General features: G+C 40.4%; 53 protein-coding genes (2 of these 53 only partly in view). 19 read left to right on the top strand and 34 right to left on the bottom strand.

Annotation, left to right across the window (positions count from 1 at the left end; all coding sequences use genetic code 11):
* The 3 genes in view from JN11_RS13660 to ruvC are tightly spaced (at most 59 nt apart) and all read left to right on the top strand, a layout consistent with a single transcriptional unit that may run on beyond the window.
* A protein-coding gene (locus JN11_RS13660) for a DUF3857 domain-containing protein (RefSeq protein WP_170227754.1) crosses the window boundary here: on the top strand, nt 1-1,606 show its 3' portion. The gene continues 326 nt to the left of window position 1, outside the view; only the last 1,606 of its 1,932 coding nucleotides appear in the window; the start codon falls outside the window, past its left edge; the stop codon is at nt 1,604-1,606.
* A 10-nt stretch (nt 1,607-1,616) separates the two neighbouring features.
* On the top strand, nt 1,617-2,252 hold the full coding sequence (aat, locus tag JN11_RS13655) for a leucyl/phenylalanyl-tRNA--protein transferase (RefSeq protein ID WP_144913386.1): 636 nt from the start codon (nt 1,617-1,619) through the stop codon (nt 2,250-2,252).
* 59 nt (nt 2,253-2,311) lie between these two features.
* Complete coding sequence (ruvC, locus tag JN11_RS13650) at nt 2,312-2,884, top strand: crossover junction endodeoxyribonuclease RuvC (protein ID WP_144913385.1); 573 nt, start codon at nt 2,312-2,314, stop codon at nt 2,882-2,884.
* 138 nt (nt 2,885-3,022) lie between these two features.
* Here ruvC and JN11_RS13645 read toward each other — a convergent pair whose 3' ends face one another.
* Both JN11_RS13645 and greA read right to left on the bottom strand, forming a co-directional pair.
* Nucleotides 3,023-3,421 (bottom strand): HIT family protein, encoded by a 399-nt coding sequence (locus JN11_RS13645; RefSeq protein ID WP_144913383.1) that lies wholly within the window; start codon nt 3,419-3,421, stop codon nt 3,023-3,025.
* 76 nt (nt 3,422-3,497) lie between these two features.
* A complete protein-coding gene (gene greA, locus JN11_RS13640; protein ID WP_144913381.1) occupies nt 3,498-3,971 on the bottom strand; it encodes a transcription elongation factor GreA in 474 nt (157 codons plus the stop codon).
* Nucleotides 3,972-4,319: 348 nt separating this feature from the next.
* Between greA and panD the strand changes: the two genes are divergently transcribed.
* The 3 genes from panD to carB all read left to right on the top strand — a co-directional run bounded on the left by panD (nt 4,320) and on the right by carB (nt 8,647).
* Complete coding sequence (panD, locus tag JN11_RS13635; protein ID WP_144913380.1) at nt 4,320-4,670, top strand: aspartate 1-decarboxylase; 351 nt, start codon at nt 4,320-4,322, stop codon at nt 4,668-4,670.
* 28 nt (nt 4,671-4,698) lie between these two features.
* On the top strand, nt 4,699-5,649 hold the full coding sequence (locus JN11_RS13630; protein ID WP_144913378.1) for an energy transducer TonB: 951 nt from the start codon (nt 4,699-4,701) through the stop codon (nt 5,647-5,649).
* Between the two features lie 181 nt (nt 5,650-5,830).
* Nucleotides 5,831-8,647: a carbamoyl-phosphate synthase large subunit gene (gene carB, locus JN11_RS13625; protein WP_144913376.1), complete on the top strand. Its 2,817-nt coding sequence runs from the start codon at nt 5,831-5,833 to the stop codon at nt 8,645-8,647.
* A gap of 124 nt (nt 8,648-8,771) precedes the next feature.
* On the opposite strand, the gene JN11_RS13620 is transcribed toward carB, so the two are convergent.
* Entirely contained in the window at nt 8,772-9,230 is a 459-nt protein-coding gene (locus JN11_RS13620; protein ID WP_144913375.1) for a DUF4920 domain-containing protein, read from the bottom strand.
* A 211-nt stretch (nt 9,231-9,441) separates the two neighbouring features.
* Here JN11_RS13620 and JN11_RS13615 point away from each other — a divergent pair, with 211 nt between their 5' ends.
* Complete coding sequence (locus JN11_RS13615) at nt 9,442-10,857, top strand: NHL repeat-containing protein (protein WP_144913373.1); 1,416 nt, start codon at nt 9,442-9,444, stop codon at nt 10,855-10,857.
* A 25-nt stretch (nt 10,858-10,882) separates the two neighbouring features.
* On the opposite strand, the gene JN11_RS13610 is transcribed toward JN11_RS13615, so the two are convergent.
* The 5 genes from JN11_RS13610 to JN11_RS13590 form a co-directional block, all read right to left on the bottom strand.
* Nucleotides 10,883-11,434: an NUDIX hydrolase gene (locus JN11_RS13610; RefSeq protein WP_144913371.1), complete on the bottom strand. Its 552-nt coding sequence runs from the start codon at nt 11,432-11,434 to the stop codon at nt 10,883-10,885.
* Between the two features lie 181 nt (nt 11,435-11,615).
* Nucleotides 11,616-12,464, bottom strand: a complete 849-nt coding sequence (locus JN11_RS13605; protein WP_211360755.1) for a TPM domain-containing protein — start codon at nt 12,462-12,464, stop codon at nt 11,616-11,618.
* A gap of 10 nt (nt 12,465-12,474) precedes the next feature.
* The gene (locus JN11_RS13600) at nt 12,475-12,909 is read right to left on the bottom strand and encodes a TPM domain-containing protein (RefSeq protein WP_144913370.1); all 435 of its coding nucleotides are present in this window, start codon (nt 12,907-12,909) and stop codon (nt 12,475-12,477) included.
* A gap of 112 nt (nt 12,910-13,021) precedes the next feature.
* Nucleotides 13,022-13,600 carry a LemA family protein gene (locus tag JN11_RS13595; protein ID WP_144913368.1) on the bottom strand — a complete coding sequence of 193 codons (579 nt, stop codon included), beginning with the start codon at nt 13,598-13,600 and terminating at the stop codon, nt 13,022-13,024.
* 191 nt (nt 13,601-13,791) lie between these two features.
* The gene (locus JN11_RS13590; RefSeq protein WP_144913366.1) at nt 13,792-14,931 is read right to left on the bottom strand and encodes a BamA/TamA family outer membrane protein; all 1,140 of its coding nucleotides are present in this window, start codon (nt 14,929-14,931) and stop codon (nt 13,792-13,794) included.
* A gap of 108 nt (nt 14,932-15,039) precedes the next feature.
* On the opposite strand from JN11_RS13590, the gene JN11_RS13585 reads away from it, so the two are divergent.
* A complete protein-coding gene (locus JN11_RS13585; RefSeq protein WP_144913364.1) occupies nt 15,040-16,020 on the top strand; it encodes a deoxyhypusine synthase family protein in 981 nt (326 codons plus the stop codon).
* Between the two features lie 58 nt (nt 16,021-16,078).
* Here the strand turns inward: JN11_RS13585 and JN11_RS13580 are convergent, their stop codons facing one another.
* The 5 genes from JN11_RS13580 to JN11_RS13565 all read right to left on the bottom strand — a co-directional run bounded on the left by JN11_RS13580 (nt 16,079) and on the right by JN11_RS13565 (nt 21,572).
* A complete protein-coding gene (locus JN11_RS13580) occupies nt 16,079-16,609 on the bottom strand; it encodes an AAA family ATPase (RefSeq protein ID WP_144913363.1) in 531 nt (176 codons plus the stop codon).
* A 77-nt stretch (nt 16,610-16,686) separates the two neighbouring features.
* The gene (gene pnuC, locus JN11_RS13575; RefSeq protein WP_246139007.1) at nt 16,687-17,280 is read right to left on the bottom strand and encodes a nicotinamide riboside transporter PnuC; all 594 of its coding nucleotides are present in this window, start codon (nt 17,278-17,280) and stop codon (nt 16,687-16,689) included.
* A gap of 60 nt (nt 17,281-17,340) precedes the next feature.
* Entirely contained in the window at nt 17,341-19,056 is a 1,716-nt protein-coding gene (locus tag JN11_RS24970) for a M13 family metallopeptidase (protein ID WP_394348828.1), read from the bottom strand.
* Entirely contained in the window at nt 19,044-19,394 is a 351-nt protein-coding gene (locus JN11_RS24965) for a hypothetical protein (RefSeq protein ID WP_394348827.1), read from the bottom strand. Before JN11_RS24965 ends, JN11_RS24970 begins: the two co-directional genes overlap by 13 nt.
* Before the next feature lie 123 nt (nt 19,395-19,517).
* Nucleotides 19,518-21,572: a M13 family metallopeptidase gene (locus tag JN11_RS13565; protein WP_144913360.1), complete on the bottom strand. Its 2,055-nt coding sequence runs from the start codon at nt 21,570-21,572 to the stop codon at nt 19,518-19,520.
* A gap of 702 nt (nt 21,573-22,274) precedes the next feature.
* Between JN11_RS13565 and JN11_RS13560 the strand changes: the two genes are divergently transcribed.
* On the top strand, nt 22,275-23,414 hold the full coding sequence (locus JN11_RS13560; RefSeq protein WP_144913359.1) for an acyl-CoA dehydrogenase: 1,140 nt from the start codon (nt 22,275-22,277) through the stop codon (nt 23,412-23,414).
* 26 nt (nt 23,415-23,440) lie between these two features.
* The gene (locus JN11_RS13555; RefSeq protein WP_144913357.1) at nt 23,441-24,685 is read left to right on the top strand and encodes a peroxiredoxin family protein; all 1,245 of its coding nucleotides are present in this window, start codon (nt 23,441-23,443) and stop codon (nt 24,683-24,685) included.
* 56 nt (nt 24,686-24,741) lie between these two features.
* Here JN11_RS13555 and JN11_RS13550 read toward each other — a convergent pair whose 3' ends face one another.
* Both JN11_RS13550 and pepT read right to left on the bottom strand, forming a co-directional pair.
* A complete protein-coding gene (locus JN11_RS13550) occupies nt 24,742-25,431 on the bottom strand; it encodes a 3-keto-disaccharide hydrolase (RefSeq protein ID WP_144913355.1) in 690 nt (229 codons plus the stop codon).
* A gap of 90 nt (nt 25,432-25,521) precedes the next feature.
* Nucleotides 25,522-26,775, bottom strand: a complete 1,254-nt coding sequence (gene pepT / locus JN11_RS13545) for a peptidase T (protein ID WP_144913353.1) — start codon at nt 26,773-26,775, stop codon at nt 25,522-25,524.
* A 76-nt stretch (nt 26,776-26,851) separates the two neighbouring features.
* On the opposite strand from pepT, the gene JN11_RS13540 reads away from it, so the two are divergent.
* Genes JN11_RS13540 through JN11_RS13525 form a run of 4 tightly spaced genes read left to right on the top strand, consistent with a single transcriptional unit; the run spans nt 26,852 to nt 30,379 of the window.
* Nucleotides 26,852-27,589 carry a hypothetical protein gene (locus tag JN11_RS13540; RefSeq protein ID WP_144913352.1) on the top strand — a complete coding sequence of 246 codons (738 nt, stop codon included), beginning with the start codon at nt 26,852-26,854 and terminating at the stop codon, nt 27,587-27,589.
* A 6-nt stretch (nt 27,590-27,595) separates the two neighbouring features.
* Entirely contained in the window at nt 27,596-27,955 is a 360-nt protein-coding gene (locus JN11_RS13535) for an MmcQ/YjbR family DNA-binding protein (RefSeq protein ID WP_144913350.1), read from the top strand.
* Nucleotides 27,956-28,004: 49 nt separating this feature from the next.
* Entirely contained in the window at nt 28,005-29,750 is a 1,746-nt protein-coding gene (locus JN11_RS13530) for a M14 family zinc carboxypeptidase (protein ID WP_144913348.1), read from the top strand.
* Nucleotides 29,750-30,379, top strand: coding sequence for a rhomboid family intramembrane serine protease (locus JN11_RS13525; RefSeq protein ID WP_144913436.1), 630 nt, complete (start codon nt 29,750-29,752; stop codon nt 30,377-30,379). Before JN11_RS13530 ends, JN11_RS13525 begins: the two co-directional genes overlap by 1 nt.
* On the opposite strand, the gene JN11_RS13520 is transcribed toward JN11_RS13525, so the two are convergent.
* Nucleotides 30,348-31,337, bottom strand: a complete 990-nt coding sequence (locus JN11_RS13520; protein WP_144913347.1) for a hypothetical protein — start codon at nt 31,335-31,337, stop codon at nt 30,348-30,350. The genes JN11_RS13525 and JN11_RS13520 overlap by 32 nt on opposite strands.
* A gap of 54 nt (nt 31,338-31,391) precedes the next feature.
* Between JN11_RS13520 and JN11_RS13515 the strand changes: the two genes are divergently transcribed.
* Both JN11_RS13515 and JN11_RS13510 read left to right on the top strand, forming a co-directional pair.
* Nucleotides 31,392-32,408, top strand: coding sequence for a dipeptide epimerase (locus JN11_RS13515; protein WP_144913345.1), 1,017 nt, complete (start codon nt 31,392-31,394; stop codon nt 32,406-32,408).
* A gap of 223 nt (nt 32,409-32,631) precedes the next feature.
* Entirely contained in the window at nt 32,632-33,498 is an 867-nt protein-coding gene (locus JN11_RS13510; RefSeq protein ID WP_144913343.1) for a 3-keto-disaccharide hydrolase, read from the top strand.
* Nucleotides 33,499-33,650: 152 nt separating this feature from the next.
* Here JN11_RS13510 and JN11_RS13505 read toward each other — a convergent pair whose 3' ends face one another.
* On the bottom strand, nt 33,651-35,930 hold the full coding sequence (locus JN11_RS13505; protein WP_144913342.1) for a Tex family protein: 2,280 nt from the start codon (nt 35,928-35,930) through the stop codon (nt 33,651-33,653).
* Between the two features lie 217 nt (nt 35,931-36,147).
* Here JN11_RS13505 and JN11_RS13500 point away from each other — a divergent pair, with 217 nt between their 5' ends.
* Nucleotides 36,148-37,146: an ABC transporter ATP-binding protein gene (locus JN11_RS13500; RefSeq protein ID WP_144913340.1), complete on the top strand. Its 999-nt coding sequence runs from the start codon at nt 36,148-36,150 to the stop codon at nt 37,144-37,146.
* Between the two features lie 47 nt (nt 37,147-37,193).
* Here JN11_RS13500 and JN11_RS13495 read toward each other — a convergent pair whose 3' ends face one another.
* Nucleotides 37,194-38,930 (bottom strand): thiamine pyrophosphate-dependent enzyme, encoded by a 1,737-nt coding sequence (locus JN11_RS13495; protein WP_144913339.1) that lies wholly within the window; start codon nt 38,928-38,930, stop codon nt 37,194-37,196.
* Nucleotides 38,931-39,005: 75 nt separating this feature from the next.
* On the opposite strand from JN11_RS13495, the gene JN11_RS13490 reads away from it, so the two are divergent.
* Nucleotides 39,006-39,323: a putative quinol monooxygenase gene (locus JN11_RS13490; protein WP_144913337.1), complete on the top strand. Its 318-nt coding sequence runs from the start codon at nt 39,006-39,008 to the stop codon at nt 39,321-39,323.
* Here the strand turns inward: JN11_RS13490 and ispG are convergent.
* Both ispG and JN11_RS13480 read right to left on the bottom strand, forming a co-directional pair.
* A complete protein-coding gene (ispG, locus tag JN11_RS13485) occupies nt 39,320-41,329 on the bottom strand; it encodes a (E)-4-hydroxy-3-methylbut-2-enyl-diphosphate synthase (RefSeq protein ID WP_144913335.1) in 2,010 nt (669 codons plus the stop codon). The genes JN11_RS13490 and ispG overlap by 4 nt on opposite strands.
* Nucleotides 41,330-41,420: 91 nt before the next feature.
* A complete protein-coding gene (locus tag JN11_RS13480; RefSeq protein WP_144913333.1) occupies nt 41,421-42,410 on the bottom strand; it encodes a phosphotransferase in 990 nt (329 codons plus the stop codon).
* 138 nt (nt 42,411-42,548) lie between these two features.
* On the opposite strand from JN11_RS13480, the gene galB reads away from it, so the two are divergent.
* Nucleotides 42,549-44,981, top strand: coding sequence for a beta-galactosidase GalB (galB, locus tag JN11_RS13475; RefSeq protein ID WP_144913332.1), 2,433 nt, complete (start codon nt 42,549-42,551; stop codon nt 44,979-44,981).
* A 53-nt stretch (nt 44,982-45,034) separates the two neighbouring features.
* Here the strand turns inward: galB and JN11_RS13470 are convergent, their stop codons facing one another.
* The 14 genes from JN11_RS13470 to JN11_RS13405 all read right to left on the bottom strand — a co-directional run.
* Nucleotides 45,035-45,838, bottom strand: coding sequence for a hypothetical protein (locus JN11_RS13470; protein WP_144913330.1), 804 nt, complete (start codon nt 45,836-45,838; stop codon nt 45,035-45,037).
* Between the two features lie 15 nt (nt 45,839-45,853).
* Nucleotides 45,854-46,357: a heavy-metal-associated domain-containing protein gene (locus JN11_RS13465; protein ID WP_144913329.1), complete on the bottom strand. Its 504-nt coding sequence runs from the start codon at nt 46,355-46,357 to the stop codon at nt 45,854-45,856.
* Nucleotides 46,358-46,433: 76 nt separating this feature from the next.
* Entirely contained in the window at nt 46,434-46,820 is a 387-nt protein-coding gene (locus JN11_RS13460) for an HYC_CC_PP family protein (protein WP_144913327.1), read from the bottom strand.
* A 105-nt stretch (nt 46,821-46,925) separates the two neighbouring features.
* Nucleotides 46,926-47,732, bottom strand: coding sequence for a DUF6515 family protein (locus JN11_RS13455; RefSeq protein ID WP_144913326.1), 807 nt, complete (start codon nt 47,730-47,732; stop codon nt 46,926-46,928).
* A 233-nt stretch (nt 47,733-47,965) separates the two neighbouring features.
* Nucleotides 47,966-49,285, bottom strand: a complete 1,320-nt coding sequence (locus tag JN11_RS13450; protein WP_144913324.1) for a sensor histidine kinase — start codon at nt 49,283-49,285, stop codon at nt 47,966-47,968.
* A 75-nt stretch (nt 49,286-49,360) separates the two neighbouring features.
* A complete protein-coding gene (locus JN11_RS13445) occupies nt 49,361-50,044 on the bottom strand; it encodes a response regulator transcription factor (RefSeq protein ID WP_144913321.1) in 684 nt (227 codons plus the stop codon).
* 7 nt (nt 50,045-50,051) lie between these two features.
* Nucleotides 50,052-50,942 (bottom strand): hypothetical protein, encoded by an 891-nt coding sequence (locus JN11_RS13440; protein ID WP_144913320.1) that lies wholly within the window; start codon nt 50,940-50,942, stop codon nt 50,052-50,054.
* Nucleotides 50,943-50,971: 29 nt separating this feature from the next.
* Nucleotides 50,972-51,313 (bottom strand): hypothetical protein, encoded by a 342-nt coding sequence (locus tag JN11_RS13435; protein WP_144913318.1) that lies wholly within the window; start codon nt 51,311-51,313, stop codon nt 50,972-50,974.
* 259 nt (nt 51,314-51,572) lie between these two features.
* Nucleotides 51,573-52,514, bottom strand: a complete 942-nt coding sequence (locus JN11_RS13430; RefSeq protein ID WP_144913316.1) for an FAD:protein FMN transferase — start codon at nt 52,512-52,514, stop codon at nt 51,573-51,575.
* 263 nt (nt 52,515-52,777) lie between these two features.
* The gene (gene prfA, locus JN11_RS13425; RefSeq protein ID WP_144913315.1) at nt 52,778-53,851 is read right to left on the bottom strand and encodes a peptide chain release factor 1; all 1,074 of its coding nucleotides are present in this window, start codon (nt 53,849-53,851) and stop codon (nt 52,778-52,780) included.
* A gap of 167 nt (nt 53,852-54,018) precedes the next feature.
* Complete coding sequence (locus JN11_RS13420; protein ID WP_144913313.1) at nt 54,019-55,602, bottom strand: M1 family metallopeptidase; 1,584 nt, start codon at nt 55,600-55,602, stop codon at nt 54,019-54,021.
* A gap of 118 nt (nt 55,603-55,720) precedes the next feature.
* Entirely contained in the window at nt 55,721-56,299 is a 579-nt protein-coding gene (gldD, locus tag JN11_RS13415) for a gliding motility lipoprotein GldD (protein ID WP_246139006.1), read from the bottom strand.
* Nucleotides 56,296-57,096 carry a shikimate dehydrogenase family protein gene (locus JN11_RS13410; protein WP_144913310.1) on the bottom strand — a complete coding sequence of 267 codons (801 nt, stop codon included), beginning with the start codon at nt 57,094-57,096 and terminating at the stop codon, nt 56,296-56,298. Before JN11_RS13410 ends, gldD begins: the two co-directional genes overlap by 4 nt.
* Nucleotides 57,097-57,440: 344 nt before the next feature.
* Nucleotides 57,441-57,671: the final stretch of a pyruvate dehydrogenase complex E1 component subunit beta gene (locus JN11_RS13405; RefSeq protein WP_262713283.1), read on the bottom strand. 771 nt of this gene lie beyond the right edge of the window; only the last 231 of its 1,002 coding nucleotides appear in the window; its start codon lies off the right edge, out of view — the gene reads right to left on this strand; the stop codon is at nt 57,441-57,443.

Here is a 57,671-nt window from a genome sequence, read left to right as displayed (position 1 = left end):
TGTATTGATAAAGAAATATCATAAAAGCGACATGTATGATGGTGCGGCCGATGATGGCTTTTCACTGGTTACTGACGATCGGTTTCTTGGAGTAAAACACACCATTGCATCATATCCTGTAACTATTGAACAGGAATATGAAGAAGATGAAACTAGTTTAATAGATCTGGATACATGGTATATACAAAACGCTGAGCAATCGGTACAAAATGAATATTACCACCTTTCTATAAATAAGGATGCTGGTTTTCGGTATATGAATAAGAACATAAACATTAAACCGGAGAAAAATATGGCTGATAATATAGATACTTACTCATGGAAGGTGTTAAACTTAAAAGCCGTTAAGCCCGAAGAAGGTGCTGTATCATGGCGTGTTTTGCCAAAAATTGAATTTGCATCAAATTATTTTGAATTTTATGGTATGCCTGGTGATTTTAGTAGCTGGGGAAGTTATGGAAAGTGGCTGAGAAGCTTATATGCAGATGTGAGCACGCTTAGTCCTGAACGGGAAGTTGAAATAAGGAAAATGACTGATACCATAAAAACAGAGAAAGAGAAAGCCAGGTTTTTATATAATTATATGCAGCAAAATATGCGATATGTAAGTATCCAATTAGGTATCGGAGGATTAAAACCGTTTCCGGCCACATTTGTTGATCAAAAAAAATATGGTGATTGTAAGGCGCTGTCTAATTATATGTCAGCTTTGTTAAAAGCTGTTAATATAACATCTTATTCTGCAATAATTAACGCGGAAGCGAATAAGGAACCAGCAGATCCTTTGTTCCCGTTTGATTCATTTAACCATGTGATTCTGTGCGTGCCTTTTAAAAATGATACTACCTGGCTTGAATGCACAAGCACCACAGCACCATTTGGTGTATTGGGTTCATTTACCGAAAACAGGCGTGCTTTACTGGTTACCGAAAATGGAGGTAAATTGGTAAACACGCCAAAAAGTACTGCTCAAGAAAATCAGTTCGATAGTAATACGCACATTGTATTAGATGGAGATGGCGGCGCGAAAGCGCAAATTAAAATATTGGGGACTGGGGAATATCGCCAAGAGTATATCGATATGTCAGCCATGAAAACTGACGAACAAAAGGAAGCTTTGCTTACGGGCCTCGGTATCAAACAGCCTTCTGCATTTGATTTTACTTTTGGAAAGGACATTAACGGCACCAAAGAAGTTGAACTGAATCTTGAGTTTGATAAATTTTGCGATATAAAATCAGGTGATAAGCAATTTTATCGCCCTTTGGCATTTACCTTATGGGATCAGACCGTGCCAATCCTTGAAAAAAGGAAAACGGATTACTATTTTGACTTCCCGCGAGAAAAAAAGAGTGTTACCACTATTGATCTGCCACAGGGTTTTGAGGTAGAGACATTGCCAACAAACCAAGCCTTGAAATTTACCTATGGCAATTATGAAGTGAACTACACTTATGATGCTGCAAAGAATCAGGTAACCAGTATTGCCAAGTTTAATTTAACCAACCATGTTATTCCTGCTGCAAAATATACGGAGATGCAACAATACCTTGATGCTATAGTTAAAGCTCAAAATAAAAAGCTGGTGATACGCCGTAAGGCGTAAATTTGCCCTGATGATATTCAGGCTTGATGAACGTTTACTATTTCCCGATCCGGATCTGGCTGATCCGGACGGGCTTTTAGCTGTAGGGGGTGACCTTTCTGCAGAGCGTTTATTACTGGCTTATCAAAGTGGTATTTTTCCCTGGTATAGTGATGAAACCCCAATATTATGGTACTCGCCACATGAACGCTGTGTGATTTTTCCGGCTGAGCTTAAAGTATCTAAATCGATGCGGCAGATTTTACGCTCAAATAAGTTCACCGTAACGGTTAACCAATGTTTTGAAAAGGTGATCGCCGCTTGCTCCTCTGTTGAACGTAAAGACCAGGATGGTACCTGGATAACCGATGAAATGATGGAAGCCTATATTAACCTGCATCAAAAAGGCTATACCCACTCTATAGAAGTATGGAATGCAAACAATTTGGTTGGCGGCCTATACGGCGTAAAAACAGGTAATGTTTTTTGTGGCGAAAGCATGTTCAGCCAAATGAGCAATGCTTCAAAAGTTGCTTTGATCTATTTGTGCGGTATGGGTTTTGACATGGTTGACTGCCAGATGCACACCCCACACCTGGAATCAATGGGTGCCAGGATGGTTAGCCGGGAAGAATATATGGCTATGCTCCGGAAATCTGTTCTGTGAATGGTATCTTTGAATTTCTTTATCAGTCCGCTGAAAATAAAAATGGTCAACTCATTTAAATGGAAATAATCATCCCCAAAGAGCGTATAATTTTAGGTATTGACCCCGGCACTGCTGTAATGGGTTATGGTTTAATAAAAGAAACCGGGCCTAAAATAGAACTGATAAGTCTTGGCGTGGTAAAGATGGACAGCATTGATGATCATATGCTTAAGCTGCAACGTATTTTTGAAAAAACAGTTGCTCTTATTGATAATTACAAGCCTGATTGTATGGCGCTTGAGGCTCCGTTTTATGGCAAAAACATACAGGTGATGCTGAAGCTGGGCCGCGCACAAGGGGTGGCTATGGCAGCAGGTTTATCGCGCAATTTGGTGATAACTGAATATGCTCCCCGTAAAATAAAACAAGCTATAACTGGAAACGGAAATGCTGCCAAAGAACAAGTTGCTTCCATGCTGCAACAGCTATTAAAATTTAAAGAAACGCCCGATTTTTTGGATGCTACAGATGGTTTGGCCGTAGCCGTTTGTCATTCATTTCAGCGGATACCAACTGGGAAAGGTGGCAGCAAAAAATCTTACTCAGGCTGGGATACTTTTGTAAAGGATAATGCAAAACGGATTGTTTGATGTGCAGATGGAATAGAAGATGTGCGAATTTCGGATGTGCAAATGTGCAGATGAGTTAGAAGATGTGCAGATGTTTTTTGAATGCGCAAATAATCTTTTAAGCTAGATCCAAGCATTCGCACATTTGAAATTTGCACATCAATTAATCTTCAACGCCTGCACAATTTTTTCAGCAGTGGTTTCCAGTTGTTCTTTAGTGAAGCTAAGTTTAGGCCGCGCAAAGTTCATGTCGTCAACCCTGTTCATTGGTATTAAATGGATATGTGCATGAGGAACTTCTAAGCCTATAACAGCAACGCCTACCTTTTTGCAGGGAATTGCTTTTTTAATGCCTGTAGCTACTATTTTGGCAAAAATCTGTAAGCCGGCATAAGTTTCATCATCCAGATCAAAAATGTAATCAACCTCCTTTTTGGGGATTACCAGTACATGCCCTTCAGCAAGTGGATTGATGTCCAAAAAAGCCAAGAAATCAAAAGTTTCGGCTACTACATGCGCCGGAATCTCGCCGGATATTATTTTTGAGAAGATACTCATGGCTCTGGATTGATTAGGTTATTTCAGGTTGATTAAGTTTATTTTTTGTGAACTTAATCAACCTGAATAAACATTACTAACGTGATATTTCTAAAATTTCAAATTCCATTTTTCCGGCAGGTACGGTAATCTCAATGGTTTCGCCTACTTTTTTGCCCAATAAACCTTTAGCAATAGGTGAAGTTACCGAAATTTTGCCCGATTTAAGGTCAGCCTCAGTTTCTGATACCAGCTGATAGCTCATTACCGTGCCATTTTTAACGTTTTTTATTTTAACGATAGATAAAGCCAACACTTTTGATAAATCAAGCTTTGATTCATCAAGCAAGCGTGCATTGGCAACAGCTTCCTGCATCTGGGATATTTTGGCTTCATGTAAGCCTTGTGCTTCTTTGGCGGCATCGTACTCTGCGTTTTCAGAAAGATCACCCTTATCCCGGGCCTCTGCAATAGCTTTTGACATGTTGGCGCGGCCAACAGTTTTTAAATACTGTAATTCTTCCTTTAATTTTTCTAAACCTTCTTTGGTGTAATATGCTACCTCTGCCATAACGCTCTGTTTTATTAAAATTTAAAATTTTGGAGCTTCCCCCAAAAAAAACCGCCCTCCTGTTTTTGAGAAGGACGCAATGACCTTAAAAACAAACAAGACTATATTGGCGAGGCCTACATAGTCTTGTTTAGTGTTAAACGAAGATAAGAGATTTAAATTTTAAAATCCAAATTTTTTCTTTGCTTAGTGAGTTTTGAGTCATAATGAGTCAACTTTTTAGTCTAATAATGAACAAAATATGCATTGTTATGGTTTTGTTAAGTGTGGCGTAGCGATAGTGTCAGCCATTAGCAATCAACTGTCAACTATCAGCTTTGAACATAAAAATATTCATAACTTTGCCCCATGATAATTGAAGTATTAAAATCCAAACTTCACCGTGTAAAGGTTACCCAGGCAGAGTTGAACTATGTGGGCAGCATTACCATTGATGAGGATTTGATGGATGCGGCTAATATTATAGCCAATGAAAAAGTTCAGATTGTAAATAACAATAATGGCGCCCGTTTTGAAACTTATGTAATACGCGGCGAACGCGGTACAGGTACCATTTGCTTAAATGGTGCCACAGCAAGGTTGGCACAGGTGGGTGATATAGTGATCATTATGTCATACGGATACATGGAAATGGATGAGGCCAGAAACTATGAGCCTATTTTAGTATTCCCGGATCCGGATAATAAATTAATAAAGTAAATTAGCAGCACCTAATGCTATTACTTTGATGAAACCTGTATTTATCTTTTCTATTTTATTATTGCTGGCCGGCAATAGCTTTGCACAACAATTAAAAACGATCTTTTTCAAGAAGAACGGTACACAGGTACCTACCATGGATAGTGCTTACTATATCCGTATTATAAGCAAGCCTGATTCTGGCTCTGTTTTATATAATGTATCTGAGTTTTATAAAGGCGGCCGGCAGAAATTAACAGGCAAATCTTTTAAAGTTAATCCTTTGAAGTTTGAAGGGGAGTGCCTTGAGTTTTATCAAAATGGAAACAAACAGCGCATTTCTTTTTATAGCGAAGATGGAAAATTAACAGGGCAACAAACCATATTTTACCCCAATGGGAAAACGTATATTATCAGAACTTATAATGGGAGTGATGACGATTTTTTAATAACGGCCAATTATGACTCATTGGGGAAGGTATTTGTTCAAAATGGTAAAGGGCACTATAAAGCCTATGATGAAACTTTTAAACAGGTAGATGAAGAGGGGGCAGTAAAAGAGGGAAAGCGCGATGGGGTTTGGAAAGGATATTCAGCAGTGCCTCACAAAGCTAATTATACCGAAAATTATAAAGATGGCCATTTGATAAATGGCAAGGCTGTATTTGATGATGGACAAATCACAACTTACACAACGAGAGAAGTTGTACCTCAATTTAATGGGGGCCTTAATGCTTTTTCCCAATACCTTTCATCCAGTATACATTATCCTCACGATGCTAGAAAGCAAAATATACAAGGAAAATTAGTTATTGATTTTGTTGTTGATGAAAGTGGAAGTGTAACTAGTGTTAAGGTAGTTAGAACAGTTTGCCCCTCTATTGATCAGGAAGGAGTAAGGGTAATAACTGAGTCTCCAAAATGGATTCCAGGCTTTCAGTTTGGCCGGCCAGTAAGATGTGCCTATACCATTCCATTAGCTTTTGCTTTACCCGAATAAAGTCATAAATTCAGATCTCCAATAAAAGTGTAAAAAAGTAAGGCTCATATAGTCATATTTTTCTATCTTTGCACCCCGACAAGAAGAAGCCGAATTGCGGTCCTCCGACGGACAAATCAATATCGGAATTTTAAGTTGGCAGTCCCCCGCAGCAGGCAATATTCTTGAATAAAAAAAGATCATGCCAAAAGATACCTCCATCAAATCCGTTTTAATTATTGGTTCAGGCCCTATTATTATTGGTCAGGCCTGTGAATTTGATTATGCAGGCTCCCAAGCCGCTCTTTCTTTAAAAGAGGAAGGCATATCAGTATCTATCATCAACAGCAACCCGGCTACTATCATGACGGATAAGGTTATTGCCGATCATGTTTACCTGTTGCCGCTTACCTGCGAAAGCATCGAACAAATTTTAAAGGAACAACAGATTGATGCCGTATTACCTACTATGGGCGGCCAAACTGCCCTTAACCTTTGTATCGAAGCAGCCGAGCGCGGTATCTGGGCCAAATACAACGTAAAAATTGTTGGTGTTGACATTGCAGCCATTGAAAAAACCGAAAACCGCGAAGCATTCCGCCAATTAATGGTTGATATCGGTGTAGGTGTTGCCAGATCAAAAATTGCCAATTCGTTTTTAGAGGGTAAAGAAGCTGCACAGGAAATTGGCTTTCCGCTGGTTATCCGCCCAAGCTATACCTTAGGGGGCAAGGGAGCAGGCTTTGTACATAAAAAAGAAGATTTTGATGCCGCTTTAAGTCGTGGTTTGCAGGCATCACCAACGCACGAAGTATTGGTTGAGCAAGCTGTACTGGGCTGGAAAGAATATGAGCTGGAGTTGCTGCGCGATAATAATGATAACGTAATCATCATCTGCTCTATCGAGAACTTTGACCCCATGGGTATCCATACCGGCGACTCGATAACTGTTGCACCTGCAATGACACTGAGCGATCGTTGCTACCAGTCAATGCGTAACCAGGCCATCAAAATGATGCGTGCCATCGGTAATTTTGCGGGTGGTTGTAATGTGCAATTCTCGGTAAACCCGGCAGATGAGGCTATCATCGCCATAGAAATTAACCCGCGTGTATCAAGGTCATCAGCATTAGCGTCAAAAGCAACAGGATATCCAATTGCCAAGATTGCTGCAAAACTGGCTATCGGATACAACTTAGATGAAATAGAAAACCAGATCACCAAAACAACCTCTGCTTATTTTGAGCCGACGCTTGATTATGTGATCGTTAAAATACCACGCTGGAACTTCGATAAATTTAAAGGAGCCAACAAAGAGCTTGGCCTTCAAATGAAATCAGTAGGTGAGGTAATGGGTATAGGCCGCAGCTTTATTGAGGCCTTGCAGAAAGCTTGCCAAAGTTTAGAAATTGGCCGCGCCGGTTTAGGTGCCGATGGTAGGCAGAACCGTAACCTGGATGAAATTATGTACAGCCTGGAGCATCCAAGCTGGGACAGGTTGTTCCATGTATATGATGCATTGAGCCTGGGCGTGCCTATTGAATCTGTAAGAAAAGCTACCAAAATTGACCGCTGGTTCCTGAACCAAATAATGGAAGTAGTGAATTTGGAGAATGAACTGCGCCGCTATTCATTAAATAACATCCCTGAAGATTTCTTCTTCCTGTTAAAACAAAAAGGATTTTCAGATACACAGATAGCTTATATTTTAGGCAATGTTACCGAAGAAGACGTTTACCAACGCAGGCAAGCATTAAACATCCGCAGGGTGTACAAAATGGTTGATACCTGTGCAGCTGAGTTCCCGGCAAAAACGCCTTACTACTATTCAACTTACGAGGGCGAAAATGAGTCCATCGTATCCGACAAGAAAAAAATAATTGTATTGGGTTCTGGCCCTAACCGTATTGGGCAGGGTATTGAGTTTGATTATAGCTGCGTGCACGGCCTGCTTGCTGCCAAAGAATCGGGCTTTGAGGCCATCATGGTTAACTGTAACCCTGAAACGGTTTCTACCGATTTTAACATGGCCGATAAGTTATACTTTGAGCCGGTTTACTGGGAGCATGTACGCGAAATCATCGAGCTGGAAAAACCTTATGGTGTAATTGTTCAGTTGGGTGGACAAACCGCTTTGAAAATGGCGGAGAAAATGCATGAACATGGTATTAAAATTATCGGTACCTCATTTAACAACATGGATATTGCCGAGGATCGTGGTCGTTTCTCTGACCTGTTGAAGGAACTTAATATTCCATACCCTAAATATGGTGTTGCCGAAAGTGCTGAAGAAGCTCTTGAAGTGGCACACGAAGTAGGTTACCCCGTACTGGTTCGCCCAAGTTATGTATTGGGTGGACAAGGAATGAGTATTGTTATAAATGACGAGGACCTTGAAAAGGCTGTAGTAAGTTTATTACGCAACCTGCCCGGAAACCGTGTGTTAATTGACCATTTCCTTGACCGCGCTGCTGAAGCGGAGTCCGACTCAATAAGTGATGGCGATGATGTACACATTGTTGGTTTGATGGAGCATATAGAACCTGCAGGTATCCACTCTGGCGATTCATTTGCTGTATTGCCGCCCTTCGATCTGTCAGACAGTGCCATTAGCCAGATGGAAGAATATACCATTAAAATTGCCAAGGCATTAAACGTATTGGGCTTGCTGAATATCCAGTTCGCTATAAAAAATGATAAGGTATATGTAATTGAGGCTAACCCAAGAGCATCACGTACCGTACCGTTCATTGCAAAAGCTTATGATGTGCCTTACATCAACATAGCTGCAAAAGTGATGCTGGGTGTAAATAAACTTAAAGACTTTACAATTGAGCGCAAGCTTTGGGGCTATGCGATAAAAGAGCCGGTGTTCTCGTTCGATAAATTCCCGGAAGTAAGCAAGGAGCTTGGCCCTGAAATGAAATCAACAGGAGAAGCCATCCGCTTTATCCCTAACCTGCAAGATCCATACTTCAGGCACCTGTATAAAGAGAAATCAATGTACTTGAGCCGGTAACCCCCTAAAGAAGGAACAGGAAATTAGTAATTAATATGAAAGGCGGATACATTAAATAATGTTATCCGCCTTTTTTATACTCAAAACATCTTTTTAAGCATACTCCCCCTTCAGGGGCAGGGAGTTACTCTACCACCAGGCCATTTACCTCAAAAGTGATACTTCTTTTTGGGTCTGCGTTTACTGTATGTTGCTTTTTACCAACAGGTGTATCACCGGCCATATGTTGCCCATCATCAGCTATAAATTGCTTTTGGGCAATGCCTTCGGCAATGATATAGTGACCCTTTAGCTCCGATGGAATAGTAATATCATATTTGCTGAAGTGAGCTGTGATGGTCTTTCCATTTCCGGCATCAATATCAAACCACCCCCCTTTTTGCTTTGTTACTTTTAAAACTTTACCTTTTATATCAGTTGTTATACGGACTTTATTACCCATAAAGGCTTCCAGTTTGCTGGCTTCAATTACTTGTGTTGGGGTAGGTTTTGTGCCGTAAACGGTTCCTTTGCTTACCGGCTGTGCCAGGCAAGTGCCTGCAAAGCACAGGTAGCACATAAATATTATTGCTAATGATTTCATAATAATTATAACAACTAAATGATTGCCTGGTTTTTTAAATTAAATAACAGGGTATTGCAAGATATAAACAGGTGATAAAAATGGTAATACGGAGCTGTTGTTAATATTTGTTAAAATTCTTTATTTCAAGCAATATTAAGCCTATAATTGCAGTTGAATTATACTTTAGTAATAAGAATTTGAGATTGTTATCCCTTATTGATTTTTTTGCATGAAAAACCCCTTACTACGCATATTATTTTTACCATCATTTGTTTTATTAATTGCTTTAACAGGCACTGGTTGCAGTAAATCTTCTACAACAGGTACAACTGATACCAGCATACCTACCGTGGTAACAAATGGTGTAATTATAAATGTTACTACAACTACTGCCGAAAGTGGTGGTACAATAACCAATTTTGGTTATTCTGTATTAACCGCTAATGGTGTTTGTTATAGCTCTACAAATAGCACACCGACAACTGCTGATTCTAAAACATCTGATGCATTGCAACTTCAGGGTTTAGGCAATTATGCTTATACCAGTGAATTAACCGGTTTAACACCAAATACCACCTATTATGTTAGGGCTTATACAACTAACGGACTTGGTACGGGCTACGGAGGTGTAACCAAATTCACCACAAGCTCCAGCTTAACAGCATTATCAGCAACGGTAAGTACATTTGCAGGTAGTGCAACTCCAGGTAGTACTGATGGAACCGGAACAAGTGCTACCTTTAATAATCCACAAGGATTAGCTGTTGATAGCAAAGGGAATATATTTGTTTCAGATACTTATAATAACAAGATAAGGGAAATTAGCCCGGCCGGAGTGGTTACTACTTATGCCGGAGACGGGAATGCTGGTTTACAAAACGGGCCAATTGCTACTGCAGAATTTTATGCACCGGCAGGCTTAGCTTTTGATAGTCAGGGTAATTTATACGTTGCTGATGTTGGTAACAATGTGATTCGTGAAATTACAACAGCGGGTGTAGTAAGTACTTTCTCAGGTAATGGTTATCAAGGTTTTGTTGACGGATCAACAGCATCAAGTATTGAATATGATACCCCTACAGATGTTGCTTTTGACTCGGCTGGTAATTTGTATATTACTGACAGAGGAAATAATGTGATTAGAAAAGTAACTCCTGCAGGTGTTGCGAGCTCGCTTTCTGGATACCCTATTAAACCGAATGCCGGTTATATTAATGGTACCAACCAGTCGGTTGAATTTAATTATCCAAACGGACTGGTACTTGATGCAAGTAATAATGTTTATGTGGCCGATCAGTCAAATTCTGCCATCCGCAAGGTAACTACTCCTGATGGTGTCACTACCACAGTAGCTGGTGGTGCAATACAAAAAACAGTACTTAACTTACCTTCGGCAATTGCTATTGATAAAACAGGAAATCTGTTTATCACAGACGAATCTGGGCGTGTGTTAGAGTATACTACAGGGAATGTTCTGTATGTATTAGCAGGAACAGCAAATGTTTCGGGATATACTGACGGAACGGGTACAGCTGCCTTGTTTAGTAATCCACAGGCTATTGCAGTTGATGCCAGCGGAAATATTTATGTGGCCGATAAAAACAACAATTGCATACGCAAAATTGTGGTTACCTTAATTCAATAAAGAAATTAAAAGATTAGGGATAATTTTATACCCCTAACTTCATTAAAGCATAGAATAGCCCGGTGCAATGTAATGCCTGGGCTATTTTGTTATCAGCCAGCAGCTGTTTTACTTCGTCAATAGTATAGGTTTCTACAATGAGTTCTTCTTGTTCATCAAGGTGTTGCTCCTGTACTTTTTTACCTCCTTTAGCCAGGTAACAAGTGGTGTGGTTATTTGCTGTAGAAGGGTTAGCGTAAATGGTACACAGCAGTTCAAAATCATCAAACTGATAGCCGGTTTCTTCCAGCAATTCGCGGCGTATGGCTTGTTCCGCTGATTCCCCTTCATCAATAACACCTCCTGGAATTTCCAAAGAAACTATCCCGGCGGCATGCCGGTATTGATGCACCATTAAAATTTTATTATCCTCGGTTATGGCAACTGCATTAACCCAATTATTATATTCCAAAACGTAATAGTCTTCAACAATATGTCCGCTCGGCATTTCGCATCTGTCTGACCGTAGTGTGGCCCATGGGCCCTTATGCAAATAATGAGATGAAAGTTTTTTCCAGATCAGATTTTTATAATTCATGAATGGGGAATTGGTGGGTAATAGTTAATAGCTTAATGTTATTGCTGCTAATGTATGAAATGCCCCGTAAAGTGGAATGTTTTTCGTTTAGAAATTGTAAACAATATTCAATCGGGGGATTTAGCGTACCAGGTCTGCCACTTTACAAACCTGGTACTAAACTATTCGCATAATTAATTTTCTACCAGCTTCCACTTGATCCGCCACCACCAAAATCACCGCCACCAAATCCGCCGAAACCGCCACCGTTGTCTCCGCCGCCGCCACCAAATCCGCCGAAACCGCCACCGCTGTCTCCGCCGCCGCCACCAAATCCGCCATTGCCGTTAGAGAAACCACCCCAGCCACCGCCGCTGCCTCCCAGTAAAGAACCACCAAGAAACCACCAGAACGGACTTGCGCTGCCGCGGCCTCCATAAATTCGGCCGCCTCCGCCTCCCCTGTTCCTGAAGATGATAATAAGGATCACTATTACGATAACAATAAGTATAAAGTAGCTGCCGGTGTTGTCATCATCAACATTATTCTTTATAGGTTTATTAACAACTTTGTACTCGCCCTTCATGTACCTTATCACATCATTAGTGGCAGCATCTAAGCCACCATAATAATCGCTTTGCTTGAAGTGTGGCGTAATGTCATTCTGGATGATCTGATTGGTTATGACGTCAGGTAATGGCCCTTCAGCACCATAGCCCGTTTGAATAGTAACCTTACGATCTGTTATGGCAACCAGGATAAGTACGCCGTTATTTTTGCCCTGCTGACCAATCCCCCAGGCACGTCCCAATTTTTGACCATATTCGTTAATGTCGTAATCGCCCACAGATTTGATAATTACTACAGCTATCTGCGTTGAGGTTGAGTCATCAAAAGCTACCAGCTTTTGCTCCAGTTGTTGCTGGTCGGATGCCGAAAGTGTATTAGTATAATCGGTAACCAGCGTGTTTGATTTTGGGGGTAGCTGCTGTGCTAAAGCAAAAAAGCCTATAAGCAACAGAGAAAAAAATATGATAGATTTTTTGAACATTGTTTTATGTTTATTCGCCATCCATAAAGGCAATATCGTCTGATAGCTCATTGGTGCCGTTGGTTTCATGAGGGAAGTATTTTTGCAGATGCTCGCCTGCAATAGCAAGGCCGGTAACAATGCCTTCTATAATGTTACCATACTTAAAGTGCTGTAGCATATCCTCTTTAGTATCATCCCAAAAACCTTCAGGAACAGCTTTATTAATGCCCGCATCACCAATAATGGCAAACTTACGGTCAACAGTGGCCACATAAATCAGCACCCCGTTGCGGAGCCTGGTTTTATGCATATTTAGCTGCTTGAAATATTTAGCAGCGCGATCAAGCACCTCTTCCGTACACTTTTTTTCAATACAGACCCGAATCTGTCCGGATGTATTTTTTTCAGCCTCTTCAATTGCGGTGCGGATTCGCTGTTGTTCCTCGTCGGTAAATAGAGCCATTATTTTATGTGATTACACTGATTATTATTATGATTTCATCGATTTATTGGGGATGATTACACTGATCAACATTGCTAATCGGTGTAATCATTTCCATCGGTGAAATCCTTTATTAAAATGACACTTTTGGCGCTCTTTCAGCTCCGGCTTCTGCTTCAAAACTACCTTTTTCATTAAAACCAAACAGGCGTGCAGTTATTACTGCCGGGAATGAACGGATAGAAGTATTGTATTCCTGTACAGCTGAGTTATAATCCAGTCGGGCAACGTTGATACGATTTTCAGTTCCTTCCAATGATGCCTGCAGGTTAGTGAAATTGCTGTTTGATTTAAGATCGGGATAATTTTCGGATGCTACCAGTAACCGTCCCAAAGCGGTACTTAACTGCCCTTGGGCAGCCTGGTATTTTTGTATGCTTGCCGGATCTAGCTTGCTGGGATCTACCTGTATGGAAGTGGCTCTTGCACGGGCATCAGTTACTTCAACCAGTGTGCTTTTTTCAAAGTTGGCCGCACCTTTTACGGTAGCAACCAGGTTAGGGATCAAATCGCTTCTACGTTGATATTGTGATTCAACCGCCCCCCATTTAGCTTTTACGTTTTCGTCTTTTGAAACCATCCCGTTATAGCTGCATCCGCCTATTAGACAAATGAATACAATAACGCCGAGTGCTATTAATAAATTTTTCATATTAAATGCTTTTTGATTTAAGTAGGTAATTTTAATATATGATTACAAAACACATACCGATGTTACAATTACCTGCTGATTATGCCATTATGGCAACGTGTTAGGTAAATGTAATCAAATGTAATGATAAGCACAGGCTTAAGTGTACCATGAACGGGTATTATTACACAAAGGTGTTAAGAATCATTTTTTTAGAATGATTGCCCCAGCGCTATATAAAAACCACTTTGGCGCGGTTCCCCGGCAGGTTTTTGACCAACACCATAATCAAGCCGGATAGCAAGTCCTTTTTGAACATCAAAAAAGTAGCGTATACCGCCTCCATAGTTTGGCTTTAGCTGTTCGGCGCTGAAGGTATTATGGAAAACCTCACCGGTGCCAGCAAAAGCGGCAAGCCCCCATCTTTTGTCAATACGGTAACGCAGTTCTGTTTGTCCCGCTATGTAATTCCTGTCGCGATAGCGGCCCTGGTAATAACCACGCATCATTTCGTCGCTGCCCATTTGGGGCATTAAATAAAAAGGAGATTGGCCTCCGGTAAGGCTTTGTTCCTGCACATCCAGCCCTAACACAAGTGGAGGTGCCAGTAAAAAGAACTGCGAATATTCAATATTGAAAAAGCCGCCCCTGTAAAAATTATTGAAATAAATACCCTGCATTAAATTGTAGTAAGTACTTATTATCATACCACTGGTAGTATAGGTATTATTGTTGCGGGTATCATAAGTAAAGCTTGGGCCAATGTAAATGATGTCGCCACCGTGTTTGTCTTCTACTAAAGGATCGTAGTTAATGGTAGCATATGGATCTGGCTGATACTTGTAAAAATATTTCACAGCTCCAAGTACATAACCCAAATAAAAGCGGTCACCAAAAAGTTTCTCGCCGCCAAAGGAAAATTTATAACGTTTTTCCTCTACCGGATCTATGTTAGATAGTTTCGTATTGTTACCTATTCCATAAAAATCAAAAGGGTAATTGTAATAGCTTACACTTGAGGTGTAATGCCATTTATTTTGGGATGTCCAGTAACTGGTATTTAGACTTAGCTTAGCTTGTCCTTTAGTGGTAATGGTAGCATATCCGAATAAGCTCGAAACACGTGTTTCGCGATGTACAGTATCTGAATAAAAGGAAAGAATGGCTGCACCGCCAAACTCAAGGCCAGTTTCGGGCGATGAGCTTAAGGCCGGAACAATCAGGAAGCTTGATTTTCTGCTTGTATCCTTATTGAAATACATTTTCCTGATAAACTTCGGCAGGAAATTTAATTGTGCAAAAGCTGATTGAAAGCAGATGAAAGTAAGTAATAAAGTAAAGAGTTTCTTCATGTCCAGCAATGCAAAGGTAATTTTTAAGTATTTGTTTTAGGCATTAAGATTTTTAAATCACCAGTTCGTACAAAATACCTACTTTTGCCCAAATTTTATTGATCAGTTATGAGCACTACGAAAGGACCCATATCGCAGTTTATTGAAAGAAATTACCTGCATTTTAACGCCGCTGCATTGGTTGATGCTGCAAAAGGCTATGAAACACACCTGTTAGAAGGCGGCAAAATGATGGTGACCTTAGCAGGCGCAATGAGTACTGCTGAGTTGGGTATATCATTGGCGGAAATGATCCGTCAGGGTAAAATTGACATTATATCATGTACAGGTGCTAACCTTGAAGAGGATATAATGAACCTGGTTGCACACTCACACTACAAACGCGTACCGCATTACCGCGATTTAAGTCCGCAGGATGAGTGGGATTTGTTAGAGAACCATTATAACCGTGTTACCGATACCTGTATCCCGGAAGAAGAAGCTTTCCGTCGTTTACAGAAACATATTCATAAAATATGGAAAGATGCTGATACCAATGGCGAACGCTTTTTCCCGCATGAATTTATGTACAAAATATTGCTGAGCGGCGAGCTGGAGCAGTATTATGAAATTGACCCCAAAAATTCATGGATGTTGGCCGCTGCCGAAAAGAACCTGCCAATAGTTGTACCGGGATGGGAAGATAGTACTATGGGTAATATTTTTGCATCGTATGTTATAAAAGGCGAGATAAAACCAACTACCATGAAAAGTGGTATTGAATATATGGCTTGGTTGGCCGATTGGTATGTTAAAAATTCATCAGGTAAGGGAATCGGTTTTTTCCAAATTGGTGGTGGTATCGCCGGCGATTTCCCGATTTGCGTGGTGCCGATGTTATATCAGGATATGGAAATGCCTGAGATTCCATTCTGGAGCTATTTTTGCCAGATCTCTGACTCAACTACTTCCTATGGTTCTTACTCAGGCGCTGTACCAAATGAGAAAATTACCTGGGGTAAATTAGATATTCATACACCGAAATTTATTGTAGAAAGTGATGCTACCATTGTAGCTCCACTGATCTTCGCCTGGATATTAGGCCAATAGTAATTTAGATTTAATCCTTAATAATATTTAGAGCCGCATTTGTTGCGGCTCTATTAGTTTACAATGAGTTTGCCTTTATAAACGCGTCGATCTCAGTTATTGCGCTTGTGTATCTTTCGGGGCCGGAGCCTGATATCACTTTGTAATTGGCATCTAATGCCTGCAATTCTTTATGCCATACATCCATAAAATGCTCGCGCATGTGCGGGAAGTCGCGGAGAGGGTCATCCTGCCATGGAAGGTCGATATCTAAAAGGAGGTAAAGATCATAAGGATGTTTGGGCAGTTCGTCCAATACTTCCTGAGGCGATTTGCCAAACATCTGGTCGCTCCATATTTTTACGGTGATGAAAGTAGTATCGCAGATCAGGATCTGATTGGCCTGCGGTAATAAGTCCTGCTCCAATGTCAGCTGTCCATAAAACATATTTATCTCATCCTGCCAGGTTGGTGGCTCGGTTAGCTTTTCGCAATAGCCACGGGCATATTCGGGTACCCAAACAGTTTGGTAATGTTTGGCCAGATAAGCCGACATGGTAGATTTACCTGTTGACTCAGGGCCCACTACTGCTATTTTTTTTATTTCCATTCCTTATTCTCTAAAGTATCGATTAACCTTATTCTCTTTTTTTTTTAATTCCGAAATCGAACCTCCGAGATTCGAAATCAAATAACCTGTTTTTTGTAATCCTTTTTCCAGTCAATATACCCCATTAGCGCAATAGCAACATAAATGGCATACATTAATGCGGTTAAATCAAGTCCTTTAAAAATATAAACCCCTACATATATTACATCAACAAAAACCCAGATGAGCCAATTTTCCAAAACCTTTCGGGCTAAAAGCACCTGCGCAATGAGGCTGCATGCTGCACAAAAACTATCAATATACGGGTATGAGGCGGGGGTATACTTTAATACAGTACCTAAAAAAAAGGTAAAGATAACTACTGCAATTATGGAGAGGATTATTTCCTTTTGGGTCATTAATACTACCGGCGTTTTTTTTTCATTGACAGGTTTGTGGCTCCAGTAATACCAACCATAAATATTCATGGCCATAAAATATACCTGCAGGCCCATGTCGGCATATAAGTGCGAATTGAAAAAAATAAAAATGTAGGTGCCAACGCTGATTATGGCAAATGGCCAGTTCAGGATTTTATTTTTTGCAGCGAGATAAACGCACAAAAGACCGGTAATTACCCCAACAATTTCAAGCCAGGACTGATGCACCCACCAGCCCTGAAGAATGTGCATTATTTGCATTGATCAAATATAGCAGAACCGCCTTAAATCAGCAGTAAAGCAAATGCATTGTTACCAAATCCTGACCCTTTTATCCGGATCCAGCCACATTTTGTCGGCTTTTTTGATGTTAAAAGCTTCATAAAATTCTGGTACGTCGGTGAAGGGGCCGTTAACCCTTAAAAATGCAGGAGCATGTACATCCGTTAATATCTGGTTGGCCAGGGCCTCGTCGCGTTCTTTTATTTTCCAGCTTAAGGCATATCCTAAAAAGAAACGCTGCATTGGCGTAAGTCCGTTAATTTTTTTGCCTTCTTTATATTGCTTCGTCTTTTTAAAGGCATCCACCCCTAAAACAATGCCGCCCAAATCAGCAATGTTTTCGCCAAGGGTTGCCTTGCCGTTAACGTGCAGGCTATCAAGTACTACATAACCGTTAAACTGATCAACCAGCATTTGGGCCCTTTGGGTAAATTTCACTGAGTCTTGTGGTGTCCACCAGGCTTTTAAATTGCCTTTAGCATCAAACAAACGTCCTTCGTCATCAAATCCATGAGTAATTTCATGACCGATAACAGAGGCTGCCACATAGCCATAGGCTACGGCATCGTCCACATCTTCATCTTTTATGCCCGGTATTAATAATTGAGCAGCAGGTAAAGTAATTTCATTGTTTGATGGGCTGTAATTGGCATTATAGGTTTGCGGCGTCATGTTCCATTCCTGGTGATTAACCGGCTTACCTAGTTTATCAATATTAACCAGGTATTGCCAGTGGCGTGCATTCATCACGTTGCCTGCATATGATCCCCGGTTGATATTTAGGGCCGAAAAATCTTTCCATTGATCAGGATAGCCAACTTTTGGATGGATAGCAGCCAATTTAACCAACGCTTTCTGTTTGGTTTCCGGGCTCATCCAATCCAGCTTGGTAATATGCTCGCGATAAGCCTCTCTTATTGCCTCAACCATTGCTACATATCTTTCCTTGCTTTTCTCAGGGAAATATTCTTTAACAAACAGTTGTCCCAGCAATTCGCCCATTATGCCGTTTTCAGTATCCAACACCCGTTTCCAGCGTACCAATTGCTCTTTTTGTCCGCGCAAAAGCTTGCCCGAAAATCTGAAGCTTTCATCAGCAAAAGCATTATTTAAATAAGGAGCATAAGAAATAATCAGCTTAAGTCTCAGATAGGCCTTCCAATCATCAATAGAAAAAGTTTTTAAAGCGGTATTTACTGCACGGTAATACTCCGGCTGACCAACTATTACCGTGTCAACAGGCTTTAGTTCCATGGTTTTAAACAGGCCGGTCCAGTTAATGTCTGGAGCTAAGCTATTTAAATCAGCCAGCGTCATTTTGTTATAGTTGCGATACGGATCGCGTAAGTTTTCCAGTTTACGGCTGCTATCGGCCAAAAACTTTTCAATTGCATAAGCACTTTTGGCACCTGCCTGTGCTTTTTGTTCATCCCAGCCCGATAATTGTAATAGGGTTGGTAAGTATTTGCTGTTGTAATCGGTACGGATACGGGTAGTGCGGGCATCGGTCTTAAAATAATAATCGCGATTGGGCAAACCTAAGCCTGCCTGGCCTAGCTGCACCATCATTTTGGAGCTATTTTTATCATCCTGACTTACGCGCAGGCCAATAATGTTGCGGGTACTAGTAGTGCTTAATATGGCAGCTGCATTTAATATATCTGTGGCATTGTTTACCTGGTCAATTAATGTTAATTGTGCCTGCAAAGGGGCAATGCCTGCTTTTTCAATGCCTATGCTATCCATGCCGCTATAATAAAAATCACCAATTTTTTGGGTTGATGATCCTTTGAGGCATTAGCTTTTAAAGCATCTTCATTTATTTTTTTAAGGCGATCACGGATCTCTTCGGTAACCTCGTTGCCTATGCCCCAGCTTGAATAGGCTGCAGGTATGGGATTGTTCTTAAACCAGGTACCATTAGCGTACAGAAAGAAATCAGCACCGGGACTAACCAAAGGATCAATGTTTTGATAAACAGGATCATTAGGTTTATCGATTATGGTTTTAGTTTGATAGGCACACAAAGCTAAGGCTGTAAGTGCTGTGATATAAAGGACAGGTTTTTTGTAAATTTTTTGCATAGTGAATGGTTTATAACAAACTTAATTAAAATATCATCCTGTAATCAGCTATGATGTGTAAAAATAATATGCCTTAAAACAAACAAAGGCGTAAAATTTACGCCTTTGTTTGTTGTTATTCAATTACCAGATGGTAACCCGTTTATTGGTATCGAGCCACATCTTATCACCTTTTTTAATGTGGAATGCATCATAAAATTCAGGCACATCGGTAAATGGCCCGTTTACGCGCATAAATCCGGGAGCGTGTTCATTAGTCAGGATCTGGCTTGATAATGCTTCTTTGCGTGTTTGTCCCAGCCAGCCTAATGCATAACCTAAAAAGAAGCGTTGTTCAGGTGTTAAACCGTTTATTGATTTACCTTCTTTATACTGATCCGTTTTTTTGAAAGCATCCAGCCCTATTACTATCCCGCCTAAATCGGCAATGTTTTCGCCCTGGGTGGCTTTGCCATTTACATGCAGGCCGTAAATGCTATAACCGTTAAATTGGTTAACCAGCATTTGTGCCCGCTCGGTAAATTTTATAGAATCCTGCGGTAACCACCATTCTTTTAAATTACCGGCAGCATCAAACTGGCGGCCTTCATCATCAAAGCCATGTGTCATTTCATGGCCAATGGTTGAGGCAGCGGCGTAACCGTATACCACGGCATCATCCAGATCATCATCCTTAACTCCCGGAACCAAAAATTGAGCCGCAGGCAGTACAATTTCGTTATTTGATGGATTGTAGTATGCATTATAGGTTTGCGGTGTAATGCCCCATTCAGTACGGTCAACAGGTTTACCTAGTTTGTTGGCCTCGTAGTGATGCCAGAAATTATTTGCCCGCATAACATTTAACGCATACGGTCCCCGGTTAACAGTAAGTGTCGAAAAATTCTTCCATTTATCCGGATAGCCTACTTTAGGGGTTACTTTCGCTAGTTTATCATACGCTTTTTGCTTGGTTTGCTCGCTCATCCAGCTTAGCTTTTGAATGTGCTCTTTAAAAGTGCTGCGCATCGCTTCCACAAGGTCAACATAGCGTTTTTTGGTTTTTTCGGGGAAGTATTCTTTAACAAAAATCTGCCCAAGCACCTCACCCATCAGCTCGTTCTCGGTATCCAATACCCGTTTCCAGCGTGGTAGCTGTTCTTTGTTACCATTTAATATGGTGCCGTAAAAACGGAACATTTCCACATCAAAGGGTTTGCTTAAATAAGAACCAAAGGCAGTTATTAAATTTTTACGGAGGTAATTTTTCCAATCATTTATGGAAACGGTTTTTAACGCTTTATTTAAGGCTATGTAATATTCCGGCTGACCAACTATTACCGTGTCGACATTTTTATAATCCATTTTTTCAAATGCATTTTTCCAGTCAATGTCCGGTGCCAGTTTATCGAGGCCGCTTAATGGCATTTTGTTGTAGTTATGATATGGGTCGCGAAGGTCCTCCAGTTTCCGGGAATTTTCTGCCAGGAATTTTTCAAGCGAATAAGTGTTATTACTGGCCGTTAAGGCTTCGTCTGAAGTAAAGCCTGATAGTTTGTAAAGTATAGGCAGGTGTTTTTGCTGATAATCTGTACGGATATCAACACTATGCTGATCGGTGTTGAAATAGTAATCCCTGTTGGGCAGGCCAATGCCACCCTGGTACAGTTGCAGCATGTTTTTATTGCTGTTTTTGGCATCTTGACCAATGTAGGCAGCAATAGGTGATTCAACTCCTATAGTTGCCAAATGCGCAAACTCATCAATAAGACTTTTGATATCCTTAATACTATCAATTTTGCTTAATTCCGGTTTAAGCGGATCCAATCCTTGTTTCTCAATATCCGCGGTATCAAGTCCGCTAAAATAAAAATCGCCTATTTTTTGGGTGTTACTGCCTTTGGGAGCTTCGGCCTTTAAAGCGTCTTCATTTATTTTTTTTAGTCTGTCACGCAGTTCTTCTTCCACTACATTGCCAATTCCCCACGATGAATAAGCTGCCGGAATGGGATTTTTTTTAAGCCATCCTCCATTGGCATACTTAAAAAAATCATCCCCTGGTTTAATCGTGGTATCCAGATCTTTAAATATTATATCGTTCTCTGCAGTGTTAGGCGTTTTATTTTTGCAGGCACTTAATAATAAAGAGGCACCCATGGCCGATGCCAGGAATGCTTTAATATAAGGGTTTTTACGCATTAATATGTTTTTAATGTAGCTAATAAAATACAACAGATGTATGAAATATCGGACAAATTTCTAAAAAAACCGACTTTGAAGCTTTTTTTGGACAATAGGCCAAATAAATATTCATTTTTTGTAGGCAAATAACAAAAAAAAAGCATTTTTATGCTAAAATATGCTTAATTGAGCTATATTCGCATATTATAAACCGTTTTTAAAATTGATCCATTTTTAAATATCGCATTAGCGATATGCCATTGATTTATAAACACTGTTTTCCATGTTTGAGTAAAAAACAGCGTTTAATGAATGAAAACGCATTGTTTTACCGATAATGGCTAATAGCGGATTGATAAAAATAGATATTTTAACTGAATTCGGCTACCGGTAGAAAAAAAAATTTGAACGCATGCTGGGCTTGTTTTTTTAGTAACAACGATAAAAAATAATTTTTGGCTTAACATTTGTAAAGAAGTTAGCAGCCCTGCATACAATCTGTGAAAAATAATATACATCTACCAATGAAAAAATATTGTTTTTGAATTCTCAGACGCCCAAGCTGGGATTTATTTGTTCTTTGTTTTGGGTTTAATCAATAGTTTAAATTAATTAGGGGAAAGGGAGCTTCAAAAGAGCTCTCTTTTTTTTTTGAAGATATTTTTTACTATGCATGCATAATATTATTTTTGATTTTCATGACTTTAAATTTCATAACCCATGTATTTTGAATTTACAGAAGAACAAATGATGATACGCCAGGCAGCCCGTGAGTTTGCCCAAACCGAACTTAAGCCCGGCGTAATTGAGCGGGATGAGCACCAGAAATTCCCAGGCGAGCAAATTAAAAAACTGGGTGAACTGGGTTTTTTGGGGATGATGGTATCACCTGAATACGGCGGCAGTGGCATGGATGCTATATCATACGTACTGGTGATGGAAGAATTGTCTAAAATTGATGCATCAGCATCGGTAGTAGTTTCTGTAAATAATTCGCTGGTTTGTTTTGGCTTGGAGAAATATGGAACAGAGGCGCAAAAACAAAAATATTTGCTTCCTTTAGCCAAAGGTGAAAAAATAGGAGCCTTTTGTTTATCAGAACCCGAAGCCGGTTCGGATGCAACTTCACAAAAAACCACAGCTGTTGATATGGGTGACCATTACCTTTTAAATGGGGTTAAAAATTGGATCACTAATGGTAACTCAGCGTCAACCTATATTGTTATGGCGCAAACGGATGCCTCAAAAAGGCATAATGGTATTAATGCGCTAATTGTTGAGAAAGGTATGCCTGGTTTTACTATTGGCGCAAAAGAAAATAAAATGGGCATTCGCGGCTCCGACACCCATTCATTAATGTTTACTGATGTGAAAGTACCCAAAGAAAATCGCCTGGGTGATGAGGGTTTTGGGTTTAAGTTTGCCATGACTACCCTTGAAGGTGGCCGCATTGGTATTGCTTCGCAGGCATTAGGCATAGCCTCGGGGGCTTATGAACTGGCTGTGCAATATTCAAAAGAACGCAAGGCTTTTGGAAAAACCATTGCCGATTTACAGGCTACCCAGTTTAAGCTGGCCGATATGGCTACTGAAATAGAAGCAGCACGTTTATTATGCTTAAAAGCCGCCTGGCTTAAAGATAAAGGTTTACCCTACTCCCAGGCTAGTTCAATGGCAAAGCTTTACGCATCAGATGTAGCTATGCGGGTTACTGTTGAAGCGGTGCAGATACATGGCGGGTATGGTTTTGTAAAAGATTTTCACGTGGAGCGTTTAATGCGCGATGCCAAAATTACCCAGATTTATGAGGGTACATCCGAAATTCAAAGAATTGTAATTTCGCGGGAAGTACTTAAATAATTAGTAAAAAATTGATACGTTTGGATATGTTAAAAAATAAGCGACTTATCCTATCAACTTTATTGATATTTTCCTTTTGCGGGACTATACTGGCTCAAGCCAAGCTTCAAACAGGTGTTTGGCGTGGGGTTTTAAAAACATCATCGGGTAACGAAATACCTTTTAATTTCGAGGTCATTGATACCAATGGACATCAGCAATTAACCGTACTAAACGGTGCAGAGCGTTTGACAGTAACGGATGTAAAAACCATCGGCGATTCTGTTTTTATCCGCATGCCTTTATTTGACTCGGAGTTTAAACTGAAGCTGGATGCGGATGGTTTAACTGGTAACTGGATAAAGCATTTAGGTACAAAAGATTCGCAGGTGCCATTTACAGCTACGCCAAATACTGCATGGCGATTTTTTAAGGACGAGCAAAAAGCTTCATTTAATATAGATGGCAGGTGGGCAGCTGTTTTTGGCGATGGTACACCCGGAAGAGATGAATTGGTGGGCGAGTTTAAACAAAACGGATCGGCCCTTACCGGAACTTTTTTGAGTACCACCGGTGATTACCGCTTTTTGCAGGGAACTGTTTTGGGCGACCATTTATACCTTTCGTGCTTTGATGGTGGTCATGCTTTTTTCTTTACCGCAAAAATTAACGATGACAAAACCATCACCGAAGGTAAATTTTACTCCGGATTGGCTGGTCAGGACGCATGGACCGCTGTTAAAGATGCAAATGCCAAATTGCCTGATGCGTATTCACTAACGGCACTAAAACCAGGCTATAAAAAAATTGACTTTAGCTTTAAAGATATTAACGGCAATACCGTTTCATTAAGTGATAAACGTTTTAAAAATAAAGTGGTTATTGTACAGATACTAGGCTCATGGTGCCCAAATTGTATGGATGAAACCAATTACTTTGTAAGCAATTACTATCCTAAATATCATGATAAAGGTGTTGAAGTTATTGGTTTGGCTTATGAGCGCACAACAGATTTTGCCAAATCGCAAAAAACGCTGGAGCAGTTAAAATCGCATTTCAATGTTCCCTACCCTTTATTAATAACGGGTTATACCCCTGCCAAAGGTGATCCGGCAAAAAGCCTACCCATGCTGGCCGACTTTAAAGGCTTCCCAACTACCATTATTATTGACAAAAAAGGCGATGTCCGTAAAATACATACCGGCTTTAGCGGGCCAGGTACAGGTGAATACTACACCCAGTTTATTGATGAATTTACCAAACTAACAGACGATTTGCTGGCAGAGAAATAAGAAGGAATGGCATTATATTGCGCAAACAAGCCCTGCGCAATATAAAGCTGTCTTTTTTATGATAAGCGCTTAATTTTTATGTTTCTGAGCCAAACCTGTTGCCCGTGATGCTGAAACATGATATGGCCGCTGGTTGATTTGGCAAAATTAGGGTTATTCCTGTACTTGCTTTTGCTGATCAATTCATTAAGCTCTGGTGATCCCAGCTCATATTCAACTACTTTTACGCCATTAACCCATTGTTCCACATGCCCATGATTAACCAGTAACCGGGCTGTGTTATACTCGCCAACCGGTTTCAGGTGTTTATTTTGCGGGGTAATGAGGTCATAAAGCGAACCGGCAGAGCGCCTGGGCTCATGGTCATTAAAATCAATATCATCCAGCAACTGAAATTCAAAATTATCTAACCAGTTGGGGCTGTTCCCGTTACCTGATTCATGGGTTGATTTTTCCTGCACATTGTAAAAAATGCCACTGTTCCCCGCTTTTGACATCGCCCATTCAAGTGTCAGGTCAAAATTAGTATAAGTGTCTTTTGTCACCAGGTCTACGTTAGGGACATTAGTTTGGGCAACCAGTGCGCCGTCTTCCACTTTCCAGGCATCCGGAAAGGTATCCATCTGATATCCGCGCAATTCATTTATTGATTTTCCATCAAATAAATAGTGCCAGTGTTTATCCTGTGCGTGCATTGTATTGGCAACGCCAATCTGCAATAAAAACAAAATGAGCAGTTTTTTCATCGGTAATTAAAAATAAGGGTGAGTCTTATATTTAATAAATCTACTAAGTTCATAGCAGATAAACCGTTAATCATACAATTGTTACAGGCTTTAGCTGCGTTCTTCCCAAACCATGCATAAATGCAAAATGGTTTCCACTGCCTTTTGCATGTCCTGCACCGATACCCACTCATGCTTGCCATGAAAGGCATGCTCCCCGGCAAAAATATTAGGAGTAGGCAGGCCCATAAATGAAAGCCGTGATCCATCTGTTCCTCCCCTTATGCTGCAAAGTTTGGCATCAAGCCCTGCACGTTTAATGGCTTCCATGCCGTATTCAACAATTTGAGGGTGTTTATCCAAAACGCTTTTCATATTGCGGTATTGAGGTTTAACCTGTAGCTCGTACGATGAACTAGGGAAGCTTTTTAATACAGCCCCAGCTACCTTACGTATCACATCAGCCTGTTCAACAAGTTTTGCATCATCAAAATCGCGGATAATAAAATCAATACTGGCTGTTTCTACATGCCCTTCAACGCCAACAGGGTGTACAAAGCCCTGCATCCTATCCGTTCCCTCTGGCGAAAGTTCAAAAGGCAAAGCAGCAATAATTTGACCGGCAATTTTTATGGCACTTTCCATTTTTCCTTTGGCAAAGCCAGGATGCGAGCTAACTCCTTTTATAATCAGTTTGGCACCATCTGCAGAAAAAGTTTCATTCTCCATATTGCCCGCGCTTTCGCCATCCATGGTGTAACAGGCATAGGCACCAAGCTTGTTAATGTCAACGTGGTCAACACCGCGGCCTATCTCTTCATCGGGGGTAAACAATATTTTTATAGTACCATGTTTTATTTCTGGATGATTTACCAATTGATAGCAGGCGTCCATAATTTCGGCCACGCCGGCTTTATTATCAGCTCCCAGCAAGGTGGTTCCGCTTGCCGTAACTATGTCATTTCCAAACTGGTTCTTTAAGTCAGGATGTTCGGCCATCCTGATTATTTGCGATGGATCATCAGGTAAAATAATATCATCACCCTGATAATTTTTATGTATTAAAGGCTTAACTCCTGTACCGCTGCAATCGGGAGCGGTATCCATGTGCGAACAAAAACAAATTACCGGAACACTTTTCCCAACATTTGAGGGGATTGTTGCGTATAAATAACCAAATTCATCCAGGTGCGCATCCGTGATGCCGATGGTTTGAAGTTCGGTAACTAGCAATCGGCCAAGATCCTTTTGCTTTTCGCTAGAAGGAATGGTAACAGAACCAGGATCAGATTGAGTATCGATAGTGACATATTTTAAAAATCTGTCGGTAACAGTGAAATTGAACAACGATGATTTAACACTCATGATAGACATTTTTATAGATAATTTTTCTATTTTTGAAACAGACCCTAATATTGTAAATATTGATTAACTTTTAACGTTGAAGAAGTATATTTTATTTGTTACTGTGCTGCTGGCAGCCATTAGCGCAAAAGCACAAAGCGGTTATAACTATTATGAGTGGGGTTGGGGAGCAGATGTAAGTTATGAACGCGGATACACTAATATAACCAAGCAAAATAGCCATGTTGGAGCTAATTTGAATTTAGTGTACAATTATAATCCTTATTTGCCTATTACTGCCGAACTTCAGTTTGGACAGTTATCTGGTGGCGGGCTAACTACCAACCTTGACCCTTTTGGTCGTAAATACACCAACAACTTTAAAGCGTTAATTGTTCATGCTGATGTTCAACTTGGAGCAGCAATTGACTATGATGGCAGCTGGGTTTTAAATGCCTTAAAAAACTTTTATGCCGGTACCGGTTTTGGTATAGTTATAAATAGCAATAAGGTACAACGTACCAATGTTATTGCTGCCAACGGACCGCTTTCTTATGTTTTCCCCGGAAGAGATAACAGCATAAGTCCAGCTATACCGCTAAGATTTGGTTATGAGTTTAAAATATACGATGATTATAACCAACCAAGCTTCGCTATTGATTTGGGCTACGTACATAGCTTTGTGTATGGCGAAGGACTTGACGGATATAATGACCCGGGTAGTAAATTCAAGAACGATTCGTCGGATCAATACCGACAAATTACTATAGGCTTTAAATATTACTTTGGTAATACTGTTTCTTATATTAAGCAGATCAGAACATTCGGTTATTAATATAAATTGAATATTGAAGAACTTCGGGATTATTGCCTGCAAAAAGCAGGTGTAACTGAAGGTTTACCCTTTGGCGAGGATACCCTTGTTTATAAAGTTGGTGAAAAAATATTTTTGCTGATAAGTATAAGCAAGGGTAACCGCTTTAATGTAAAGTGCGATCCGGAACTGGCTGTTGAACTTCGTGAACAGTTTACCGAAGTAATTCCGGGCTATCACATGAATAAAAAACTGTGGAACACCGTTTACATGGATGGTTCTTTAACCATAAAGCAGCTGCATGAAATGATTGACCACTCATACGATTTGATACTTAAAAGCCTTCCTAAAAAAATTCAGGAGCAAATAGCAACAGGTAGTTTCTAATTGCCTTTGTTATTGACTGCCCATAGTTATATTTGCCAAAAGCTTTTTAATGAAGAAGATTCTATTTGCATCCATAATTAGTTTGGCGTTTTTACAGGCTAAGGCTCAACTTACTCCCTTTGAGCTAAGTAAGGATAAAAACTATACCGCTACCTATAACGAAATAATTACCTATTACCAGGAACTGGGCAAGCATTACCCTCAGCAAATGAAGCTGTTCAACTACGGGACAACAGATGTTGGTAAGCCATTAACTTTGGTAGTTTTATCGCGAGATAAGGTTTTTGATCCATCGCTCATCAAAAAAGAAAACAAAAGAATCTTACTCATCAACAACGGGATCCATCCCGGCGAGCCCGAAGGTATTGATGCCAGTATGATGCTTACCCGCGATCTGCTTAAAAAAAATGCCTTACCCAAAAATGTAGTGCTTTGCTTTATTGCCGTTTATAATATTGACGGATGTTTAAACCGCGGACTAAGCCGCATTAATCAAAATGGCCCCAGAGCTTATGGTTTCAGGGGTAATTATCGTAACCTGGATCTTAACCGCGATTTTATAAAGGCAGATAGCAGAAATGCCCTTGCTTTCGAAAAAATATTAAACACCTGGAATCCTGAAATATTTTTGGATAACCATACCAGCGATGGCGCCGATTATCAGTATGTAATGACACTGATCGAGACGCAAAAAGACAAACAAAATCCTATTCTGGCTAACTATACTTCCAAAACACTATCGCCATACATGTATGCCTACATGAAAAAGAGTGGTTATGAAATGACCCCTTATGTGGAGAGTGAAGAAACAAGCCCGGACTCAGGCATTGTAAGCTTTTTAGAAACACCACGCTTTGCAACCGGCTATACCTCACAGCATAACATTATTAGCTATATTACGGAAACACACATGTTAAAACCATTTGACAAACGCGTGTATGCTACTTATGATTTCATGCAGGGCATGATAGACATTAACGAGCGCGATGCGGTTTTAATAGGAGAGCTTAAGCATAAGGCAGATGAACAGGTTGAGCAGCAAAAAACCTTTGCCTTAAACTGGGATGTGGATAAAGATCATGTGGATACCCTGACCTTTAAAGGTTTTACTGCAGGCCATAAAACCAGCGAAGTAAGCGGATTGCCACGTTTATATTATGACCGGGATAAGCCGTATACCAAAACCATAAAGTATTACGATAATTATAAAGTTACCGAATCAGTTGAAAAACCATTGGCCTACGTTATACCGCAGGCATGGGGAAAGATTATAGAGCTTTTTAAGCTGAACAATGTAAAAATGCACCGCCTGGAGCATGATACTTCGCTTGATTTGCAGATGTATTACATAGGCGATTATAAAACTGCGCAAAGACCCTATGAAGGGCATTACCTGCACAGTGATGTTAAGCTGAACCCTGTTGATACTAAGGTGAAATTTTATGCCGGTGATTATGTGGTTTATACTAACCAGTCTCTTAACCGTTATATTGTTGAAACGCTGGAACCACTGGGAGTTGATTCTTTTTTTGCCTGGAACTTTTTCGACTCTGTTTTAGGTGAGAAAGAATATTTTTCGGACTATGTATTTGAAGATGTTGCTGCCGAACTTTTAAAAAACGATCCGGAACTAAGGAAAAAGCTGGACAAAGAAAAAGCGGATAATCCTAAACTGGCAAAAAGTGCATCAGCGCAATTAAACTTTGTTTACCGCAATTCACCCTATTTTGAAAAAACTTACCTGCGCTATCCTGTAGGCAGAATACTCACTGAAACAAAACTCGACCTGAAATGATGGAATACCTGATGATGGCGCCTGTAGCGTCATTCATATTTGCAATAACCATACTTACTTCTGTAATGGCATTTTCAAATGATAATTTGTATGCCAATTTAATCCTCCATCCTTATAGCGTATCGCGCAGGCACCGGGTTTATACAGTAATTACCAGCGGACTAATCCATAACGATTGGATGCACCTGTTTTTTAACATGCTATCGTTTTATTTCTTTGCTTTCCGCCTGGAACCATTGTTAGGACACTGGCAATTTGGATTATTATACGTTGTAAGCTTAATACTAAGTGATTTACCAACTGTGTATAAGCACCGCAATGATGACTGGTATCATAGCCTGGGCGCTTCGGGAGCAGTAAGTGCTGTGATATTCAGTGCTATTCTGTTTAATCCACTGGATAGAATGATGATTATGCCAATCCCAATTGGTATACCCGCAGTAATATTTGGTGTGTTATATCTGGTTTATTGTAATTATGCCTCCAAATACTCGCGCGACAATATTAACCATGATGCGCACATGTTTGGTGCTTTAAGCGGCTTACTGATTACCATTATCCTGCAACCTCATGTGGTGCACAGCTTTATAGAACAAGTTACCGCGGGAGTTCAATCTCTGACGCACTAATCAGGCTGCCATCGGCTTTAAATAAAAAGCTCATAGGTTTTTCGGGGTTCTTGATAATTTCTAACAGCAAGAATCCCCAATTTTTCCAAAAGCTTTCCAGCACCTGGCCAAAGGTTTTGCCAACCCAATGGTCAAACAATGGCTTGCTGCTCATGCCGCGCAGTGGCATTGCCTCAATATAAATATCATCGGCTACAGGTAAAATATTATACTCAGGCAAGCGATTAAACAGGTAAGCCGAGTAAAACACCCGTCCGCAAAATTCTTCAAACTGAATAGGGTGCAATACCTCGTTTTCAATTTTCTGTAATATCTCCTGGTGATAATATTTATTGGCGCCATTATCCTGCAAACAAATAATCAACCCAAAATCTTTTATGCGCAGTGAAAAGGTCTGCGTATTGATCTCATCGCGATAGCCAAACTCTTCAGGGTTGTTATCAACCTTAAATAAAAATATGCTGTAGGGCTTAAAATCTTCGAACGTTATAGGCAAATTAAGGCTTTGCAGCATTAAATGCAGGTTGCTGAACTTATGGATAATAGATTGCGAAATATTAAATTCCTCGCCCTGCGAATGTTGTAGTTTAATGCCGCTTTGTATCTCGTTAAAAATAATTCCGTATAGCAATTTACCTGCCCATTGAAATAGCTTTAGCTCATCCAGCTCTTTAACGGCATCGTAGCCAATTTTAAAAGCAGCAGCAATTTCTGCTTCTAATGGTTCAAGGTAAGTTTCATTAATGTGTGCGGCGCAGGGTATTTTAATATCTTTATAGGTAGCCATGCTTTCGTCGAGCATTTTAAAGGGCATATCTTCCAGCTTGTAACGGCTCATTAGCCATTGCGGAAAAACCTGTATCTTTTCTTCTTCGGTAGTTAACGTTTGCCCGGTTAAAAAGCAGTTGCGGTTGCTAAAGTTAAAAGCAGTAAACGGGTTATAAATTTGTTCCGGCATGGGCGCAAAGATAAGCATCAAATCCGGCAAGAAAATTTTAGCTTTGAATTTAACATGATACTGACTTTCCAACCCTTCGAACTGCTGCTCAGGCACACTTTTACCATTGCGAAGTTTTCGCGCACCTCTACCCCTGTAATGCTGATACAGATTGAGCATGAAGGATATACCGGTTATGGCGAAGCATCTATGGTGCCCTACATGGGCGAAAGCTATGAAAGTGCCACCACTTTTTTAAATAAGGTTGATGCCCGGCAGTTTAAATATCCCTTTAATTTTGAAGAGATTATGGCCTACCTGGATAGCATTGCTCCCGGTAATCCGGCTATAAAAGCCGGGATTGATATTGCCCTGCACGATCTGGAAGGTAAACTGCAGCAAAAGCCCTGCTGGCAAATATTGGGTAGCGATCCTGCTAAAATGCCTTTAACCAGCTTTACCATTGGCATTGATACGCACGAAGTGATCATCCAAAAAGTAAAAGAAAACCCCGATTGTAAAATTATAAAAGTGAAGCTTGGCCGGGATAGCGATAAAGATTTGATCAACACTATCCGTACCGTAACTGATTTGCCGCTGTTTGTAGATGCCAACCAGGGCTGGACAGATCTGCAACAAAGCTTGGACATGACCCACTGGCTATATGAACAGGGCGTACTGTTGATAGAGCAACCCATGTTAAAAACTGACCCTGATAGCAACGCCTGGCTCACCGAACGCAGCCCCATACCTATTATTGGCGATGAATCGGTACAGCGATTACCCGATGTGGCCAAAGCCAAAGGGGTGTATCATGGCATCAACATTAAGCTGATGAAATCTGCCGGGATGTATGAAGCCCACCAGATGATGCTCAAAGCCCGTGAGCTGGATTTAAAGGTAATGATAGGCTGCATGAGCGAAACCAGCTGTGCCACCCTTGCCGCTGCTGCCCTAGCCCCGCAATGCGACTGGGCCGATCTGGATGGTCCGTTTTTAACCAGCAATAACCCCTACCTGTTACCGGAATTTGTAGATGGTAAATGGGTATTGAATAATGAAGCAGGTTTGGGACTTACGCTGATACCATAATATCAAATATTATAAGCGTCATTGCGAAGTACGAAGCAATCTCTAAACTGTACAGGGCGAAGAGAAAAGTAACAGACCTGCATTGCCGATCTGCATAGCATAGAGATTGCTTCGTACTTCGCAATGACGATTGGCGAGATAATGTTTTAGCTAACTTTATTATTAGTACTAACTAACAGGTTTGTTGTCATGCTATCCATTAAAATTACTGAAATTAGTACTCATGAAATCATTGTTTACAACTGCTTTTATAGCATTAATCTTCGTAGTGTGTACGTCTTTTCAGCCAGATAATGAATGGACGCCTTTGCTGGACAAAACCTTATCGAAATGGGAAATTTATCAGAGTTTTAAATTCCCGGAAGGGTATAAAGGCGTAGCACCGAAAGATGCTGACGGAAATGACCTTAAACCAATTGGTTACAACATTAATAAAGACCATGTGTTTTCTGTAATTATGCTGGATGGCGACCCTGTGCTAAAAATTGATGGCGATATTTACGGCTGTGTATTCACCAAAGAAAGCTTTAAAAATTACGATTTGAAGCTGAAAATGAAATGGGGTACCAAGAAATACACGCCCCGTTTAAATGAAGATAAAGATTCAGGCGTATTGTACCATTCGCAGGGGCCTTGTGGTGTTGAATACTGGCGCACCTGGATGCTGTCGCAGGAGTTTCAGGTTACTGAAAAAGGCATGGGCGATTACTGGTCGCAAGCCAGTTCACGATCAGATATAAAGGCAAGAAAAGACGGCAACAACTATTACTTTGATAAAAACGGCACCCTGATGGCTTTTGGTTCAGGCACCGGCAACGGTAACTTTTGCCACGCCGGCGAAGATGCCGAAAACAAGAACGGCTGGAACGATATTGAGTTGATTACCTATGGTGATAAAAGCATCCGCATAGTAAATGGCAAGGTAGTTATGGCGCTATCAAACAGCCGTTACATGGTGGGCAACGAAGCCAAACCCCTGGTTGAAGGCAAAATTCAGATCCAGAGTGAAGCCGCCGAAGTTTACTACAGGCAAATCGAAATAAAACCCATCAACGCTATACCTGCGGAATATGCAGCGTATTTTAAATAAATGTATTTCTCTTTTGTCATGTTGAACGAAGTGAAACATCTTCTTCGCTGAATAAGTCTGCTGCATACCTATCTAATGAAGAAGATCCCTCTTTCATCGGGATGACAAAGGGATCTTCTGTAAGTAATAGGAGAATATGGAATAGGATATTCCTATCTGAATTTATCTTTCAGCGCGGCCAGTTTAATGGCAATATCAGTTTCATGCTGCGGCTCTGGCTTGCGGTTATTGTTGGCCGGGCGGTTGTTGTTATTGTTTTGCGGCCTGCGGTCGTCGGTTCTTCTTTCAGCAGGTGCGGTACTTTTGTCGCCATCTTTCATGGATAGGGCAATACGTTTGCGGTTAACATCCACATCGGTCACCGTTACTTCAACCTTTTGATGAACCTTTAATACCTCATTAGCATCCTTAATAAAGCGGTTGGTGATCTGGCTCAGGTGCACCAATCCATCCTGGTGAACGCCGATATCAACAAAAGCGCCAAAGTTGGTAATATTGGTTACAATGCCGGGCAGCTTCATGCCTACCTTTAAATCGGTAATAGCATTTACGCCATCGGTAAAGCTAAAGGCCTCAAATTGCTCACGCGGATCACGACCGGGTTTAGCCAGCTCGGCCATAATATCGTTCAGGGTAGGTAGTCCTACAGTGTCTGAGGTGTATTTTAGTAAGGGGATGCTTTTACGCAGCTTATCATCGCTCATTAACTCTTTTACAGAGCATTTAAGGTCACTTGCCATTTGCTCCACCAAAGGATAACGCTCCGGGTGCACAGCGCTGGTATCCAGCGGATTTTCGGCATGATGGATGCGCAGGAAGCCTGCCGCCTGCTCAAAAGCTTTATCGCCCAAACGAGGCACTTTCTTTAACTGATCGCGGCGTTTAAAGGCACCATTTTGGTTGCGGTACTCCACAATGTTTTGTGCCAGTTGCGGCCCTAAACCGGATACATAGGCCAATATTTGTTTTGATGCCGTGTTCAGCTCCACACCTACTGCGTTTACGCAGCTCATTACGGTATCATCCAATGAGGTTTGTAACTTATTCTGATCCACATCGTGCTGATACTGACCAACGCCTATTGATTTTGGATCGATTTTTACCAGCTCAGCCAATGGATCCATCAGTCTTCTGCCGATAGATACTGCACCACGTACGGTAACGTCTTTATCCGGGAACTCCTCACGGGCAACTTCTGATGCTGAGTAGATGGATGCACCGCTTTCATTAACCATCATAATGGCTACGTTTGGCAGGTTAAGGTTACGTACAAACACTTCTGTTTCGCGGCCAGCGGTACCATTACCAATAGCAATAGCCTCAATATTATATCTTTCAAAAAGATGTTTGGTAGTTTTCTCTGCTTCTTTGGCTTGTCCGGCACCGGTATGCGGGAAAATGGCCGTGTATTCCAGCAGCTGCCCTTGCTCATCCAAACAAACCACTTTGCAGCCAGTACGGAAACCGGGGTCAATAGCCATGGTACGTTTCTGACCAAGCGGAGCACCTAACAATAACTGGCGGGCATTTTCAGCAAATACGCGGATAGCCTCTTCGTCGGCATTCTTTTTAGTAAACAGGCGTACCTCTGTTTCCATCGATGGTTTCAGCAGGCGTTTGTAACCATCGGTTATAGCTTGCTTTACCTGGTCGGCACTCGGGTTGTTGCCAACTACAAAAGCTTTCTCCAGCAATTCAATTGCTTCATCTTCTTCAGGCTTCAGATCGAGCCATAAAATTTCTTCCTTTTCGCCACGGCGCATAGCCAAAACACGGTGCGATGGTGCCGTTTTAACCGATTCCGACCAATCAAAGTAATCTTTGTATTTAATACCTGCATCTTCTTTACCTTCAACCACTTTTGATTGGAAAATACCTTTTTCTATAAACAGGCTACGCATTTGGGTGCGTACCTCAGCATTTTCGCTTATAAACTCAGCAATAATATCCCTGGCACCGCCCAAAGCCTCTTCCAAACTTTTAACGCCTTTTTCTTCATCAATAAATTTGGTGGCTTCCAGTTCTACATCTATTCGTTTTTGCTCCAGCAGCAAATCGGCCAAAGGCTGTAAACCTTTTTCGCGGGCAGTGGTAGCACGGGTTTTTCTTTTAGGGCGATATGGAAGGTAAATATCTTCCAGCAATACCATTGTTTCGGCTTCGTTTATAGCCTTTTCCAGTTCGGGCGTTAGTTTGCCCATATCGGTTAGCGATTTCAGGATAGCTTCACGGCGTTTATCCAGGTCACGCAGTTGCTGCACCCTGTCGCGTATGGTAGTTACCTGTACCTCATCAAGGGTGCCGGTAACTTCTTTACGGTAGCGGGATATGAACGGAACGGTGGCACCTTCATCAAGCAAAGCAACTGTTGCGCTAACCTGCTTCTCGGTAATGGAAAGCTCGGTAGCTATTTTTTTATCGTGATTGATCATAAACAAATTTGGATTGCGAAGTTGAGTAGAATTGAGTGGAATTTCAAGCACAGGTTATCAACAAAAATGTAAAGCTTTTTGAAACCTTGCGTCTATTATCACGTAGTTGTTAAAAAACATAAAAATAATTATTCAGAAGCAAATTGCTGCTATGAAATGGCTTGTGCCGATCACAATCTGAACAAAACGATGCAAATTTACAATATCTTTGCCATTGATGACAAGTACACCTTTTTTACAGGCAATTTCAATAAGTAAAATCTATCCAGGCGCACAGAACTCGGGCGTTAAAGAAACAGATGTTACCATAAATCGCGGCAAAATAACCGCCATAATAGGCGAAAGCGGCAGCGGGAAAAGCACTTTACTCAAATTGCTTTATGGCTTGCTATCGCCGGATACGGGCGAGGTAAAGTTTAGAGGCGAACGCATTTGGGGCCCGGCAGAAAAACTGATACCTGGCCATGATGCCATGAAAATGGTTACCCAGCAAACCGATGATTTAAACTTGTATGCAAAGGTATGGGACAATATTGCCATAATGCTACCCCATACCGATCTGAAAGCGAAGCAGGAGAAAACCGAAAAAATAATGCATCAGCTTAAAATGACCAGCATGGCTGATAAGCAGGTGGCTAATTTAAGCGGTGGCGAAAGGCAAAGGGTGGCCATAGCCCGCGCTATTATTGTAAACCCGGAAATTTTATTGCTCGATGAACCTTTTAACCAGGTAGATACTTCGTTTAGGGAAGGTTTGCAGCAGGATATCAGGCAGATAGTAAAAGATACCGGCTTAACGGTAATTATTGTATCACATGACCCGGCCGAAGTGCTTTCCATGGCTGATGAACTTATTGTATTGAAAGAAGGCAGGATCTTAGAAGCAGGCGAGCCTAAAACGCTCTATCAGCAGCCTAAAAACCTGTACACCGCCAAACTGCTTACCAACTGTACCGTTTTAACAAATGGGGAAGCCAGAACCATCGGCCTGAAAACAAAATCAGATCATGTGGTGATTTACCCTGAGTGGATAGAAACCACTAAAAGCTGGACACATAAAGACTGGGAAGTGAAACAGGTACTGTTTAAAGGTTGCTATGAAGATTTGCTATTGGCAAACAAAGGCATAACCATACGCGTGCTGAATGACCAGTTTGGTAAATATAAAGAGGGAGATAAAATCAATCTTAAATTAAATAAGTGGCTGGAGTATTAAAATAATGGCCCAGCCTCCTTAATATTCCCTGTTCAAATGCTTATAGATTATACCAGATCTTTTAGGTGCTTGTAATTAGCTTTTACGGTATCCAACACCTCGTCCATACGGCCATTGAGTATCAATTTGGTCATGGACAGGGCCATTCCTTTTACCTGTTCAAACTCAATTTTAGGTGGCATAGCCAGGGCATTAGGATCAGTCATAATGTTCACTAAAGCAGGGCCGTTAAACATAAAAGCTTCTTTCAATGCCTGCACCACATCATCCGGATCGGTTATAGTGATGCCTTGCATTCCCATGGCTTTAGCCACCAGTGCGAAATCGGGGTTTTGCATATCTGTTTGCCAGTCGGGCAGGCCGGCAACTTCCATTTCCAGCTTTACCATCCCTAGTGAGCGGTTATTAAACACAATTATTTTTATCGGAAGTTTGTATTGAGTTATGGTTGCCAGGTCGCCCAACAACATGGATAAGCCGCCATCGCCACAAAAAGCAATCACCTGCCTGCCAGGGAAGGCCAAAGCCGCGCCGATAGCCTGCGGCATAGCATTAGCCATGGAGCCATGATTAAATGACCCCAGCATTTTACGTTTGCCTGTAGCCGTAATATAACGGGAACCCCAAACGCAGCACATACCGGTATCAACGGTGAATATGGCATCATCTTTAGCTAACTCATTTATCTGGCTGGCCACATATTCGGGGTGAATCATTTCTTTATTGCCGCTGTCTTCCACATAGGTGTGCATCTTTTGCTTTACTTCATCATAAATCTTTAACTGGGCCTTTAAAAAACTGGCATCGGTTTTTTGTTTAATTAGGGGGAGCAGAGCGGTTAAGGTGTCCTTTACTGATCCGCATAAACCCACATCAACCTTTGCCCTGCGGCCAAGGCGCTCCGGCTTAATATCAACCTGCACTATTTTGCAGTTGGTTGGCATAAACGGTGTGTACGGAAAATCGGTACCCAACAGAATCAGCAGGGTTGATTCGTGCATGCTATGGTAAGCGGCGGGTAATCCCAAAAGTCCTGTCATACCAATTTCATTTGGATTATCATACTGGATATCCATTTTGGCACGAAAAGAATAGCCCACAGTTGCTTTTATCTTTTGAGATAACTCAACCACTTCATCATGTGCTTCGGCGGCACCTATACCACAAAATATGGTGATTTTATAATGCTGATTAATCAAATCAGCCAGTTCTTTTAAATCCGTTACTGATGGTTTTATTTCGGCAGTATTTTTAAAAACCTGCTCGGAGGTGGTGATATCTTCGGCATCCATTCCGGTTAAATCGCCAGGCAAGCCAACAACCGATACGCCTTTACGATGAATAGCAGTTTGAATAGCCGCCTGCACCATACGGGGCAACTGTTTGGGTGTAGTAGCAATCTGGTTGTAATAACTGCAATCGTCAAACAACTTAATGGTATTGGTTTCCTGAAAATATTCGGAGCCAAATTCAAAGCTGGGTACGGTTGAGGCAATGGCTATAACCGGCGCACCTGAACGGTGAGCATCATACAATCCATTTATTAAATGTACATGGCCCGGACCGCTGCTACCCGCACAACAGGCTATGCCGTTTAACTGTGCTTCGGCCCCGGCGGCGTATGCCCCAACCTCCTCATGGCGAACGTGTACCCATTGTATACTGCCTTCGCGGCGTACTGCATCGTTTACATTATTTAAACTGTCGCCGGTAACGGCATAAATTCTTTTTATTCCCGCTTTAACCAGCATTGCTACCAATTGGTCGGCCACACTTTTTGCCATAATGAAACTGTTTTATAGCCAAACCAATTAACTGGCATAAGAGTTTTAAAAATTGTAAATTGGCATAAAAAAATTATGGGCCGTATTGTTATAGTAGCCTACAAACCCAAGCCGGGAAAGGAGCAGGCTTTAAAAGAGCTTAGCAAAACACATGTTTCACGCCTTAAAAATGAGGGGCTGGTGACCTACCGTGAGCCTGTTATTGCAGAGACTGCTGACGGTACTATTATTGAAGTTTTTGAATGGTTAAGCGACGAAGCCATACAAAATGCCCACACAAACCCCGCGGTTTTACAAATGTGGAGTGAGTATGCAGCAGTTTGTGACTACGTACCGCTCAATACTTTAGCAGAGAGCAGCAATATGTTTGCTGAGTTTACGCCGGTCGATTAATTCTCCAACTCTACCCAGTTACCATCTTCTTTGATGATGTTAATCAATTCATCAAGGGCTTTGGTTGAGTTAATGTTTTTCTTTACCGCTTCTTTGCCGCGATAAAGGGTAACCTTATCTGTGCCCGAACCTACGTAACCATAATCAGCATCAGCCATTTCGCCTGGGCCGTTTACTATACAGCCCATGATGCCAATTTTGAGTCCTTTTAAATGACTGGTTCGGCTGCGGATCATTTGGGTGGTTACCATTAAATCAAACAGGGTACGGCCGCAGCTTGGGCAGCTGATGTATTCCGTTTTGGAAATGCGCGAGCGGGTAGCTTGTAAAATACCAAAAGCAGTAGAGGTGATTGCTTTAGTATCTATTTCTGGCACATCTATCCATATCCCATCGCCAAAGCCATCAACCAGTAAAGCACCAAGATCGGTTGCAGCATATAATTGCAAGTTGGTTATAGCCGAAACATTAGCTTCTGCATCAAAAGAATAACTTCTTTTGATGATAACCGGAACATCCAAGCCTAACTCCTCTATTTTGAAGAAGAATTGACGCTGATCGGCCATGCCGTGTAGTTCATCCGTTTCTAAAACAAATACCAGCGACTGGCTAAAAGGCAAGGCACCAAATTCATCCGATTCTATATCAGCAGGTTTTATTAAAACCAGGTTTAGTGCAGATGAACGGTCTGCATCAGCATTAATATATTCTGCTAAGGTAAACAGCGGATGGCACATGGTTTTATCCGCCAGTTTTTGCCATGTTTTGTAATTATAAAGCTGTTTAAGGTTGCCGGGGAAATTAAAAGAAGGTAGTTCGTCAGCCAGGTAAACAAAATCAACCGACTGATCGGCCATGTTGTATTTATCCAGCAGTGCCGAATACAGGTAACCTGCATCATTCAAAACAGCAGGGTCTTTCAGGTTCTTTTTTGAAAGATCAATTACCACCCTTGGCACCATGTGCCCACCAATAAAGGCATTAGCCTCATAAGTATGGCGGCGTTTGTACTCGTAAGGGTTGTGCGTTTTCAGACCATGGGCCATGGACCATGGTCCATGGTCTTTTTGGGGTTTCTGACTTTCGACTAAAGACTTGCGACTCGAATATCGCTCTACCAAAGCAATAGCCACTGGTGCTTCTGCTTCGGGTTCTTCTGTTAAGGAAACGCGTACGGTATCACCCAAACCATCTTCCAGTAAAGTGCCTATGCCTACAGCAGATTTAATGCGACCATCTTCGCCATCACCGGCTTCGGTTACGCCCAAGTGCAGCGGATAATTCATGCCCTCAGCAACCATGGTTTCTACCAGTAAACGATAAGCCTGCACCATTACCTGCGGATTGCTTGATTTCATGCTGACCACCAAATTGTAATAATTCAGCGTTTCGCACATCCGCATAAATTCCATGGCCGATTCTACCATGCCCTGCGGGGTATCGCCATAACGGCTCATGATTCTGTCGCTCAGTGAACCATGATTGGTGCCGATGCGCATGGCTGTGCCATATTCTTTACAGATTTTTACCAGTGGTGCAAACTTCTGGTAAATGCGCTCCAGTTCGCCCTGGTATTCGGCATCGGTATAATCCAGCTGGTCGAATTTCTTTTTATCGGCGTAATTGCCTGGGTTTACACGTACTTTTTCTACTATGCGTGCCGCTACTTCTGCCGCGTTGGGTGTAAAGTGAATATCGGCAACCAATGGCGCAGTATAACCACGCTGACGCAATTGTTTTTTAATTTCGGCAAGATTTTGGGCCTCTTTGATGCTGGGTGCAGTGATCCGTACATATTCGCAACCAGCTTCAATCATCCTGATAGACTGTTCTACGGTACCAATGGTATCCATGGTATCAGTGGTCGTCATGCTTTGAATACGGATGGGGTTGTTGCCGCCCATGGGTACATCACCAATGGCAACTTCACGGGTAACAAAACGCGAATATTCGGTTAAAGAATTACAGTAACGGCCTTGCAGCAATTTAACAGCATCAGTATTCATCAGTTGATGGCTTTTTATCCGTTGCAAAAATACGAAATAGGATGGATGTTATAATGACGGAAATGTAAAGGTTTCAATCTGGTCTGTCAACTTAACTCCCCAACCCATTCTTTTCAAAATACTTTTTTACCAGTAAATTGATAAACCGTTTCAAATAACCTTCATTTAAAAACGTGTTCGACCAATTATCGAACCTGCTGCATTGGATGCCGAGATAAAAGAAGTAAAGGCTAACACCCAGCATGGGAATAATGCGCTTTTCTTGATCGCTTATTTTAGTGATGGATTCATATCCGTTTAAAAAAGCTTCGGTTTTTTGTTTGCATTCGGCCTCGTCTTTTTCGGTGCTGCTAACCTGTAAAATATAATAGGCAATATCAAAGCAGAGCCAGCCGTTGCCGCAAAAATCAAAATCAAAAAGGGTTATGCCTGCATCTTTATCAATGCTCATGTTATCAAACCAGATATCCATGTGCGTAGCTCCTCGCCTTAATTCGGCAGTGTTAAAATGCTCAAACTCCTTTAATAAATACTGCCGGGCCATCACCATAAAATCCATTTCTGGATTACCATACGGTAGGAATTTTTTAAGCTGATTAAATGAATCTTCTAAAATAACCTTAGCTGTATAATCAACCCGATCTAGGTTTAAATTCAAGGTAACCTGGTGCAAACGAGCCATAATTTCGCCTGCTTTGTAGTGGAGTTCTGCCGGGAAATTCAGCAGTTTTTCGCCTTTGGCAAAAGTGAATAAAACACCAAAGCGCTCGCCTTCGGGTGCATCAAAGGAGTGGATATAGTTGCCCTCCCTATCGGTTAAAGGATATGATACCGGGATACTATTATCTTTCAGCAGATTAAGGAGTCTGATTTCTTCTTCTATTTCTTTTTCTGTTCGCCAGTTCAGGCTATAAATCCTTAATACATATTTGTCTTCGCCATCTGTAATCAGGTAGCTGTCGTTAATGCCTGTTTTTAACAAGCGGCAGGTGGCTTTTGTACTTAAATTATACTGATTCTGTGCAAAATTACAAAGATGTGCAGCCGAGAGCGTGGAGTTGGTTACTGGGAAAGGATTCACAATGCAAAATAAATGTTGTTGCGTTAATAAGAAGTGATATTATTAAAAAGAAATAAAAAATATTTATGGAAATGGCTATTTATAGAATAAAAAACTAATTTAGTGTCGATTATACAGTTATTGCCTAAATAGACACATATGCTAATTAAAAAAGCTCTTTTGCAAAGAACCTTAGGTTTACTTTGCTTGTATTTTATTGCTTTACTGCCCTTTAAAGGATATAGCCAGGAGGCAAGATCTATTGCAGATTTTGATAAAGACTGGCATTTCCATCTGGGAGATGTAAATGACGGACAAACCACAAGTCTTAATGATGCCAGCTGGCGCCTGCTTAACCTCCCGCACGACTGGAGCATTGAAGGAAAATTCAGTAAAGATAACCCAGCCACTCCGGAAGGTGGTGCATTACCGGGAGGTATTGGCTGGTACCGTAAAACATTTACCGTTCCGGCATCATCCAAAAACAAACTGGTTTATATTGATTTTGATGGTGTATACCAAAAAAGTGATGTATGGGTAAACGGACATCATTTGGGTTTCAGACCTAATGGATACATCTCTTTCAGATATGAACTAACCCCTTACCTGAATTTTGGCGGCAAAAATACCATTGCTGTTAAGGTTGATAATTCTGTACAACCCAATTCTCGCTGGTATTCAGGTTCTGGTATTTACCGTAATGTGTGGTTGGTTACCACCAATAAAACGGCGATTGACCACTGGGGTACTTACGTAACCACTCCGCAAGTTGATGAAAAATCGGCAAAGGTAAATTTTGAAATAAAAATCAGAAATGCGGAAGGGCAAAAGCTTAGTTTAAAAACAGTTATCGAAAATCAAACAGGTGAAGTTGTTTCAGAAGGCAGTTTGGATGATGTAGTTCCATCAAAAGACTCATCTGTTATAGCTAAACAAGTATTTACGGTTGAAAATCCTGTTTTATGGTCTGTTGAGCGGCCGTACCTGTATAGGGTGATTACAAAAGTATTAGTAAACAGTAAAATTGTTGATGAATACACCACCCCGCTCGGCATCCGCTATTTTAATTTTGATGCAGATAAGGGCTTCTCCTTAAATGGCAAGCCACTGAAAATTTTAGGGGTTTGTGATCACCATGATTTGGGTAGTTTGGGTGCTGCTGTTAATACCCGCGCATTGGAGCGCCAGTTGCAGATTTTAAAGGCAATGGGCTGTAATGGTATCCGTACCTCACATAACCCACCTGCACCTGAGTTGCTTGACCTTTGCGATAAAATGGGTTTTATTGTAATGGATGAGGCCTTTGATTGTTGGGAATGGGAAAAAGTTAAATATGATTACCACCTGTATTTTAAAGAGTGGCACAAACGCGATTTAGAGGATCAGATATTACGCGACAGGAACCATCCAAGTGTTATAATCTGGAGTATTGGTAATGAAATTCCTCAACAAGGTGATTCTACTGCTTTGCGTATTGCACCTGAGCTGGCCGGAATAGTTCACAGCCTGGATACAACAAGACCTATTACAACTGCTAATGATCGTCCTGATACCAGTAATAAGATCATTAAATCGGGCGCTATTGACCTGGTTGGTTATAACTATCATGAATTTGATTATGCTAAATTTCATGCCCGTTACCCAGGCAAAAAATTTATAGCAACGGAAACTACTTCAGGTTTAGAAACCCGTGGACATTATGATATGCCTTCGGATAGTATAAGAGTTTGGCCTTCACGTTATGATAAGCCGTTTACAGATGGCAACAAGGATAACAGTGTGTCTGCCTATGATAACGTTCGCCCTGCCTGGGGTTCAACCCATGAAGCTACCTGGAAGGTGATGAAAAAGTATGATTTCCTTTCGGGGATGTTTATCTGGACAGGGTTTGATTATTTGGGTGAACCAACACCTTACTCTTGGCCATCGCGCAGCTCTTACTTTGGTATAGTTGATTTAGCCGGATTCCCTAAAGATATCTATTACATGTACCAAAGCGAGTGGACAAATACCCCGGTATTGCACATTTTACCTCACTGGAACTGGACACCGGGTAAAACCGTTGATGTTTGGGCATTTTATAACCATGCTGACGAAGTGGAACTGTTCCTGAACGGAAAATCATTAGGCGTGAAAAAGAAAACAGGTGATGATCTGCATGTAATGTGGCGCGTAAAATATGAGCCGGGAACGCTTAAAGCCGTATCCCGTAAAGATGGCAAAGTAGTTTTAACCCGCGAAATTCACACAGCAGGTAAACCAGCTAAAATTGAATTAATAGCCGACCGGAAAAATATCAAAGCCGACGGTAAAGATTTATCCTTTATCACTGTAAAAATATTGGATAAGGACGGAAATTTAGTTCCTGATGCTGATAACCTGGTAAACTTTGAAATTAACGGCAGCGCCTTTATTGCAGGTGTTGATAACGGCGATGAAGTTAACCATGATTCATTCAAGGTGAACTATCGTAAAGCTTTTAATGGTTTGGCACTGGCAATAGTTCAAACAAAAGCAAAAGCAGGCAACATTACTTTTACAGCAACATCAAAAGGATTGCAACCGGCAAATATTGTTTTGCAGGCTAAGTAAAACCCAGCCATTTTATATTAAAGGAGCGCTCTGCATTGCTGAGCGCTCCTTTTTTATAGGTTGAAGAGATTATATTCCAACCTTACCAAATACATGTGCGCGGTATTCCGTTCCATCGAACTATATAACGGAATCCGGTAAGAGAAATCTAACCGGATTAAACTATTAAATATCAATTGCACCGCCGGTGCCACATCCAGATAACTTTGACCATAACCGGGATTTGTTTTTCCTAAAAACTCAGCATACAAATTCAAATTAGTTTGACTATAGCTCTTGTAGTGAGTAGGTAATAAAAGATATCCTGTTGATAAGGAATAAGCAATAGCATCTTTAGCATTATCAATCGGTAAATGATTATCGCCTGCATTGTCCCATGCGTGCAGGTAACTAACCGACCCTGATAAAGCGAGTTTATGCAATAGCTGGGTGAAAATAAAGCCACTTTGCAGGCCCGAATTATCACCCTCCAGGGTTATTTCCTGGTTAACTATGGGGTTGTTGATGCTGGATAGTTTGGTGAAAAACGCGCCGCGAAAGTGTTTTTGAACAGAATCAACTGATAAAAAACGATACTTGGCGTAAACACTGCCTCCTTCAAAATGTTGCTGGCCTTCATAATAATCTGATACATATACAGAACCATGCAGCATCAGGTTTTTATTGGCACCGTACATTACTTCAAGCGTTGTTCGGTTTTTATAATCCGGCTTAAAAAATCCCTGGTTCTCCAGTCTTATCCCTAACGAGTTAGTGGCCATATTGCTGGCCGGTTCGGTATTTACATATAGCTCCTGCGAAAATGCAGGGCAAGCCATGACACCAAGGCCAATAGCCAGTAATAAATGCTTCATCATAAAAATAAGGAAGTTTTATATGGCTACGTGATAAATACGACCACCATTAGCTGGTGCTGTATCAGTAGTTTGACCAAGATATTTTTTAGAGACAGATCGCGGAGCAAACCCCTTATCAACAATGGTAACTGCAACTTCACCGCTTAACGATTTGTCGGTACCATTCATCAACCGGAAGGTATCTGAACCATAACTAAAGGCGTTGTTATTTATATTAACACCGTTGAAGTTAAAAGTGGCCTTTAAGCTATTTACAAAGAAACCAGCATCCTGAACTTTTTTGCTGATCAGATCAAAATTTACAGCTTCGCCACTTTTAAAGGTGATGATAAATATATTGCGCATTAGGTCGGTCTTTATGTCGCCAACAAAAGGAAGTGTTTTAAGTGATTTTTCGGTAGCTTTTGAGCATAAAGCACAGGTAAGTCCGCTAACTTGTAGTTCCGCTTTGGTAAACTGGGCATTGGCAATGCCTGTTGTAAGGGTAAGAAATAAGATAAATATTTTAAGGGTTTTCATTGTTATCAAAATTAAATCATAAAAAATTAAACTATAGGGTTTATTTTATCTGCCGTGAGGCTTTGATTTATATTGATCAAATACGGAAAACACAATTTTTAAGGTAGATTACAGGTCCGTTAAATAAATCATCAGGAGGATGCTTATTAAAGCTTTTTTCGTCAATGGCTTTATTTAAGGAAAAATGGAAATCGGAAAATGGGACTTTGGGCGTAAGAAATGCAACCGTTTTTGTTAAAAACAATTGTGATTGCGCCTGGTGGGCATCTTTAACTTTTACTTCGATATGCTTATCGTGGCAGCAATTCATTTTACATACCGCAAACGTACCGGAGCTTTTTAAAGGGGAATTGATGCTTACTGAAGTAATATCAGTGCAGCAGTAATGCAGGTTAAGTGCAAAGCCGGTTGCTGTAATTACATACAGAACCACTAAAAATAAAGCACTTAATTTTTTGAACATAAACAAAAGTAGTGTTTAACCTGTTGATTTCAAACAAATACCATATAAAGTAAAAAGCCTTCTGTTTTTGCAGAAGGCTTTTTACTTTATATAAAGGCCAATCAATTAAGCGCCTTTTTCATCATCAGGGGTAGGGAGACTAACAATTTTGAAAGCTACATTACCATTTGGATCAGTAACTTTTTCATAATAGATATCGTTTGGAGATACATAGTATTTTTTACCGTTTAATGATACCTTATGGCAACCATCAGGCAATTCATTAACAATATCACCAACCTGTGGAGCAGCTGATTTAACAGCAGCATTAGGATCAGTTGTATTTGCATCGGTATTTAAAACACCATCACGACCGGCAACAACATATATCTTTTTGCCTTTATCATCTGTAGTTTCTTTGTAGTAAACGCCACTAGCTTCATAATACTGAACGCCGTCAATTTTAATAGCTTGCGCGTTAGACGGAAGCTCAGGAATGCCTGCACCAATAGGAGGAGCTGTTACCTGATAACCACCATTATCATACGGGGTATAAAAAACACCACCATAATAATAGTACAGGTCAGATCCCCAGTAGAATGGGTAATAACCAAATGGCAATATGCCTACATAAAAGCCCCAGTGCGGATATCCGTAATAACCAAAACCTGGTCTGTAAAATGCACCGCCATGGTAACCAACGCCTGCAAAATAACCAGAGCCTGATCTGTAACTGCCAACGCCTGTAGTACGGGTTAAAGAGCCGCCACGGTAAGCTCCGCTAAAGCTGCCACCGCCACCTCCGCCGCTCAGGTGCATACCACCACCGCCGCCACCATGAAAACCACGTTGAGCGTTTGCGGTGCTAACCATCATTATTGAAAATAGCCCGACTAAAAATAAGCCAGAACCATATTTAAACAACTTTTTCATATTTTATATTAAATATACGTATTAACAGATTTTTATTATTTTAAGTATAAGTACTTGTAAATAAAACTAAACACTCATTAGACGGAAAATAATGCCGAAGGTTTAATTTATTTTTTACTTTTTTTAATTAAGTGTTTAACCACCATATGCCTACAAATCTATATACAATGTACGCATAAATCGCATTAGATTTTCATTAGAATTACGGATTTTACGCACTTGTTACAATCAATTTACCCTATTTTAATAAATCCGGGTGGGAAATTGAGTTTAAATGTGCTGCCTGTGTCTTTTTTGGATGTTACCTCTATTTTGATTTGATGAAACTCGGCTATTGATTTTACAATCGGCAAACCGAGGCCAAAGCTGTCTTGTGAAAGCGATTGCCGGAACTTTTTAAACCGGTTAAAAATGAAAGGGATTTCACTCTCCCCAATTCCAATGCCGGTGTCAATTATACTTACCGAAAAAATATCATGCTCATTATGAGCAACAACATGTATGCTGCCGTTTTCCTTGTTGTATTTTACTGCGTTGTTAATGAGGTTGAAAAATAAATTAAAAAGCAAAAATTTATTCACTTTAGCCAATTGCCAGTTAGCAGGTATCGCTGTTTCGAAGCCGATGTTTTTGTCTTGCAAACGAATGGAAATTTCGTCATAAACCTCTTGTATAAGCTCAGCAAGTGGTAAACTATCTTCTTTTAAAAACTGTTCGTTTTCAATTTGCGATATCAACAATAAGGTTTTGGTAATGCTTTTTAGCCGGTTTAATATTTTTTGCATCTCCAGCATGCGGGTCTTAACCTCATCAGAAAAATCCTCCTGCTCAAACATGTTTTCAATCTTTGATTGAAGGATAGATATAGGCGTCATCAGTTCATGCGATGCATTTGAAATAAATTCCCGCTCTTTTTGAAAAGTGCTTTCAATGGTTTCAATCATCTTGTGAATGCTGATATCCAGATATTCAAAATCAGAAGTGCTGGTTTTTACCTTATCGTACGAGCCAAAATTGGGAAATTTGTGGCCTATTAATTTTGTTTTAATAATTAAGCCCAATGGCCTTAGTACATAGTTTGAGTAAACCTGATCGGCCATAATGGTTAGCAATATCATGCCCAATAATACCTGGAAAGCAATGTTTTGAAGTGGTCTGGTAGTTTCAGTTATAGCATCAACACTAATGGCTATTTCCATCAGATATTTTTTATGTTCGGCATTAAAGTTATGGCTAAGTATCCGGTATTCAATAGTATCGCCCTGTATTAGCCGCTTTTCGTTTTGAATAGTATCTAAAAACTCAATCGACGAATCAACCCCAATACTTACATAATCTTCTTTTAGCGGCGTATAGTAACTGGCATCGCTATAGTTTTTTATCCCCTGTACATTTATAATTTGCAGTAATTTATCTTTTTGCTTGCGCAGCTTTGCATCCGTGTAATTTTGATTGATAATTTTAATCAGCGTAGGCAATAAGGCAACAAAGATGGTTACGATTACCAACTTGGAGAGGGCATTAAACAGTGTGAGTTTAGTTTTTAGTTTCAAATGTTTAGCGCTTAAAACCGAAGATTAAGATACAATAATCAGGATGAATTTATAACCTATTTATCCCGGCCCTTCTCAACTGTTTATTTTTATTTTATATCCTAAGCCCCGAACTGTTTCCAACCAATCGGGCGGTGCAAAGGTATTTAGCTTTTTCCTGATGTTTTTAATGTGGGCATCAATGTAATTTGAATCATAATCATCATTTATAATGCTACCCCAAATATGTTCACTTAACTGAGAACGCGACAAGGTGCGGTTTTTGTGTAAAATGAGGTACGCTATCAGATCAAATTCTTTTTTGGTAATGGTATTAACTTCTGAATTATAATAGGAAATGGTTCGATCGGTAAGGTTAATTAAAAAACCGCCCAGGTCAATTAAATTTTGTTTTAAACCAAATTTACGGCGGGTAATAGCCTGCATACGGCTTTGTAGCTCTAATAATGAAAAGGGTTTGGGCAGATAATCGTCCGCGCCCAGATCCAAGCCTTTAATGCGGTCATATACTTCTGCACGAGCTGTTAAAATAATACAAACAGCATCTGGGTTGTGTTTTTTGGCTTCTTTTAATAAATCCAAACCATCGTAATCAGGCAAACCAAGATCAATTAAAATAAAATCGTACAGGTTAATCCCGATTTTTTCGGATGCAGTAGCGCCGTTATAGCAAACCTCGCAGATGTAATTATATTTAGTCAGGAAAATTTCGAGTTCAGCTGCCAGGGCTTTTTCATCTTCAATTATCAAAACATTCATAATTGATTTAATAAAAGAGGTAAAAGAATGTCAGGTTAAAAAATACCTCATGCCTGTTTTTTAATGCCCCCTCCACATTAACAGGTATAGAGTATTTCCACGATGCTTCAAAAGTATAATGGGGTCTGTTATAAGCTATTGGTAATTTAACGCTATAATTAAGAGCATTAAATCTTCCGTTATCGTAATGCGGCGACTTATCTCCGTCAAATGTAGGCGGTGGTAATTCTTCCAGACTTAATTTATCAGGATTATCTACCGAGTAGCGTTGAACAAAATTCTGGGTTCCAAATATGGCACTGATTGTGGGATTAAATGAAAGGTAGTCTTTATCATCAAAAATACTCCAGCTAGTTTCAAAATATTTAGATGTACTGAAGGTGATAAAATAATCATTAGCGTCGCCAAATAAATAATCGCCGGTAATACTTGATTTGGCAAATTTCCAGTCGAACGTATTTTTTAAATTTATATCATTTGATGATGCCGATTTGATTACTGCGGCAGCATCTTTATTGAAAATAAATCGTGTATAGCTAATAGTGCCTGAAAACTTTTTGGAATAATTGAATAAATACCCGGCGCCTACATCAACCTCATCAACTAAAGGATTGTAGCCTAAAACTTTGTATATAGCTGTATATAAAAAGAATCCTGTTTTGGTGTTGTAAATTGCATCAGCACTCATAAACGGATACTTAATAGGACCGGTTCGGCCAAAAAATTGAATATCGCTGCCGTAATTTACACCTACTGATACAGATCTTTTTTTGAATACGGTATCGGTATCGGCAGTTAAATGGGCTTGTTTATCTGTATCGGCAAAAAATGAAGATTTTACCGTAGCAGCATTTACAGCATTACAAATCAGAAAAAGCAATACGAAAAAGTATCTCATTAATATTCAATAAACGGTTGCTGGTGTTGTTAATTGCCACTTCTTCTGGGAATTTCAGGCGGTCTTTCCATCCCTTCGGGCCGGCGTTGTCGCTTGGGCTTCGGTTTTGGGGTTGTTGCCGTATTATCCCCAGGTTCAATTTTTTCAGGCTTTGGCTGTTTCTTAGCCTTTGCCACTTCCTTTATCTTCTTATCCTGATCCTGTTTTTTTGTATTTTTTGTATTTATAGTATCTATTAAAATTTCTTTAATAGGCAAACTTATCTCTAATGTATTAGAAATAACAGAAAAACGATTGTTTTTTATTTTTGCAGACGATAAACATGGCGCAAATATCAATAATACTACAATATACGCAAGCCACTTTATCATTGAGAAGAAGAAAAAGTATTAAAAAGTTTCAAATAGAATTGCTATAAACAGTTTACCTGGTTAATTATCAAATTGCTAAAGGCAATATTAATTATATTAAATATAAAAAATGATTGCGTTTGGCTTCGCTAATTTTTTAATACTGATTTGAATATTATAATTGGGGTTTTATTAGGTATTGAAAAAATTTATACCGTACAAAACCAATGTTAAGTTGCTAAATTTAAATCATATACCTGCTAATGAGGTGTGTTTTATATTAATTAGTTAAGCTTATATCTTTTGAGGTATAAACCCTATCATGATCATCAACGATGATGCACGCCAGTTGATTTAGTTTATTTATTAAATATAAGCCTGCATTTATACCCATTGACATTACCGGAGTTGCCATTGAATCGGCAAGTTCAGCACTTGGGCTTATTATGCTCACACTTTTAATGCCGCTAACCGGGAATCCTTTTTTAGGGTTAATGGTATTTAATTGCTTATTGCTTATTGCCGCAGTATATTTCTGTGTATTTACTGAAGTAGCCACAGACATGTTGCTTATATTAACATTAGCAAAAGAATGTGCCTTTTGTGATGGATCTGCAGTTGCAATGGTCCACGGTTCATTATTGGGCTGTAACCCCCAGGCAAGTAAATCACCACCGGCATTGATAACACCGCTGCTTACTCCCTGCATTTGCAGAATGTATTTAGCTCTGTCAGCAGCATAGCCACGGCTGTTGGTTCCAAAGCCTATACGCATGCCCTTCTCTTTCAAAAAAACAGTTTGTTCTTTTGCATCAAGCACTACACTTTGATAATTTACACGGCTCAATGATTTTTTTACAGCAACCTTGGTGGTATTATCAGGGTCGGTAGTATCTTTCTCCGCAGTATAATAAGTAACATCAAATGCCCCAAAGGTAAGCGCTGATATTTCCAGTGAGCGGTTGATTAATCTGAAAATTTCAGCAGTTGTTTTTATAGGGCTTATGCCTGCATTACGGTTAATTTCATTAACAGCGCTATCATCACTAAAAGTGCTTAATAGTTTTTCAACGCGATTTATTTCGGCAATTGCATCGTCAATACGCTCATCGGCCCAATCCGGGTTATTTCCCACTACACTAATTTCAAACTGATCTCCCATCAAACGAACAGTACGTCTGAAAATAACTGACTTGGGTGCTAAAGTTTTTATTGCTAACATAAGCTCAACGTTTTATACGATAATGTATTCTTTCACAATACAACTTAACTATTTAGGGGAAAGAGAGAGTTGTTACTGTACGATACTAAAGTATAGGGGCTTTATGAAATTAAGATGAAAAGGGGGGTTTTATAAATGTAAAAAGCCTGATAAGTGTTTATATGACACTAACCTTATAATTAACAGGATCACTTGAAAATATAACAGCCTCTTTAACATATTGCTAAAGAGGCTGAGATTATATAAATTTTATATGATGCTTATTAAGCAACAGTGCCTTCTTTTAATTTTTCCGCATTTTCTGCAAACTGTAGCGCTTCCATAATATCCTGTAAATCGCCATTCATTACACCTGGCAGGTTATAAATAGTTAAGCCGATACGGTGCTCGGTTAAACGTCCTTGAGGGTAATTATAGGTACGTACCTTAGCAGAACGGTCGCCTGTTGAAACCATGGTTTTGCGTTTTTTAGAGGTTATTTCCAGGTGCTTTTGCAGCTCCATTTCGTAAACCCTTGAACGTAATACCTGCAACGCTTTATCGTAGTTTTTTAACTGTGATTTTTGATCCTGACACTGGGCAACAATACCTGTAGGTAAGTGTGTTAACCTTACAGCAGAATAAGTGGTATTTACCGACTGACCACCCGGACCCGATGCGCAGAATAAATCTTTGCGGATATCGCTTACTTGTAAATCAATATCAAATTCATCCACTTCAGGTAATACCACTACGGTTGCTGCAGAGGTATGTACACGGCCCTGGGTTTCTGTATCGGGTACACGTTGTACACGGTGCACACCCGATTCATATTTTAAATTACCGTAAGCGTCTTCTGCATTTACGTTAAATACAATTTCTTTATAACCGCCTGATGTACCTTCAGTATAATCAACCAGCTCGGTTTTCCAGCCGCGTCTTTCACAATAGCGCATGTACATACGGTATAAATCGCCTGCAAAAAGTGCAGCTTCATCACCACCGGTACCACCGCGAATTTCAATAATGGCATTTTTAGAATCTTCAGGATCTTTAGGGATCAGCATCAGACGGATGGTTTCTTCCATCTCTTCCTGTTGGCCCAAAAGCTCATCCAACTCACCTTTGGCCATTTCGCGAAACTCTTCATCCTTTTCGGTAGCTAATATCTGTTTATTGCTATCGATATTGCTCATAATGTTGCGGTAGATATTATACTGATCCACAACCTTAGCCAAATCCTTATATTCTTTATTAAGCTGGGCAAAACGTTTCATGTCAGCCATGGCATCAGGGCTGCTCAACTCATTTTCTACATCTTTCCAGCGTTTATATATCGCCTCTAATTTCTCTAACATATTATCAATTGAAAATTTATTGCAAACTGCGATCCGCTTTTATAAAAACAAATATTAAGGTAAAAGGCAAATCCCGGTTATACAAAAAGCCTACAAAAGTACGCATTTTTGAACAATATTAATTCATCCATGTGTAAAGAGAATGAGCCACTTTCCTCTTTGGAAGGTTAAAGCTGATTTATGCCGTATTCGGCGAGTAAATTAATATCGGGATCCACAACTACCACCGGGTTGGTTGATGATGGGAACTGTACCATGGTGTATTTATCTTTTACGCTGATGGTTTGCAATTGGCCATTAATGGCTATTTGAAGTGGAAATTCATAAAGCACATTCTGGTTTTGGACAATATTAACGTTGATGATACCCTTATCAGCATCATATTTCCAGGTGACATCTAATTTAGGGTGACCTGCCGTATAAAGCCATTGTTTAAAAAATTGCTCCAGATTTTGCCCGCTAGTCTGCTCCATCACCCGGCGCAAATCATCGGTATTGGCATTGCTGCCATTGTATTGGGCGTAGTAGTTACGGATGCCTTTCCAAAAAATATCATCGCCCAGTTTGCGCCTTAACATGTGCAATACCCAGCCTCCTTTTTGGTAGCTGTTGGCGTTAAGTAACTGCATGTAGTTGTCTTTTACAGCAGTATCAACAACAGGTGTCAATCTTCTTTTCTCAAATTTTAATACGGTTACCCTGTCAGCTTTTTCACGTTTTTTTAAAGTGTCGGTACCGTATTTATTTTCGAGGTAGAGGTTAGTCATATAGGTGGCAAAGCCTTCACTAAGCCACAGGTGAGCAAAGCTTTTCTCGCTGGCGCCATCGCCAAACCACTGGTGAGCAATTTCATGTGCCATTAGTTCTTCAATACCTTTGCTGGTTACTGAATTTTCAAAATAGAAAATAGCACCGGCATTTTCCATGCCGCCAAATATGGTTTTTGACTGTACATTGGCTAATTTCTCGTAAGCATAAGGCCCCACATTTTTGATGTAAAATGGAAGAATATCTTTTGCTACAGCATAGCTCTTAAAGCCTGCTTCTTTACTCTCCGGGAAAACATAAGTATAAACCGGGATCTGGCCAACATTTCCAGGCTGATCAATAGCGAACTCAGCCACGCCAATAACCATTACTTTGGTTGGCAGGGGGACAGCTTCTTTCCAGTGGGTGTATTTTAAATTGCCCTGAATGTTCTTTTCTTCAACCTTTAATCCGTTTGATACTACCTGATAATGATCTGGCGCGGTAACTTCAAAGTCGACAGTAGCCTTATCTGCCGGGTAATCGGCGCAGGGCACCCAATTGTGGGCGCGGTTGGGCCAGTTGTCGCCAAAAAAAGTGCGGTGACCATATTGATTGGTTGATATAATCAATCCATCAGCCGGAATGCCCTGGTAAGTAATAGTATAAGTATGCAGACTGTTAGTTTTGGCTACGGTATTGATATTTACCACATTACTATCCTGCACAAAAGAGATATTTTTACCATTTTCTTTTATTGTTGAAACCAGCATTCCGTTGCCATCGCTTTTGGTTTTAACCAGGTTAAGCTGAAAGGTGTTTGAACTTTTTAAAAACTTAACAGTGACCGCAGCTTTCCCCTTAATAGTATCGTTCTGATCGCTTAAACGGATAGCAAAAGTATAATGCTGAACATCGATGGAAGCCAGTTGAGTCTGCGCCTTAACAGACAAACCACACAAAAGCATAAAAAGGAAATATAAGCCTCTTTTTATATAAGCCATTATTTATAAGATTTTGGTATTAACCTGAATATCTGCAACCCCAATTTATTCTACCCCAAAAGCACATCCCCAACCATTCCGGCTATGAACTATCAACCATCCACTATGAACTAATGCTCTACTTCCACCTGAAGCTTTTGATCAATATATCTACATCCTTTTTTACAAAGGTGAGTACAGGCTGAATGGAATCGAGGCGGGGTTCGTTATTAAAATACAGTGCTCCGCGGATGTAATTTCTGGTACTGTCTGTTAAATAAAATTGGATTGATGAAGCCGCATTGCCATCAATGGTGTAATAAATACCATAAATTTTTCTGTCCGGATAATAGATAACACCCTGGTCAATAGAGCTGGCCTTGACTGTATGTTTAAAGCTTAGTTTGTGGGCATCTTCTATTAATTCATCAAATTCTTTTTGAGAAAGTACGTGTTCGTAACTTAAGTGCAGTGTTCCGTTAAATTGCGGAAATTGCATGTTGAGCCAATATGGTTTTGCATCCGGCTTTTTATCCGGTTCAATATATGCGTATTTTGGATACACAAATGTGAAAGGAGCAGAAGCTACATATTGCTGATAATCTTTTTTGGGGAAAACAATGCGGTAAAAGCCCCTTGGCTTGGGTGCATAATCATGATTACCACTGCATGAGGCAAAAAGCAAAAGAGCTAATACCAGTATTCCTAAATATTTCATGGATGTTTTGCTTTTTCGGTCCATATTTCCCAACCTTTTTCTGCCTGCAATATTAACATTTCATGTCCGTTTTTTATAATGGCTCCTTTTTCTTCTCCTTTTTTTAAAAACAAGGTTTTTTCGGGATTGTAAATCAGATCATAAAGCAAATGCTGATCCGTAATAGCCTCATACGGTATGGGCGGGTATTCATCCACATTTGGCGATGTTCCCAGCGGTGTAGTATTAATTATCAAGGGGTGGGTTTTGATATGGTGCGGCTTTAAATCCTTAAAAAGTAAATTATTGCCAAGCGGTTTGCGGGTAACCACTTTAAAATCGATACCCAAACTTTCCAATACACATTTTACGGCCCGGGCAGCACCGCCATCGCCTAAAACCAAAGCCTTGTCATGATAATCCTTCAATAAGGGCCTTAATGACATTTCAAAACCGTAAATATCGGTATTAAAACCTTCCAGCCGGAAATCATGGCCCTTTACGCCAATCTCGCCCGAAAATGCAGCTTCTACCGGACTTTCGGATGTAATGCGGATACAATTAACCGCGCCGGCAGATTTAGCATCAGGCTCAATCCAATCCAGGTATTTCAGCACGCTTATTTTATGCGGGATGGTTACATTTAGTCCGCAAAGATCAGGATTGGCCTTTAACAGCGCAGGTAGCCCGCTGATATGCTCTAAAGGATAAATGTTATATTCAGAAGCCGGGATCAATTCCCTTTCAAACTTATCAGTAAAGTATTTTTTTGAAAAGGAGTGCGAAAGCGGGTAGCCTATTAGTCCGTATTGTTTCATTCTTTTTTAGATATGAGAATTGAGATATGAGCATTGAGACAATAATCCCGGTTACTCACAGCTCAATACTTTCAAACCGTAATAATAGCAAGAAAACAATTGAGTTTGATTATTGATTTGTAAAGAATGGAAAGCGAGTAGGGTTTTCTTTACCTTTCCTCTCCGCCTGTTCAAGTGTGGACACTTGAATGGGCGTTGGGCTGTTTAAAAAGTTACCGTTGCACTAATCTATTTTTGCTACTTCCATTTTTTCTGGTGTGTTTAATAAAAAAGCCCGCTAATTAATTAGCAGGCCTTCTATTATTTGTTTGAGATTATTAACCTCAAAATTAAATTTAATCAGCTTATTTAGCTACGTACATTACTTCCTTAACGGCTTTAATAACACGCTCAGGATTTGGAAGATATTCTTGTATCAATGTAGGAGCATAAGGCAATGGAACATCACCACCCATAATACGTAATACCGGAGCATCTAAATAATCAAATGCATCTTTCTGTACCTTAAAGGCAACTTCAGTAGCGATAGAACCTAATGGCCAGCTTTCTTCAACAATTACCAAACGGTTTGTTTT

The organism is Mucilaginibacter frigoritolerans (assembly GCF_007830615.1).
GTDB lineage: Bacteria > Bacteroidota > Bacteroidia > Sphingobacteriales > Sphingobacteriaceae > Mucilaginibacter > Mucilaginibacter frigoritolerans.
This window is presented reverse-complemented; position numbering and strand designations above follow the sequence as displayed.

Excerpts from the sequence above, each read along its gene's own strand:
- JN11_RS13465 (WP_144913329.1), bottom strand. The coding sequence starts at position 46,357 with ATGAAAACCCTTAAAATATTTATCTTATTTCTTACCCTTACAACAGGC.
- JN11_RS13455 (WP_144913326.1), bottom strand. The coding sequence starts at position 47,732 with ATGAAAAAGTTGTTTAAATATGGTTCTGGCTTATTTTTAGTCGGGCTA.
- JN11_RS13435 (WP_144913318.1), bottom strand. The coding sequence starts at position 51,313 with ATGATAAAGTGGCTTGCGTATATTGTAGTATTATTGATATTTGCGCCA.
- greA (WP_144913381.1), bottom strand. The coding sequence starts at position 3,971 with ATGGCAGAGGTAGCATATTACACCAAAGAAGGTTTAGAAAAATTAAAG.
- JN11_RS13550 (WP_144913355.1), bottom strand. The coding sequence starts at position 25,431 with ATGAAAAAACTGCTCATTTTGTTTTTATTGCAGATTGGCGTTGCCAAT.
- JN11_RS13495 (WP_144913339.1), bottom strand. The coding sequence starts at position 38,930 with ATGGCAAAAAGTGTGGCCGACCAATTGGTAGCAATGCTGGTTAAAGCG.
- JN11_RS13525 (WP_144913436.1), top strand. The coding sequence starts at position 29,750 with ATGGAATACCTGATGATGGCGCCTGTAGCGTCATTCATATTTGCAATA.
- JN11_RS13555 (WP_144913357.1), top strand. The coding sequence starts at position 23,441 with ATGTTAAAAAATAAGCGACTTATCCTATCAACTTTATTGATATTTTCC.
- JN11_RS13440 (WP_144913320.1), bottom strand. The coding sequence starts at position 50,942 with ATGAGATACTTTTTCGTATTGCTTTTTCTGATTTGTAATGCTGTAAAT.
- JN11_RS13565 (WP_144913360.1), bottom strand. The coding sequence starts at position 21,572 with ATGCGTAAAAACCCTTATATTAAAGCATTCCTGGCATCGGCCATGGGT.
- JN11_RS24970 (WP_394348828.1), bottom strand. The coding sequence starts at position 19,056 with ATGGATAGCATAGGCATTGAAAAAGCAGGCATTGCCCCTTTGCAGGCA.
- JN11_RS13430 (WP_144913316.1), bottom strand. The coding sequence starts at position 52,514 with ATGTTAGCAATAAAAACTTTAGCACCCAAGTCAGTTATTTTCAGACGT.
- JN11_RS24965 (WP_394348827.1), bottom strand. The coding sequence starts at position 19,394 with ATGCAAAAAATTTACAAAAAACCTGTCCTTTATATCACAGCACTTACA.
- gldD (WP_246139006.1), bottom strand. The coding sequence starts at position 56,299 with ATGAAATATTTAGGAATACTGGTATTAGCTCTTTTGCTTTTTGCCTCA.
- JN11_RS13445 (WP_144913321.1), bottom strand. The coding sequence starts at position 50,044 with ATGAATGTTTTGATAATTGAAGATGAAAAAGCCCTGGCAGCTGAACTC.
- ruvC (WP_144913385.1), top strand. The coding sequence starts at position 2,312 with ATGGAAATAATCATCCCCAAAGAGCGTATAATTTTAGGTATTGACCCC.
- JN11_RS13510 (WP_144913343.1), top strand. The coding sequence starts at position 32,632 with ATGAAATCATTGTTTACAACTGCTTTTATAGCATTAATCTTCGTAGTG.
- JN11_RS13580 (WP_144913363.1), bottom strand. The coding sequence starts at position 16,609 with ATGGAAATAAAAAAAATAGCAGTAGTGGGCCCTGAGTCAACAGGTAAA.
- JN11_RS13500 (WP_144913340.1), top strand. The coding sequence starts at position 36,148 with ATGACAAGTACACCTTTTTTACAGGCAATTTCAATAAGTAAAATCTAT.
- JN11_RS13615 (WP_144913373.1), top strand. The coding sequence starts at position 9,442 with ATGAAAAACCCCTTACTACGCATATTATTTTTACCATCATTTGTTTTA.
- JN11_RS13515 (WP_144913345.1), top strand. The coding sequence starts at position 31,392 with ATGATACTGACTTTCCAACCCTTCGAACTGCTGCTCAGGCACACTTTT.
- JN11_RS13460 (WP_144913327.1), bottom strand. The coding sequence starts at position 46,820 with ATGTTCAAAAAATTAAGTGCTTTATTTTTAGTGGTTCTGTATGTAATT.
- JN11_RS13530 (WP_144913348.1), top strand. The coding sequence starts at position 28,005 with ATGAAGAAGATTCTATTTGCATCCATAATTAGTTTGGCGTTTTTACAG.
- JN11_RS13505 (WP_144913342.1), bottom strand. The coding sequence starts at position 35,930 with ATGATCAATCACGATAAAAAAATAGCTACCGAGCTTTCCATTACCGAG.
- pnuC (WP_246139007.1), bottom strand. The coding sequence starts at position 17,280 with ATGCACATTCTTCAGGGCTGGTGGGTGCATCAGTCCTGGCTTGAAATT.
- pepT (WP_144913353.1), bottom strand. The coding sequence starts at position 26,775 with ATGAGTGTTAAATCATCGTTGTTCAATTTCACTGTTACCGACAGATTT.
- JN11_RS13630 (WP_144913378.1), top strand. The coding sequence starts at position 4,699 with ATGAAACCTGTATTTATCTTTTCTATTTTATTATTGCTGGCCGGCAAT.
- prfA (WP_144913315.1), bottom strand. The coding sequence starts at position 53,851 with ATGTTAGAGAAATTAGAGGCGATATATAAACGCTGGAAAGATGTAGAA.
- galB (WP_144913332.1), top strand. The coding sequence starts at position 42,549 with ATGCTAATTAAAAAAGCTCTTTTGCAAAGAACCTTAGGTTTACTTTGC.
- JN11_RS13645 (WP_144913383.1), bottom strand. The coding sequence starts at position 3,421 with ATGAGTATCTTCTCAAAAATAATATCCGGCGAGATTCCGGCGCATGTA.
- carB (WP_144913376.1), top strand. The coding sequence starts at position 5,831 with ATGCCAAAAGATACCTCCATCAAATCCGTTTTAATTATTGGTTCAGGC.
- JN11_RS13595 (WP_144913368.1), bottom strand. The coding sequence starts at position 13,600 with ATGAAAAATTTATTAATAGCACTCGGCGTTATTGTATTCATTTGTCTA.
- JN11_RS13585 (WP_144913364.1), top strand. The coding sequence starts at position 15,040 with ATGAGCACTACGAAAGGACCCATATCGCAGTTTATTGAAAGAAATTAC.
- ispG (WP_144913335.1), bottom strand. The coding sequence starts at position 41,329 with ATGAATACTGATGCTGTTAAATTGCTGCAAGGCCGTTACTGTAATTCT.
- JN11_RS13520 (WP_144913347.1), bottom strand. The coding sequence starts at position 31,337 with ATGCCGGAACAAATTTATAACCCGTTTACTGCTTTTAACTTTAGCAAC.
- JN11_RS13600 (WP_144913370.1), bottom strand. The coding sequence starts at position 12,909 with ATGGCTCTATTTACCGACGAGGAACAACAGCGAATCCGCACCGCAATT.
- JN11_RS13470 (WP_144913330.1), bottom strand. The coding sequence starts at position 45,838 with ATGATGAAGCATTTATTACTGGCTATTGGCCTTGGTGTCATGGCTTGC.
- JN11_RS13610 (WP_144913371.1), bottom strand. The coding sequence starts at position 11,434 with ATGAATTATAAAAATCTGATCTGGAAAAAACTTTCATCTCATTATTTG.
- JN11_RS13410 (WP_144913310.1), bottom strand. The coding sequence starts at position 57,096 with ATGAAACAATACGGACTAATAGGCTACCCGCTTTCGCACTCCTTTTCA.
- JN11_RS13590 (WP_144913366.1), bottom strand. The coding sequence starts at position 14,931 with ATGAAGAAACTCTTTACTTTATTACTTACTTTCATCTGCTTTCAATCA.
- JN11_RS13490 (WP_144913337.1), top strand. The coding sequence starts at position 39,006 with ATGGGCCGTATTGTTATAGTAGCCTACAAACCCAAGCCGGGAAAGGAG.
- panD (WP_144913380.1), top strand. The coding sequence starts at position 4,320 with ATGATAATTGAAGTATTAAAATCCAAACTTCACCGTGTAAAGGTTACC.
- aat (WP_144913386.1), top strand. The coding sequence starts at position 1,617 with ATGATATTCAGGCTTGATGAACGTTTACTATTTCCCGATCCGGATCTG.
- JN11_RS13605 (WP_211360755.1), bottom strand. The coding sequence starts at position 12,464 with ATGTTCAAAAAATCTATCATATTTTTTTCTCTGTTGCTTATAGGCTTT.
- JN11_RS13560 (WP_144913359.1), top strand. The coding sequence starts at position 22,275 with ATGTATTTTGAATTTACAGAAGAACAAATGATGATACGCCAGGCAGCC.
- JN11_RS13420 (WP_144913313.1), bottom strand. The coding sequence starts at position 55,602 with ATGGCTTATATAAAAAGAGGCTTATATTTCCTTTTTATGCTTTTGTGT.
- JN11_RS13620 (WP_144913375.1), bottom strand. The coding sequence starts at position 9,230 with ATGAAATCATTAGCAATAATATTTATGTGCTACCTGTGCTTTGCAGGC.